Origin of the sequence: Haemophilus haemolyticus, from assembly GCF_003352385.1 — a bacterium.
Classification (GTDB): Bacteria; Pseudomonadota; Gammaproteobacteria; order Enterobacterales; family Pasteurellaceae; genus Haemophilus; species Haemophilus haemolyticus_I.
In genome coordinates this window covers 1,508,256-1,565,926 of record NZ_CP031243.1, presented here as the reverse complement: position 1 = coordinate 1,565,926, position 57,671 = coordinate 1,508,256, and the positions used below count along the sequence as shown (strand labels likewise).

General features: G+C 39.5%; 42 protein-coding genes, 1 tRNA gene, 3 rRNA genes, 1 pseudogene and 1 riboswitch (2 of these 48 cut by a window edge). Of the genes and pseudogenes, 29 read left to right on the top strand and 18 right to left on the bottom strand.

The features are described from left to right. Window positions 1–414: the 3' portion of a DNA ligase gene (locus tag DV428_RS07550; RefSeq protein WP_114909594.1), read on the top strand. It extends 363 nt beyond the left edge of the window; only the last 414 of its 777 coding nucleotides appear in the window; its start codon lies off the left edge, out of view; its stop codon occupies window positions 412–414. A gap of 58 nt (window positions 415–472) precedes the next feature. Here the strand turns inward: DV428_RS07550 and DV428_RS07545 are convergent, their stop codons facing one another. From DV428_RS07545 to uvrD, 5 genes are all read right to left on the bottom strand, one after another. Beyond that, window positions 473–1,456, bottom strand: a complete 984-nt coding sequence (locus DV428_RS07545) for a peptide ABC transporter ATP-binding protein (protein WP_114909270.1) — start codon at window positions 1,454–1,456, stop codon at window positions 473–475. A 2-nt stretch (window positions 1,457–1,458) separates the two neighbouring features. Then, window positions 1,459–2,451 (bottom strand): dipeptide ABC transporter ATP-binding protein, encoded by a 993-nt coding sequence (gene dppD / locus DV428_RS07540; RefSeq protein WP_114909269.1) that lies wholly within the window; start codon window positions 2,449–2,451, stop codon window positions 1,459–1,461. Window positions 2,452–2,460: 9 nt separating this feature from the next. Then, a complete protein-coding gene (locus tag DV428_RS07535; protein ID WP_114909268.1) occupies window positions 2,461–3,348 on the bottom strand; it encodes an ABC transporter permease subunit in 888 nt (295 codons plus the stop codon). Between the two features lie 14 nt (window positions 3,349–3,362). Next, window positions 3,363–4,364, bottom strand: a complete 1,002-nt coding sequence (locus DV428_RS07530; protein WP_162790801.1) for an ABC transporter permease subunit — start codon at window positions 4,362–4,364, stop codon at window positions 3,363–3,365. An 89-nt stretch (window positions 4,365–4,453) separates the two neighbouring features. Continuing rightward, window positions 4,454–6,634 (bottom strand): DNA helicase II, encoded by a 2,181-nt coding sequence (gene uvrD / locus DV428_RS07525; protein WP_162790800.1) that lies wholly within the window; start codon window positions 6,632–6,634, stop codon window positions 4,454–4,456. Between the two features lie 120 nt (window positions 6,635–6,754). After that, window positions 6,755–6,844: riboswitch (TPP riboswitch) on the top strand. A 48-nt stretch (window positions 6,845–6,892) separates the two neighbouring features. On the opposite strand from uvrD, the gene DV428_RS07520 reads away from it, so the two are divergent. The 5 genes from DV428_RS07520 to DV428_RS07500 all read left to right on the top strand — a co-directional run bounded on the left by DV428_RS07520 (window position 6,893) and on the right by DV428_RS07500 (window position 12,223). Further along, window positions 6,893–7,954, top strand: coding sequence for an ABC transporter substrate-binding protein (locus DV428_RS07520; RefSeq protein ID WP_114909265.1), 1,062 nt, complete (start codon window positions 6,893–6,895; stop codon window positions 7,952–7,954). A gap of 122 nt (window positions 7,955–8,076) precedes the next feature. Continuing rightward, window positions 8,077–9,957, top strand: a complete 1,881-nt coding sequence (gene htpG / locus DV428_RS07515; protein ID WP_162790799.1) for a molecular chaperone HtpG — start codon at window positions 8,077–8,079, stop codon at window positions 9,955–9,957. Between the two features lie 78 nt (window positions 9,958–10,035). After that, entirely contained in the window at window positions 10,036–10,380 is a 345-nt protein-coding gene (locus tag DV428_RS07510; protein WP_053465482.1) for an ArsC family reductase, read from the top strand. 27 nt (window positions 10,381–10,407) lie between these two features. Beyond that, entirely contained in the window at window positions 10,408–11,541 is a 1,134-nt protein-coding gene (gene dapE, locus DV428_RS07505) for a succinyl-diaminopimelate desuccinylase (RefSeq protein ID WP_114909263.1), read from the top strand. Window position 11,542: 1 nt separating this feature from the next. Continuing rightward, window positions 11,543–12,223, top strand: a complete 681-nt coding sequence (locus DV428_RS07500; RefSeq protein ID WP_053465484.1) for a M15 family metallopeptidase — start codon at window positions 11,543–11,545, stop codon at window positions 12,221–12,223. Window positions 12,224–12,257: 34 nt separating this feature from the next. On the opposite strand, the gene fbpC is transcribed toward DV428_RS07500, so the two are convergent. The 4 genes and pseudogenes from fbpC to DV428_RS07480 all read right to left on the bottom strand — a co-directional run bounded on the left by fbpC (window position 12,258) and on the right by DV428_RS07480 (window position 17,693). After that, window positions 12,258–13,328 carry a Fe(3+) ABC transporter ATP-binding protein FbpC gene (gene fbpC / locus DV428_RS07495; RefSeq protein WP_053465485.1) on the bottom strand — a complete coding sequence of 357 codons (1,071 nt, stop codon included), beginning with the start codon at window positions 13,326–13,328 and terminating at the stop codon, window positions 12,258–12,260. Continuing rightward, window positions 13,315–14,836: pseudogene (locus DV428_RS07490) on the bottom strand (ABC transporter permease). Before DV428_RS07490 ends, fbpC begins: the two are co-directional and overlap by 14 nt. A 146-nt stretch (window positions 14,837–14,982) precedes the next feature. Beyond that, window positions 14,983–15,981, bottom strand: coding sequence for an iron ABC transporter substrate-binding protein (locus DV428_RS07485; RefSeq protein ID WP_114909262.1), 999 nt, complete (start codon window positions 15,979–15,981; stop codon window positions 14,983–14,985). A gap of 167 nt (window positions 15,982–16,148) precedes the next feature. Beyond that, window positions 16,149–17,693, bottom strand: a complete 1,545-nt coding sequence (locus tag DV428_RS07480; protein WP_114909261.1) for a class I SAM-dependent methyltransferase — start codon at window positions 17,691–17,693, stop codon at window positions 16,149–16,151. Between the two features lie 134 nt (window positions 17,694–17,827). Between DV428_RS07480 and DV428_RS07475 the strand changes: the two genes are divergently transcribed. The 3 genes from DV428_RS07475 to DV428_RS07465 are packed head-to-tail and all read left to right on the top strand — an operon-like array spanning window position 17,828 to window position 20,180. Continuing rightward, complete coding sequence (locus tag DV428_RS07475; protein ID WP_114909260.1) at window positions 17,828–18,910, top strand: PhoH family protein; 1,083 nt, start codon at window positions 17,828–17,830, stop codon at window positions 18,908–18,910. A 1-nt stretch (window position 18,911) separates the two neighbouring features. Beyond that, window positions 18,912–19,376 carry an rRNA maturation RNase YbeY gene (gene ybeY / locus DV428_RS07470; RefSeq protein ID WP_114909259.1) on the top strand — a complete coding sequence of 155 codons (465 nt, stop codon included), beginning with the start codon at window positions 18,912–18,914 and terminating at the stop codon, window positions 19,374–19,376. 18 nt (window positions 19,377–19,394) lie between these two features. Beyond that, the gene (locus DV428_RS07465; protein ID WP_162790816.1) at window positions 19,395–20,180 is read left to right on the top strand and encodes a Cof-type HAD-IIB family hydrolase; all 786 of its coding nucleotides are present in this window, start codon (window positions 19,395–19,397) and stop codon (window positions 20,178–20,180) included. Between the two features lie 37 nt (window positions 20,181–20,217). On the opposite strand, the gene DV428_RS07460 is transcribed toward DV428_RS07465, so the two are convergent. Both DV428_RS07460 and gap read right to left on the bottom strand, forming a co-directional pair. Beyond that, window positions 20,218–22,026 carry an AMP-dependent synthetase/ligase gene (locus tag DV428_RS07460; RefSeq protein ID WP_162790798.1) on the bottom strand — a complete coding sequence of 603 codons (1,809 nt, stop codon included), beginning with the start codon at window positions 22,024–22,026 and terminating at the stop codon, window positions 20,218–20,220. 193 nt (window positions 22,027–22,219) lie between these two features. Then, window positions 22,220–23,239 carry a type I glyceraldehyde-3-phosphate dehydrogenase gene (gene gap, locus DV428_RS07455; RefSeq protein ID WP_005646416.1) on the bottom strand — a complete coding sequence of 340 codons (1,020 nt, stop codon included), beginning with the start codon at window positions 23,237–23,239 and terminating at the stop codon, window positions 22,220–22,222. A gap of 250 nt (window positions 23,240–23,489) precedes the next feature. On the opposite strand from gap, the gene gmk reads away from it, so the two are divergent. The 13 genes from gmk (at window position 23,490) to DV428_RS07390 (ending at window position 37,970) form a co-directional block, all read left to right on the top strand. Next, complete coding sequence (gmk, locus tag DV428_RS07450; protein ID WP_114909256.1) at window positions 23,490–24,116, top strand: guanylate kinase; 627 nt, start codon at window positions 23,490–23,492, stop codon at window positions 24,114–24,116. A gap of 62 nt (window positions 24,117–24,178) precedes the next feature. Beyond that, window positions 24,179–24,445: a DNA-directed RNA polymerase subunit omega gene (gene rpoZ / locus DV428_RS07445; RefSeq protein WP_114909255.1), complete on the top strand. Its 267-nt coding sequence runs from the start codon at window positions 24,179–24,181 to the stop codon at window positions 24,443–24,445. A 72-nt stretch (window positions 24,446–24,517) separates the two neighbouring features. Further along, window positions 24,518–26,632, top strand: a complete 2,115-nt coding sequence (spoT, locus tag DV428_RS07440) for a bifunctional GTP diphosphokinase/guanosine-3',5'-bis pyrophosphate 3'-pyrophosphohydrolase (RefSeq protein ID WP_114909254.1) — start codon at window positions 24,518–24,520, stop codon at window positions 26,630–26,632. Further along, on the top strand, window positions 26,629–28,710 hold the full coding sequence (gene recG / locus DV428_RS07435) for an ATP-dependent DNA helicase RecG (RefSeq protein WP_114909253.1): 2,082 nt from the start codon (window positions 26,629–26,631) through the stop codon (window positions 28,708–28,710). The genes spoT and recG overlap by 4 nt, the downstream gene beginning before the upstream one ends. A gap of 29 nt (window positions 28,711–28,739) precedes the next feature. Continuing rightward, complete coding sequence (gene murI / locus DV428_RS07430; RefSeq protein ID WP_114909252.1) at window positions 28,740–29,549, top strand: glutamate racemase; 810 nt, start codon at window positions 28,740–28,742, stop codon at window positions 29,547–29,549. A 334-nt stretch (window positions 29,550–29,883) separates the two neighbouring features. Continuing rightward, a 16S ribosomal RNA gene (locus DV428_RS07425) occupies window positions 29,884–31,423 on the top strand. Between the two features lie 117 nt (window positions 31,424–31,540). Continuing rightward, window positions 31,541–31,616, top strand: a tRNA-Glu gene (locus tag DV428_RS07420). Between the two features lie 268 nt (window positions 31,617–31,884). Beyond that, window positions 31,885–34,894 (top strand): 23S ribosomal RNA (locus DV428_RS07415). Between the two features lie 118 nt (window positions 34,895–35,012). After that, window positions 35,013–35,128: ribosomal RNA gene (gene rrf / locus DV428_RS07410) — 5S ribosomal RNA — on the top strand. The 16S, 23S and 5S rRNA genes sit together here with 1 tRNA gene alongside, the layout of an rRNA operon. Window positions 35,129–35,299: 171 nt before the next feature. Continuing rightward, window positions 35,300–36,229, top strand: coding sequence for a LysR family transcriptional regulator (locus DV428_RS07405; RefSeq protein WP_114909251.1), 930 nt, complete (start codon window positions 35,300–35,302; stop codon window positions 36,227–36,229). Between the two features lie 9 nt (window positions 36,230–36,238). Further along, on the top strand, window positions 36,239–36,973 hold the full coding sequence (azlC, locus tag DV428_RS07400) for an azaleucine resistance protein AzlC (RefSeq protein ID WP_114909250.1): 735 nt from the start codon (window positions 36,239–36,241) through the stop codon (window positions 36,971–36,973). After that, the gene (locus DV428_RS07395; protein ID WP_114909249.1) at window positions 36,970–37,299 is read left to right on the top strand and encodes a branched-chain amino acid transporter permease; all 330 of its coding nucleotides are present in this window, start codon (window positions 36,970–36,972) and stop codon (window positions 37,297–37,299) included. The genes azlC and DV428_RS07395 overlap by 4 nt, the downstream gene beginning before the upstream one ends. Before the next feature lie 437 nt (window positions 37,300–37,736). Next, complete coding sequence (locus tag DV428_RS07390) at window positions 37,737–37,970, top strand: YgjV family protein (protein WP_005628380.1); 234 nt, start codon at window positions 37,737–37,739, stop codon at window positions 37,968–37,970. Window positions 37,971–38,056: 86 nt separating this feature from the next. Here the strand turns inward: DV428_RS07390 and prfC are convergent, their stop codons facing one another. After that, the gene (gene prfC / locus DV428_RS07385; RefSeq protein ID WP_114909248.1) at window positions 38,057–39,640 is read right to left on the bottom strand and encodes a peptide chain release factor 3; all 1,584 of its coding nucleotides are present in this window, start codon (window positions 39,638–39,640) and stop codon (window positions 38,057–38,059) included. A gap of 178 nt (window positions 39,641–39,818) precedes the next feature. On the opposite strand from prfC, the gene DV428_RS07380 reads away from it, so the two are divergent. Continuing rightward, window positions 39,819–40,607 (top strand): enoyl-ACP reductase FabI, encoded by a 789-nt coding sequence (locus DV428_RS07380; RefSeq protein ID WP_114909247.1) that lies wholly within the window; start codon window positions 39,819–39,821, stop codon window positions 40,605–40,607. 65 nt (window positions 40,608–40,672) lie between these two features. Further along, a complete protein-coding gene (gene rnb, locus DV428_RS07375) occupies window positions 40,673–42,652 on the top strand; it encodes an exoribonuclease II (RefSeq protein WP_114909246.1) in 1,980 nt (659 codons plus the stop codon). A 252-nt stretch (window positions 42,653–42,904) separates the two neighbouring features. Here rnb and gyrA read toward each other — a convergent pair whose 3' ends face one another. The 4 genes from gyrA to DV428_RS07355 all read right to left on the bottom strand — a co-directional run bounded on the left by gyrA (window position 42,905) and on the right by DV428_RS07355 (window position 50,487). Further along, window positions 42,905–45,547 (bottom strand): DNA topoisomerase (ATP-hydrolyzing) subunit A, encoded by a 2,643-nt coding sequence (gyrA, locus tag DV428_RS07370; protein ID WP_114909245.1) that lies wholly within the window; start codon window positions 45,545–45,547, stop codon window positions 42,905–42,907. Between the two features lie 568 nt (window positions 45,548–46,115). Beyond that, complete coding sequence (ycaO, locus tag DV428_RS07365) at window positions 46,116–47,879, bottom strand: 30S ribosomal protein S12 methylthiotransferase accessory factor YcaO (protein WP_114909244.1); 1,764 nt, start codon at window positions 47,877–47,879, stop codon at window positions 46,116–46,118. A gap of 118 nt (window positions 47,880–47,997) precedes the next feature. Then, a complete protein-coding gene (locus tag DV428_RS07360; RefSeq protein ID WP_114909243.1) occupies window positions 47,998–49,986 on the bottom strand; it encodes a TonB-dependent receptor plug domain-containing protein in 1,989 nt (662 codons plus the stop codon). 24 nt (window positions 49,987–50,010) lie between these two features. Continuing rightward, entirely contained in the window at window positions 50,011–50,487 is a 477-nt protein-coding gene (locus DV428_RS07355) for a hypothetical protein (protein ID WP_005637007.1), read from the bottom strand. 154 nt (window positions 50,488–50,641) lie between these two features. On the opposite strand from DV428_RS07355, the gene DV428_RS07350 reads away from it, so the two are divergent. The 5 genes from DV428_RS07350 to gloB are packed head-to-tail and all read left to right on the top strand — an operon-like array spanning window position 50,642 to window position 54,982. Further along, window positions 50,642–51,634 (top strand): iron ABC transporter substrate-binding protein, encoded by a 993-nt coding sequence (locus DV428_RS07350; RefSeq protein ID WP_053465375.1) that lies wholly within the window; start codon window positions 50,642–50,644, stop codon window positions 51,632–51,634. Then, window positions 51,634–52,647 carry a FecCD family ABC transporter permease gene (locus tag DV428_RS07345; RefSeq protein WP_420920775.1) on the top strand — a complete coding sequence of 338 codons (1,014 nt, stop codon included), beginning with the start codon at window positions 51,634–51,636 and terminating at the stop codon, window positions 52,645–52,647. Before DV428_RS07350 ends, DV428_RS07345 begins: the two co-directional genes overlap by 1 nt. Beyond that, window positions 52,647–53,411, top strand: coding sequence for an ABC transporter ATP-binding protein (locus tag DV428_RS07340; protein WP_114909242.1), 765 nt, complete (start codon window positions 52,647–52,649; stop codon window positions 53,409–53,411). The genes DV428_RS07345 and DV428_RS07340 overlap by 1 nt, the downstream gene beginning before the upstream one ends. Continuing rightward, window positions 53,408–54,214: a class I SAM-dependent methyltransferase gene (locus tag DV428_RS07335; RefSeq protein ID WP_114909241.1), complete on the top strand. Its 807-nt coding sequence runs from the start codon at window positions 53,408–53,410 to the stop codon at window positions 54,212–54,214. The genes DV428_RS07340 and DV428_RS07335 overlap by 4 nt, the downstream gene beginning before the upstream one ends. 51 nt (window positions 54,215–54,265) lie before the next feature. Continuing rightward, window positions 54,266–54,982 carry a hydroxyacylglutathione hydrolase gene (gloB, locus tag DV428_RS07330; RefSeq protein ID WP_114909240.1) on the top strand — a complete coding sequence of 239 codons (717 nt, stop codon included), beginning with the start codon at window positions 54,266–54,268 and terminating at the stop codon, window positions 54,980–54,982. 50 nt (window positions 54,983–55,032) lie between these two features. Here gloB and tehB read toward each other — a convergent pair whose 3' ends face one another. Together tehB and metG are read right to left on the bottom strand one after the other, a co-directional pair. Beyond that, on the bottom strand, window positions 55,033–55,893 hold the full coding sequence (gene tehB / locus DV428_RS07325; protein ID WP_114909239.1) for an SAM-dependent methyltransferase TehB: 861 nt from the start codon (window positions 55,891–55,893) through the stop codon (window positions 55,033–55,035). Between the two features lie 110 nt (window positions 55,894–56,003). Next, window positions 56,004–57,671, bottom strand: the 3' portion of a protein-coding gene (metG, locus tag DV428_RS07320) for a methionine--tRNA ligase (protein ID WP_114909238.1). The gene runs 381 nt beyond the window's last position; 1,668 of the gene's 2,049 nt are visible here — the last part of the coding sequence; the start codon falls outside the window, past its right edge; its stop codon occupies window positions 56,004–56,006.

Below are 57,671 nucleotides of genomic sequence, written 5' to 3'. Positions count from 1 at the left end.
GAGCGTTTAGCTAAATTGAAAGCATATTTAGTCGAACATCCCACAACTTATATTGAAATTATTGAGCAAATTCCTGTTAAAGATAAAACCCATTTATATCAATTTCTTGCACAAGTCGAAAATTTGCAAGGCGAGGGCGTTGTTGTACGCAACCCCAATGTACCTTATGAACGTAAGCGAAGCTCACAAATTTTAAAATTAAAAACAGCACGAGATGAAGAATGTACAGTCATTGCACACCATAAAGGCAAAGGACAATTTGAAAATGTGATGGGTGCTTTAACTTGTAAAAATCATCGGGGAGAATTTAAAATCGGTTCTGGCTTTAATTTAAACGAACGAGAAAATCCCCCTCCGATAGGATCTGTAATTACTTATAAATATCGAGGTCTCACGAGTCGTGGAAAACCTTGATTTGCAACCTATTGGCGAGAGAAAAAATAAGCCTATTTATCAGTCTGACAAAATGAATTTAATCAATATGGAAACAAGCGATTAATTTGCCATCAGTATGTTGCGCTAAGTGCGGTTGATTTTCACGACATTTTTCTGTCGCTTTCCAACAACGAGGATTAAATGCACAGCCTTTTGGCGGATTAATCGGACTTGGTAATTCGCCCGTCAGCTTTATACGTTCACGACGCAAGTTTGGCGACAAACGTGGCGTCGCTGAAAGTAACGCTTTGGTATAAGGATGTTGAGGATTAGAGAAGATTTGTTCTCTTGTTCCTTTTTCGACACAACGACCTAAATACATTACCATCACTTCATCGGCGATATGTTCTACCACAGAAAGATCGTGTGAAATGAACACGTAAGACAAGCCTAATTCATCTTGTAAATCCATCATTAAATTCAGTACTTGCGCACGCACGGAAACATCTAATGCAGAAACAGGTTCATCGGCAACAACGACATCGGGATCTAACATTAAGCCACGAGCAATGGCGATACGCTGGCGTTGTCCGCCTGAGAACATGTGAGGATAACGATCATAAAATTCAGCACGCAATCCGACTTTTTCCATCATTGATAAAACTTTTTCTCGCCGTTCTTTGGCGGAAAGTTTTGTGTTGATAATTAATGGTTCTTCCAAAATTGAACCAATTTTTTTGCGTGGATTTAATGACGCATAAGGATTTTGGAAAACTATTTGAATTTTTTTACGACGTAGTGCTTTTGTTTCAGAATCATTTTCTAAAAAATTATGCCCTTTGTAATACAATTCGCCTTCGCTGGGTTCTTCAATCATTGTCAATAAACGACCTAGCGTTGATTTTCCACAACCAGATTCCCCCACGACAGCTAAAGTTTTACCCCGTTCAAGCTGAAAAGAGACACCATCTAACGCTTTTACTTGCTGTGTTTTTGCAAACAAGCCTTTTTTTACAGGGTAATATTTTTTCAAGCCAATGGCATTTAATAATGGCGCATTTTCTTTTATTTCATTCGTCATTATTAAGCTCCTTGATATTCAACGGGATTGCCTTGCTCGTTCAGCGGAGTATGGCATTTTACTTTACGCGAACCGATCTGATGCAATTGAGGTTCGACTTGGCGGCAGTATTCAGTGGCATAAGGGCAGCGCGGATTTAATAAACAGCCTGTTGGGCGATCGTATTTTCCAGGTACTACACCTTGTAATGATTCCAAGCGAGATTTTCCTTCTGCAAATTCAGGCAATGAACGTAACAAGGCTTGCGTGTAAGGATGTTTTGGCTCGCGGAAAATATCTTTTGCGGTGCCTTCTTCAATGATTTGCCCAGCATACATCACGATAATTCGATCTGCTGCTTCTGCCACAAGTGCTAGATCGTGAGTAATCAAAATTAGGGACATACATTCTTTCTTTTGTAATTCAAGTAAGAGTTCCATAATTTGTGCTTGAATAGTCACGTCCAATGCCGTGGTTGGCTCGTCAGCAATCAATAATTTAGGTCTGCAGGCAATTGCCATCGCAATCATCACACGTTGGCTCATACCGCCAGAAAGCTGATGGGGATAAACATTCATTCGAGATTCAGGATCTGGAATACCGACCAATCTTAAAAGCTCTAAAGTGCGGTCTTTTCTCGCCTTTTTTGTACCGCCTTCATGAGTTTTTAATGCCTCCATAATTTGGAAGCCTATAGTATAAGCTGGATTCAAGCTTGTCATCGGATCTTGGAAAATCATTGCTACATCAGCACCAATAAGCTGGCGTTTGGCTTTGCTCTCTAAAGTGAGTAAATCAGTGTTTTCAAATTGCAAGGATTCTGCCGATACACGTCCGGGATGATCAATTAGTCCCATAATTGCGAGAGAACTCACCGATTTTCCTGACCCCGATTCTCCCACGATGCCAAGCACTTCACCTTGTGCGACTTGATAGCTGATGCGATCCACTGCTTTAAATGGCGTATTTTTATCGCCAAAGTGAACAGAAAGTTCTTTTACGTCTAATAATGTCATTCTGTTTTCCTATTGTTTGAGTTTTGGATCAAGTGCATCACGCAAGCCATCACCCATTAAGTTAAAGGCGAGCACTAAAGATAAAATAACTAAGCCAGGAATTGTAACCAACCAGTTTGCTGCTTGCATAAAACCACGAGCTTCAGAAAGCATTGTGCCAAGTTCAGGTGTTGGTGGTTTTGCACCAATCCCTAAGAAACCAAGTGTCGCAAGCTCTAAAATAGCATTGGATATTCCCATTGTCATTTGCACAATCAAGGGGGCTAAACAGTTTGGTAAAATCACAATAAACATGAGGCGAAGAACACCAGCGCCAGCGACTTTAGACGAGGTGACATAATCACGATTTTTTTCATTCATCACCGCTGCTCGAGTTAAACGCACATAGCTAGGAATCGATACAACGGCGATAGCTAAAGTGGCGTTGGCGAGTGATGGCTCTAAAATAGAGACGACCACAATCGTCAAAAGTAAGTTTGGAATCGCGAGCATAATATCAATTAGGCGAATAATAATTGTATCTAGCACGCCGCCATAATAACCAGAAATCAAGCCAAGACTGGTACCAAAGGCGCAAGATAGTAATACAATGACAAATCCCGCAAAAACGGAAATTCGCGTTCCGTAAATGATGCGAGAAAGGATATCTCGCCCAATATCATCTGTGCCGAGTAAATAGGCTGGATTACCGCCATCATACCAAGCAGGGGGAAGTAAAAGTGCGGTACGATTTTGCTCTGTTGGATCAAAAGGTGCAATATAAGGCGCGAGAATGCTAATTAAGGCAACAATCAAAATAAAAATTAGACCAATTAGCGCGCCACGATTTTGTTTGAAGTAAAACCAAAATTCTTGTAAAGGTGTTTTTGGCGCGAAAGTTAAAGGCGTGTCAGACATAATTTCTCCCACAATTAATGACGGATACGCGGATTGACCACGCCGTAAAGTAAATCGACGGTTAAATTTACCACAATAATAATGGTTGCAATAATCAGTACAGAACCTTGCAACACTGGATAATCACGGGCTTGAATAGCATCAATAATCCATTTCCCAATTCCCGGCCATGAAAAAATGGTTTCTGTGAGAACTGCACCAGAAAGTAATTGACCTACAATTAATCCCACCACAGTGACAACAGGAATTAACGCATTACGCAATGCGTGAACAATAACAATTCGAGTATAGCTTAAACCTTTTGCTTTTGCCGTGCGGATATAATCTTCGCCTAATACTTCCAACATCGCAGAGCGTGTCATACGCGTAATAATGGCAAGAGGAACAGTACCTAATACGATGGCAGGAAGAATTAAAGATTTCACTGCATTTTCAAAAGCACCAGAAACACCAGAAAGCCAGCTATCAATAAGCATAAATCCTGTTGGCGTATCGATCCAAAATTCATTATCTAAACGCCCGCCTTGTGGTAAACCGAGTTGTGGCGAAACATATAAAATTAAAATTAAACCCCACCAGAAAATTGGCATAGAATAACCTGTGAGCGATGCAGCTGTAACGGTGTGAGAAATCCAACTATCTTTTTTTACTGCAGCAATTGTGCCTAAAATAACGCCGCCTAATAATGACCAAAATAACGCAAAAAATGCCAATTCAGCGGTGGCAGGAAAAAGCGTAAAAAATTCAGTAAGGACAGGTTGTTGAGTGCGGAATGATGCACCGAAATCCCCTTGAATTACATTGCCAATATAGTGGAAATATTGCTGATAAAGAGGTAAATCTAAACCCAATTGGTGCATCATTTGTTGATGTACTTCTGGCGTTAAGCCGCGTTCCCCCATCATAATTTCCACAGGATCACCAGGAATAAAATGCACAAGGGCAAAGGTAATAAAAGTAATGGCAATAAAAGTAGGGATCACCATTAAGATTCGTTTGAATACAAATTTAAACATTCCATCACTCATAGATAATAAAAGTGCGGTAAAAATTTACCACACTTTTCAAAGAAATTAATCGGTAAAAAATATAATGCTCTTGGATTCTACCGCACTTTTTCCAATTTTGCCAAATGCGCAATCAACCATTTAATGCCTTGTGCTTGGAACGCTATTTGTAACCGCGTGTTATTTTCAGATCCTTCCACATTAATCACAGTGCCAAAACCAAATTTTTCGTGTTTAACTTTTTGCCCCATTTTCCATTCATTTTCATTTGTACCGACAGGAGATACTGAACCAACTTTTGCTAGGTTCATCGCACGCGTGACAGTTCCTCGTAAACGAATTTCTTGGATACATTCTTGCGGTAATTCTGCAATAAAACGTGATGGCAAATGGCGTTCTTCTTTGGCATATAACCGACGGCTTTCCGCATAAGAGATGGTCAGTTTTTTCTTCGCGCGAGTAATACCCACATAAGCTAAACGACGTTCTTCTTCTAAACGCCCAGGTTCTTCAAAAGAACGGAAACTTGGGAATAAACCTTCTTCTACGCCCACCATAAACACACGAGGAAATTCTAAGCCTTTCGCAGAGTGCAATGTCATCATTTCTACACAGGATTGATGAGGCGAGGCTTGTTCTTCGCCAGCTTCTAAGGAAGCGTGAGTTAAAAAGGCAGTGAGTTCGGTCATTTCTTCCGCATCATCAGGTTTAATAAATTCACGGGTTGCGGTAACTAATTCTTCCAAGTTTTCAATACGAACTTCGCCTTTTTCGCCTTTTTCTTGTTGATACATATCATATAAACCTGAATGTTTAATCACAAAATCAGTTTGTGCGAAAAGCGGCATTTCTGCAGTATCAAGTTGTAGTGAATTAATTAATTCCTGGAAACGCAATAATGCTGTTGAGGCTCGCCCAGCCAACATATTTTCTTGTGTTGCGACTTGTACTGCTTGCCATAAGGTAATTTGGCGTTCCCGTGTTAAGTTACGCAATATATCTAAAGTGCGGTCGCCAATGCCACGGGTTGGCGTATTAATGACACGTTCAAAAGCCGCATCATCTTGACGATTATTAATTAAACGAAGATAGGCTAACGCATCTTTAATTTCTTGGCGTTCAAAGAAGCGCATACCGCCATAAATACGATATGGAATTTGACAACGAATTAAGGCTTCTTCAATAACCCGTGATTGACTATTATTGCGATAAAGCACGGCGCAATCATCAAGTTTTCCGCCATTTTCTACCCAATCCTGAATTTGTGAGGCAACAAATTTAGCTTCGTCTAATTCATTAAAAGCGGCATAGATACCCACAGGCTCACCTTTTTCTCCCTCTGTCCATAAATTTTTACCAAGACGATCACTATTATTGGCAATCAATTCATTTGCACTGTTTAGAATATTGGCGGTAGAACGATAATTTTGTTCAAGACGAATTGTTTCGGCTTTAAAATCTTTCAAGAATTTTTGAATATTTTCGATTTGTGCGCCACGCCAACCGTATATAGATTGATCATCATCGCCCACAATCATGACTTTGCCTGTTTTTCCAGCAAGAATTTTGATCCATTTATATTGAATTTTATTGGTGTCTTGAAATTCATCCACCAAAATATGCTGAAAACGTTGTTGATAACGTTGCAAAATTAATGGTTTTTTCTCAAATAATTCATAGGCTCGAATTAATAATTCAGCAAAATCAACCAATCCTGCGCGATCGCAAGTGTCTTGATAGATCTGATAAATTTTAATCCATTCACGTTCTTGGCGATCATTAAAATCTTCAATGTCGTTTGGTCGCAATCCTTCATCTTTTTTGTTATTGATGTACCAACAAGCCTGTTTAGGCGGAAAAGCTTTTTCATCAAAATTATGTAATTTTAATAACCGTTTAATTAAACGCAGTTGATCTTCTGAATCCAAAATTTGGAAATCTTGTGGTAATCCTACATCTAAATGATGGGCTCGCAATAAACGATGGGCAATGCTGTGGAAGGTGCCAATCCACATACCAAATAATTGATGTTGTGCGTGTTTGGCAAGGGTAGCTTGAATACGATGACGCATTTCTGCTGCTGCTTTATTGGTAAACGTCACAGCCATAATGCTGCCCTCAGAAATATTTTCTACCGCAATTAACCAAGCGATACGGTGCGTCAATACACGGGTTTTGCCAGAGCCTGCACCCGCTAGCACTAAGTGATTACCAAGAGGAGCAGCTACGGCTTCGCGTTGTTTATCGTTAAGTCCGTCAAGTAATTCAGAAATATCCATGATGAAATTTTTATCTGTTCAAATTTACAGGAATTATAAGTCTAATTTTTTTATATCACAATCAAGAAAATCATAAACTTATCCGACTTTACAAAAATAGTATTACAACTTATATTGATTCGCGGTTAGTCGGGGTGCGAGCATCGCTGAGAAAATACCCGTGAACCTGAAACAGTTAGCACTGGCGTAGGAAACTAATCTCTCCTCCTTAAAGGGCTGACTTACTTTTTTCTGTATTTATATAAGTAAGGATGCATCATGACACTCTCTTTTTCTTTAAAAAATTCTTTTAAATTGACCGCACTTTCTAGCATGCTTGGTTGCAGCTTATTAGGATTAAGTTTATCAACTCCTGCTCAAGCAGAAGGCAAATTAGTGCTTTATTGCAGCGTCCAAAACACGACTTGTGAAAAAGTCGCTCACGCTTTTAGCAAAAAATATAATGTGGACACTCAGTTTGTGCGTAATAGCACAGGGACTGTATTAGGCAAAATCAAAGCCGAAAAAGAAAATCCCCAAGCAGATGTGTGGTATGGTGGTACATTGGAACCGCACTTTCAAGCTCGAGATGCTGGTTTGTTAGAAACTTATCGTTCGCCTCTGCAAAAAGAAATTATGCCTCAATTCAAAAAGCTCACGGAACAACGTGGCGATACCACGTCGATTATTTATCTTATGGAGCTTGGCATTGGGATGAATGAAAAACTGCTAGCTGAAAAAAATATCGCGAAACCTCAATGTTATGCTGATTTATTAAAACCAGAATTTAAAGGGTTAATTCAATATCCAGATCCTCGAGTATCGGGCACTGGCTACACTATTCTTACAACTTTAATTGAAATTATGGGCGAAGATAAAGCCTTTGCTTATTTGAAAGAACTTGACAAAAACATTGCTCAATACACGAAAACTGGATTAGCAACGGCTAATATTTCTACGGGCGCAGCCGCTGTTGATATTGGTTTTATGCATACTTATGTGCGTGAAAAGGATAAAGGCGCACCGGTTATTGGTGCTTTACCTTGCGAAGGCACAGGCTATACGTTAGGGGCAGTCAGTATCATTAAAAATGGACGCAATTTAGATAATGCTAAACGCTTTGTCGATTTTGTTCTTTCTGCTGAAGCCCAAGAAATTCCTTGGCGTGATGCGGATTCTTACCAACTGCCAACAAATATTCATGCTAAAGCGCATCCACATCTTTCAGATCCTGCGAAACTTAAATTGATTGATATTGATTTCATCAAATTTGGTTCAGATCAAGAGGCGAAACGATTAATAGAACGCTGGGTTGAAAATGTGAAGGAAAGAAAAGAGTAATTGATGTTAGCCCAAGAAAAAGTGCGGTGAAAATTCACCGTATTTTTCTTTCCCCCTTGAAATCTTTCTTTTTATTCTTATATCTGTGACGTTCAATTTTTATCTTTATGAAGGAAAAAATTATGTCACAAAATCAAGAAACTCGTGGCTTTCAATCTGAAGTCAAACAACTACTCCAATTAATGATTCATTCTTTGTATTCCAACAAAGAGATTTTTTTACGTGAATTAATTTCTAATGCCTCTGATGCGGCAGATAAATTACGCTTTAAAGCACTTTCCAACCCTGCTTTATATGAAGGCGATGGCGACTTGCGTGTGCGCGTGAGCTTTGATACGGATAAAGGCACTATCACAATTAGCGATAACGGCATTGGTATGACTCGTGAGCAAGTAATTGATCATTTGGGGACGATTGCAAAATCAGGAACAAAAGAATTTTTAACCGCACTTGGTCAAGATCAAGCAAAAAATAGCCAGCTTATTGGGCAGTTTGGTGTGGGTTTTTATTCAGCTTTCATTGTGGCAGATAAAGTGACTGTAAAAACTAGAGCGGCTGGCGAAGAGGCGGATAAAGCCGTACTTTGGGAATCTGCTGGCGAAGGCGAATATTCTGTGGCGGATATTGAGAAAAAATCCCGTGGCACAGATGTGATTTTGCACTTACGTGAAGATGAAAAAGAATTTTTAAACGAATGGCGTTTGCGTGAAATTATCGGTAAATATTCTGACCATATTGGCTTGCCGGTAGAAATGCTAACGAAAGAATATGATGATGAAGGCAAAGAGTGCGGTGAAAAATGGGAGAAAATTAATAAATCCGATGCACTTTGGACGCGTTCTAAAAATGATGTTTCCGATGAGGAATACAAAGAGTTTTATAAACACTTAAGCCATGATTTTGCTGATCCTGTGACTTGGGCGCATAACAAAGTTGAAGGAAATCAAGCATATACTAGTTTGCTTTATGTGCCAGCTAAAGCACCTTGGGATTTATTTAATCGCGAACATAAACACGGCTTAAAACTTTATGTTCAACGCGTATTTATTATGGATGATGCTGAGCAATTTATGCCGAATTATCTCCGTTTTATGCGTGGTTTAATCGATAGTAATGACTTGCCATTAAATGTATCTCGTGAAATTCTACAAGATAACAAAATTACGGCTGCATTACGCAAAGCATTAACTAAGCGTTCATTACAAATGCTAGAAAAATTAGCAAAAGATGATGCAGAAAAATATCTTCAATTTTGGAAAGAGTTTGGTTTAGTCTTAAAAGAAGGCCCTGCAGAAGATTTTGCTAACAAAGAAACTGTCGCGAAGTTATTGCGTTTTGCTTCGACACATAATGATAGCAGTGAGCAAACTGTCTCTTTAGAAGATTACATCTCGCGTATGAAAGAGGGGCAAAAAGCTATCTATTACATTACAGCGGACAGCTATGTTGCAGCGAAAAATAGCCCGCACTTGGAATTATTCAATAAAAAAGGCATTGAGGTTTTATTGCTTTCCGATCGCATTGATGAATGGATGTTAAGCTATTTAACTGAATTCGACGGTAAACCGTTACAAAGTATCACGAAAGTCGATTTGGATTTAGGCGATTTAGCAGATAAAGAATCTGAAATGCAAAAACAACAAGATGAAGCCTTTGGTAGTTTTATTGAGCGTGTGAAAAACTTGCTTGGCGAACGGGTGAAAACGGTGCGTTTAACTCATAATTTAACGGATACACCAGCGGTGGTTTCTACAGATAATGATCAAATGACGACCCAAATGGCGAAATTGTTTGCAGCCGCAGGGCAACCTGTTCCAGAAGTAAAATACACCTTTGAACTGAATCCAGAACACCATTTAGTGAAAAAAGTGGCTGATATTGCAGATGAAACTGAATTTGCTGATTGGGTAGAATTGTTGCTCGAACAAGCTATGTTGGCAGAGCGCGGATCTTTGGAAAATCCAGCTGTGTTTATTAAACGTATCAATAAGTTGTTAGGTTAATTCATTTGAGATGAAGTAGTATAAGGGTTAAAATCCTCAGTCTAATTAGATTGAGGATTTTTCTTTTTTAGGTGAAATATGATTACAGTTTATGGCATTAAAAATTGCGACACAGTGAAGAAAGCATTGAAATGGCTTGCGGATCACAATATTGAACACAAACTTCACGACTACCGTGTTGATGGTTTGGATTTGAATTTTTTAACTCAGGCAGAAGCTCAATTTGGCTGGGATGTGTTGGTAAATAAACGCAGTACAACTTGGCGTAATTTGGATGAACAAGTTAAAAATTCCCTTGATAAAACGACCGCACTTTCCGTGTTGGCAGAGAATCCAACCTTGATTAAACGCCCCATTATTTTACAAGATGGAAAGGCATTAATTGGTTTTAATGAAAAGGAATATCAGGCTACATTTGCTTAAAGTGCGGTTATTTTCTTAGGAGTTTTTATGAAAGAAAAAGTGGTTTTGTTAGCGAAAGATTTAATTCGTCGCCCGTCTATTAGCCCAAATGACGAGGGCTGTCAGCAAATTATTGCCGAACGTTTAGAAAAATTAGGTTTTCAAATTGAATGGATGCCTTTTAATGATACGCTGAATTTGTGGGCAAAACACGGAACGGGTGAGCCAGTTATTGCTTTTGCAGGTCATACGGATGTTGTGCCTACTGGTGATGAAAATCAATGGTCGTATTCGCCGTTTTCTGCTGAGATTATTGATGGCATGCTTTATGGTCGTGGTGCAGCGGATATGAAAGGCTCCCTTGCAGCAATGATTGTGGCAGCAGAAGAATATGTAAAAGCAAATCCTAATCATAAAGGCACCATTGCATTATTGATTACCTCTGATGAAGAGGCCGCCGCAAAAGATGGTACTGTACGCGTGGTTGAGACTTTAACGGCTCGTGGTGAAAAAATTACTTATTGTATGGTTGGAGAGCCATCGAGTGCTAAAAACTTAGGCGATGTTGTCAAAAATGGTCGCCGCGGCTCAATTACAGGAAATCTTTATATTCAGGGGATTCAAGGGCACGTGGCATATCCTTATTTAGCTGAAAATCCAATCCATAAAGCAGCGCTATTTTTGCAAGAATTAACGACTTACCAATGGGATGAAGGTAATGAGTTTTTCCCTCCAACAAGCCTACAAATTGCTAATATTCATGCGGGCACAGGAAGTAATAATGTGATTCCAGGCGAGTTATATATTCAGTTCAATTTGCGTTATTGCACAGAAGTCACGGATGAAATCATCAAGCAAAAAGTGGCTGAAATGCTAGAAAAACATAATTTGAAATATCGTATTGAATGGAATTTATCAGGTAAACCGTTTTTAACAAAACCGGGTAAATTATTAGATTCGATAACCTCCGCTATTGAGGAAATCACAGGCATAACGCCAAAGGCCGAAACAGGTGGTGGTACGTCAGACGGTCGTTTTATTGCATTGATGGGCGCTGAAGTAGTGGAATTTGGTCCACTTAATGCAACAATTCATAAAGTCAATGAATGTGTCAGTGTAGAAGATCTTGGCAAGTGCGGTGAAATTTATCACAAAATGTTAGTGAATTTATTGGATAGCTAAAATGAAATTAACGCCAGAAATGCTTACAGGAAAGTCTCGTGAGCATTTAGTCAATTTACCCGCAATTCATTCCTCAAATCATTTTTTGCAAACGCAAGCTGTGCAAGCATTTCAAGGGTTGCAACAAAGTGCGACAAAAAATGGCTTTAATTTACAGCCTGCGAGCAGTTTTCGTGATTTTGAACGCCAACAGCTTATTTGGAACAGCAAATTTAAGGGCGAGAGAAAAGTACACGATGACGCAGGAAAGGCATTAGATTTAAGCCAATTAGATGACTGGCAAAAATGTCAGGCGATTTTACGTTGGTCTGCATTACCAGCAGCTAGCCGTCATCATTGGGGAACGGAAGTGGATATTTTCGATCCTGATCTTTTGCCACAAGGGCAATCTTTACAACTGGAGCCTTGGGAATATGAAAAAGGCGGCTACTTTTTTGAATTGAGTGAATTTCTTACGGAAAATTTACCGCACTTTGATTTTGCTTTGCCTTTTATAAATATGCAGTCTAATAAGAAAGTGGGGCGGGAGCCTTGGCATATCAGTTATTTGCCGTTAGCTGAATTGGCAAGCCAGCAATTTTCTCCAGAGATTTTGCAACAGGCGTGGAAAGGGGAAAATATTTTAGGTGTAGACTGTTTAATATCAAATATTGAACGAATTTTTTCTGAATATATTGTTTAAAAATAAGCCTTATTGTGAAGATAAGGCTTTATTTTTAGGCATAAAAAAGCCCTTTTCTATGTAAATAAACAGGCAAATTATCGCCAATAGATAAATCGGGAGAAATAACGTTCTCAATCCATATTGCGTAGCCATTAATTTCAATTTGAACAGCGGTAATTTTTCCTTTAAATTCAATTTGTTTCACTTGCCCTTTGAAAAGTGCGGTTGGATTTTCTGATGTTTTAAACAGGCTAAATTGTTCTGGACGAAGCAAAATCTTACCTTGTTTCGGTGAGATTGATTTGTTTTTTACAGGAATATTACCTAATTGGCATTGGGCGATATTTTCATCAATTAGATTTGCCGATAGTACGATGTTGTCACCAATAAAACTTGCGGTTTCTAGATGATTTGGCGACCAATAAAGTGTACGAGGCGTGTCGATTTGTAAAATTTTGCCTTGTTGAATGATCGCAATCTTATCTGCATAACGTAGTGCTTCATCACGATCATGGGTGACGAAAATCGCTGATGCACCACTTTGACGCAGTGCTTTTAGCATATCATGACGAATTTGCTGGCGTAGATGTTCATCTAAGGCACTAAAAGGTTCATCTAATAAAATTAGTTCTGGATTCGGTGCTAGTGCTCGCGCAAGAGCTACTCGTTGTTGTTGTCCGCCCGAAAGTTGGTGTGGAAAACGTTCTGCCAGTTCACTAATTCCAGTGAGTTGCATTACCTGCTCAATCCGCATTTTCTCTTCATCCGTTTTCCCTTTTCCATTCCCTAATCCATAAGCAATGTTGCGATAGACATTTAAGTGAGGGAACAGAACGCCTTCTTGTACCACATAACCTAGATGGCGCTGTTGCGTTGGCACATTAGAATTCTCGCCAAAAATTAACCGCTCTTTGAGCCAAATTTCGCCAGTATTGGGTTGTTCAAATCCTGCGATCGCTCGCAATAATGTTGTTTTTCCACAACCAGAAGCACCAAGCAAAAAGAGGATTTCACCTCGTTGCAAGGTAAAGGAAATATCGTGAAGAACTTGTTGTTCATTAAAAAATTTATTGAGATTTTTAACAGTTAATAACGGATTATTTATCATTTTATTTAAATGCATATTTTTTCAATAAAAACACAGGAATCCCTGAAAAGAGAACGAGCATGAGTGCATAAGGCGTTGCTGCAGCGTATTGCGCATCACTGGTATATTCCCAAACGGCAATCGAAAGGGTTTTGATGTCGTTTGGCGTGAGCAAAAGTGTTGCAGTAAGCTCTTTCATTAAATTCAAAAATACTAGAGAGAATGCCGCCGCAATGCCTGGTAGCATTGCGGGTAATGTTAAAGTCCGGAAAATATAGAATGGGCCTTCGTCCTAGGCTTTGTCCGACTTTCTCAATATTATCAGAAAGTTGCTCAAGTGAGGCTCTAAGTGTAGTTTGTGCCATTGGTAAATAGAGCATAAAGTAAGCTACGATAATAACTAAAAAGGTTTGATATAAGCTGTTAGCATAGTTGATCGTAAAGTAGATCAGCGATAATGCGATAACTAAGCCGGGTACGGCGTGTAATAGATAAGGTAATCGATCAATCCAAATGGTTAATTTGCTACGATAGCGTACAGCTGCCCAAACCAATGGTAAAGCACAAACTACGGTAAGCAGTGCGCCTAAGCCTGAAATGATAAATGAATTGCTGAATGCCGATAAAAATTCTGAAAAATTCCCCGCACTTTCGAGTGAAGTTCCCACTATAAGCCAGTAAATTAACATAATCACAGGCACGCCAATGCTTAAGATGAATATGCTAGAGAAAAACCCGAAGGTTAAACATTGTTTGCCAAAAGAAAGTGTTTTTACTGGATAAGGACGAGTGACACCTTTGCCACTGTTGTAAAGTGTTTGTTTACCACGGAAGAATGTTTCTCCCAGCACAATAAGGCTACAAATTGCCATTAATACAGCGGAAAGTAGTGCTGCGGTACTGTTATTAAAAGACATTTCATATTCTTGGAAAATCGCAGTGGTGAATGTTTGGTAATTTAAAATTGAAACTGCACCGAAATCCACGAGCATATGTAATGCTATTAGCAATAAACTACTACCGATTGCTGGTTTTAATTGCGGGAAAATAGCGTGCCAAAAGGTGTAAGTTTGGCTTTTTCCTAATGAAAGGCTTACTTCTTCAAGAGAGCGATCTAGTCGTTTAAGTGTGGCTGAAATAGGCAAGTAAGCGAGTGGAAAAGAGCTTAATGTCATGATGCCAATCGTTCCCCAAAAACCTTCTACTCGAAAGGTTAGACTGATCCAAGTAAAACAGCTCACAAAGGCCGGAATACAAAGCGGCAAACTCATCGCGACTTCAAAAAATGACTTGCCGAAAAAACGATAGCGTTCAAGCCAAAAAGCACAAAGACTACCGAGCGAAATAGAACCAACAGTTACACAGAGCATTAAGACCATTGTATTAGTCAGTAACTCCAGCATTCTAGGACGAAAAAGAAGATCAACGCTTCGAGTTAGCCCAACTTCCTCTGCACGTAAAATCACATACAGAAATGGCAAGAGTAACGGAAGTCCAATCAAGATGATAAGCAAAGTGAGCCAGAATGGCGGAGTGCGAGGCAAAGTTAAATCCTTTATTTTAGTCTAGGGTAATGAGTTACCCTAGACTAGCATAGATTTCCCCTTATTTGGGAAAAGTTGAAAGTTTCCTAATTAAAAGGGAATGCTCATACTTAATCGTGGGTATATTTACCCACGATGTTAAGAGACTATTTCAACCCAGCTTCTTCAATCAATTTAGTTGCGTGTTCTTTATCTTTTGCTGTTGTTGCTGATACCACTGGGGCTTCCAGTTTAGCGTAAGGTTCAAGATTAAATGGTGAAACTACATCTGTACGTAACGGGTATTCTGCACGTACTGCAACTAAAGCCTCTTGACCTTTTTTGCTAGCTAAGAAGTCCACAAATTTCTTCGCCTCTTCTTGATTTTTAGACGCTTTCAACACTGCAGCACCAGAGTAGCTAACTAATGCGCCTGGATCTTGGTGACCAATGAAGTAAAGACGGCTTTTTAAGTTTTCCACGCCTTTTTCTTTAGCTAAGTTGTACCAATAATAGTTATTGATTAAAGCCACAGGCACTTCGCCATTTTCAACAGCTTGCAATGCAACACTGTTCTTCGCGTAAAGTTTACCATTTTCTTTTAAGCCTTTTAACCAATTAAGCGCAACTTTCTCGCCTTTTAGTTTAACAATGGCTACAACTTGTTCTAAGAATGCACCAGAGGTTGGTACATAACCGATTTTATCTTTCCATTTTGGTGTCGCGTAATCAAGCACTGATTTTTCCATATCTTTTTCAGATAATTTAGTGTGATCATAAACTACAACACGAGAACGACCACTTAATGCGATCCAATCTTTTTTAGGCGCCACTGGTACACCTTGGTGAGAGGTTTGTTTGATTGTATTGGCTGAAAGTGGTTCTAATAAACCCGCTTCAGAAAGTGCGGCAAATGGAGATGTTTGTTCTGAATAGAATACATCGGCTGGACTTTTATCGCCTTCTTCTTTAAGTTGACCAGCTAACTGTTCGCTTTTAGCACTATTTAAAGTGACTTTGATGCCGGTTTCTTGCGTAAATGCATCAGCTACGGCTTTTGCAGCTTCTTTATGTTGGCCGTTGTAAACGGTAATATCGGCAAAGCTACTTGCTGAGAATGTAAGCGCGGCAGCGAGTGTCGCAATTTTGAAAGATTTGAATGTCATTGAAAACTCCTTGTTTTATGAGAATGAATGTTTTTAATTAAGCCTGAATGACCCTTATTTTATTTCCAAATCCATTCAAATGCAAATAATTCTCAATTTTTATTTATGGCAAAACAAAAGGAGAGCGGTTAGCTCTCCTTCAATAGATTGATTGCTTTGAATTTTTCTTATAGCGTAGCAGGTTGAATATAACCTAAGTTAGCTAAAGTTTCACAAAGAGAATTACACAATCCTGAACAATCATATTCTTCATCAATAAGTTTATTATTGTTCATATCTCTGTATTCATTCTGAATTAAATATTCCTTGAGTGAAGCGTTAAGTGCTTTTTGGGTTGTTGGTTTTTCCATTTGGGACATTATATGAAGATGAAGTTTATTCAAATCTTCAATACTTCCATTATACATATTGCCCGCACCAATATATTCATTTGCCCCCTCTAACAAAGCCTGTATATATTGAGTAAACCGTTTTGGTATATAAGTTTTGTTATCTTCAAATGCATATATTTGATATGGTGTGCGGAAAACATTGATATAGCCTAGAACTATAGATAGTAATACAGAAGAGTAAATTTCATTTTTAGTGATATTTTTAAACTCTTTATTATTCGATACATAATCAGTTAATGATTTAATAGTAAAACTACCTACTTGATAAATAAAGTGTTCAAGTAATCTTATAATGTCTTGATTATTGAATATATTGCTCAGATTATTTTCTTTACTTTGATTAATAAAGGTTAATTTATCTAATAAACTTATATTTATATTCTCAGTACGGTTAATTTTATCTTGTAAATGAGCATGGCATAGTAAACTTCTTCTAAATGCTACATCGTAAAGATAATCGAGGCATTGCTCACGGGCGACATAATCTGTCTCGGATAATTGATTGATCATGTCACGTAAATGTTGTGGCATCCAAGAAATATATGAAAGTTGGAAACTTGTATCACCAATATAAGCTAATTGATGTTGATTGACGCTATCCACAAATTGATTTAAATAGAGAGGGTCATTGTGATATTCAAGATATTCATGTGCAATATAATGGTCATCTTGATTTTGAATAGTATCAAAATTTGAAATTCTAAATTTATTTCGTTCTTTTTCTGATTCAATAGATTTAATTGCATCGGAGAATAACTGAACAACGGCTTTACCACGACGAGTTTGCTCAGAAAGCGGTAAATTTTGTGTGTATTTATTAGCATAGAGCATAATATCTCGTGCAACTTCTCGGTTTTTCCAACCCGGATAGGTATTGTAAGAAATATAAGCAATACCGTTTGGCGTTAAATTTTCTCGGCAAACTTCAAGAATTTTATCTTTAACATTATTTGGTACCCAAGAATAAATACCATGTACAATAATGTAGTCAAACAGGCCAAATTCAGGCGTAATATCGAGAATATTTTTTGCTTCTAAACGAACATTTGTTAATCCCATTGATTTAATAATTTCATTGCCTTGGGTAATTTGGATTGCTGATAAATCAATACCTACAAATTTTGTATCTGGATAATAAACCGCTTGAGAAATTAAGTTTCCGCCAAAAGAAGAACCTAATTCTAATACTTTAGCACCTTTGAGTGCTGGAGGAGTTAATCCCCATAATGTTGCATTTCCTTCCAAAAGCGCAATGCTCGTATAAGAAAAGGGTTTTGAGTAGTATCTAAGTTCGTCGTAAGGGTTATTTTGCTCGGTCATAATATATCCAGTTTATCACATAATTAAAGTCGCATATTATAGAGGGAATAGGGATAAAAACAAAGCGATGATTATTTCCCATGAACTGGTAATTACGCTAGAATAACAGCAATTTTCACCAGCTTAGTATCCTCATGCTTTCATTTACTCTCGAACCTCAAGATAACGCACGTTTGCAATCTTTATGCGGTGCATTTGATGAGCATCTAAAACTTATCGAAAAAGAATTTAATCTTGTCATTGCTCGTCATAATTTCACTTTCAATATTGATACTACGGAAGAGGATCCAAAACCTCATCATGCAAAATTGATAAAAAGTGCGGTGAAATTAATCCAAGATTTATATGTTGAAACTGCGCCCGTAAAAGGTAAAGTGAAAGAGTTAGATTTGGAAGATGTGCATATGGCTTTGCAAGAAAGCCGTATGCTATCTCAAGTTGAACCGAATCGTGCTGAAAATAATGTTTTCAGTACAACGATTAAAACTAAACGAGGTGTGATTAAACCTCGCGGTGAAAATCAAGTTCAATATTTGCATAATATTTTAACTCACGATATTAGTTTTGGTATTGGCCCAGCAGGAACGGGGAAAACATTCTTAGCCGTTGCTGCAGCTGTTGAAGCCTTAGAGCGTCAAGAAATTCGTCGCGTTTTACTTACTCGTCCTGCGGTGGAAGCAGGAGAAAAGCTAGGTTTTTTACCTGGGGATTTAGGTCAGAAAATTGAACCTTATTTACGTCCGCTTTATGATGCGTTGTTTGAAATGCTAGGTTTTGAGCGTGTGCAAAAATTAATGGAACGTAATGTTATTGAAATTGCTCCTTTGGCTTATATGCGTGGGCGTACACTCAATGATAGCTTTATTATTTTAGATGAAAGCCAAAATACGACAGTTGAGCAAATGAAAATGTTTTTAACCCGTATTGGTTTTAATTCTAAAGCCGTGATTACGGGCGATATTACGCAAATTGATTTACCTCGTAGCACAAAATCTGGTTTACGCCATGCGATTGAAGTGTTGGAAAAAGTACCAGAACTAAGTTTTAACTATTTTGATAGCAAAGATATTGTGCGTCATCCAGTGGTGGCTAAAGTCGTGCAAGCATACGAAGAATGGGAAGTGCAAGATGAAATTCGTCGAAAAGAATTAGCGGAACTTCGTAAAGTCGAACGTGAAAAAGAGCGGTCAGAAATTGAAAAGAATTTAGGAGAGTGAAATGGGAAGTATATTCGTTGATCTGCAAATTGCCACAGAAAATATAGAGGGGCTACCAACAGAAGAGCAAATTGTGCAGTGGGCAACAGCTGCTGTTCAACCGGAAGGGGATGAAGTTGAAATGACGGTTCGTATTGTGGATGAAGCCGAAAGCCATGAATTAAATTTAACTTATCGTGGTAAGGATCGCTCGACTAACGTGCTTTCATTTCCATTTGAATGTCCCGATGAGGTGGCGTTGCCATTGTTAGGGGATCTCGTTATTTGTCGTCAAGTCGTGGAGAGAGAAGCCGCAGAACAAGAGAAACCATTAATGGCACATTGGGCGCATATGGTCGTGCATGGTAGCTTACATTTACTTGGTTATGATCATATTGAAGATGATGAAGCTGAAGAAATGGAAAGTTTAGAAACCCAAATTATGCAAGGATTGGGCTTTGATGATCCTTATCTAGCAGAGAAATAATCTTTATTCGGAGTAATGATGTATAAAGCGGTATTTAGTGATTTTGATGGCACCTTATTAACTTCTCAACATACTATTTCCCCTCGAACTGTTGCGGCAATTAAGCGTTTAACGGCGAATGGCATTCCTTTTGTGCCAATTTCGGCGCGTTCTCCTTTGGGTATTTTGCCTTATTGGAAACAGCTTGAAACGAATAATGTGCTTGTTGCATTTAGTGGCGCGCTTATTTTGAATCAACATCTTGAACTAATTTATAGCGTACAAATTGATCCAAAGGATATTTTAGACATTAATACCGTTTTGGCGGATCACCCTTTGCTTGGTGTGAATTATTATACAAATAATGTCTGCCATGCTCGCGATGTAGAAAATAAATGGGTGATTTATGAACGCAGTGTCACCAAAATTGAAATTCACCCTTTTGATGAAGTAGCGGCTCGTTCGCCACATAAAATTCAAATTATTGGGGAAGCACAAGAAATCATTGAGATTGAAATTATTTTAAAGGAAAAATTTCCACATCTGAGTATTTGTCGTTCCCATGCTAACTTTTTAGAGGTGATGCACAAGAGTGCAACCAAAGGAAGTGCGGTGCGTTTTTTGGAAGATTATTTTGGCGTAAAAACCGATGAAGTGATTGCGTTTGGTGATAACTTTAATGATCTGGATATGCTAGAACATGCGGGACTTGGGGTGGCAATGGGAAATGCACCTGATGAAATTAAACAAGCTGCAAATGTAGTTACCACGACCAATAATGAAGATGGGTTAGCATTAATTTTGGAAGAAAAATTTCCTGAATAATCGGCAAGAAAAAGGCTCTCAAACGAGAGCCTTTTAGTTATGAACTTTTTGATTCTTTTGAATTATACATTTCTTCAATTTGCTTACGATAACGTTCTAAAATCACTTTTCTACGTAATTTTAATGTTGGTGTAATTTCACCCAATTTAATGCTAAATGCTTGAGAAAGTAACGTGAATTTTTTTACTTGCTCGAAATGAGCCAATTCTTTTTGCAGCGCATTAATACGCTGCTCAAACATTTTCAGAATGTCAGAATTTTTTAGTAATTCTAAACGGTCATGATATTTAATATTGAGCTGTTTAGCGTACTCTTCCAAACTATCAAAGCAAGGCACAATAAGCGCGGATACATATTTTTTCGCATCGGCGATGATTGCAATTTGTTCGATAAATTTATCTTTACCGATTTTGCTTTCGATATATTGTGGTGCAATATATTTGCCGTTTGAGGTTTTCATTAATTCTTTAATACGATCGGTAATAAATAAATTGCCTTGTTCGTCAAATTCTCCCGCATCGCCAGTTTTTAGGAAACCATCTTCTGTGAAGGCTTTAGCTGTTTCTTCTGGCTTCTTGTAATAGCCTTTCATCACCATTCCGCCACGCACGAGGATTTCATTATTTTCCCCAATTTTAACTTCCGCTTTTGGCATGAGTGTGCCGATTGAATTTGGGTTAAATTGGAAATCATGCCAGCAAGAAACGGTTGCAGTTGTTTCTGTCATGCCATAGCCTAATTTGATATTGATGCCAATAGCATGGAAAAATAGCCCAATAGCCGGTTCTAATTTAGCTCCTCCGCAAGGCATCATTTTTATACGCCCACCCAATAATTGGCGAAGTTTTGAGAGCACTAATTTATCCGCTAAAGCAAATTGTTTCTTCAATAAGAATGGAATAGCTTTGTTATTCGCACGTAAATCAAAATGTTTTTGTCCCACGGAAATTGCCCAATGAAACATAATTTGGCGAAGTTTTGGTGCTTTTTGAACTTTATCCAAGACGGCGGCATAAATTTTTTCGTAAAAACGTGGCACGGCACACATTAAGGTTGGGCAAATTTCCGTTAAAGCTGACCGCACTTGATTGGTATCTTCTAAATAGCAAAGTATTGCACCTCTATGAAGAATATAAGACGCCCAAGCTCGTTCAAAAATATGAGAGAACGGTAAGAAAGAAAGTGAAACGTCCCGATCTGTCACATTAAGTGAAAGATCATGTGTTTCTAACTGGTGAGCGAGATTAGCGTAATCTAACATGACACCCTTAGGTTCTCCCGTTGTGCCAGAGGTATAAATAATCGTAAATAAATCCGATAATTGTTTTTGGTTTAATCGTTGGGTTAGTTTATCTTGTTGTGCGTTTGAGCCTGTTTCAATAAAACTTTCCCAAGTGCAAGAAAGAGGATCTTGTTGTAATTGAATTGTAGATTTCATTGCCACGATTTTTTGTAATTGTGGACAATGATGAGCGATTTCGAATGCTTGATCGTATTGCTCTTGATCGCCGACGAATAGAATTTTTACATCGGCGTGATTTAGGATAAATTCTGCTTGCTGGGCTGTATTGGTTGCGTAAATAGGTACTGTGATTGCTCGAATTTGTAAGGTCGCAATGTCAGCGATTGTCCAACGTTCCATATTATGGGCAAAAATGGCGATTTTATCTTGAACACCAATATTGTGAGCAAGTAATGCTCGAGAAAGTTGATTGAGTTGATCTTGAAAATTTTTCCAAGAGATGTCTCGCCACAAGCCGTGTTCTTTATAGCGAAGTGCGGTCATATTTGCACGAGTTTTGGCTTGTTGTTGAATACGATGAACAAAATGGAGATCGAGATTCATATTAACCCTATTTTTTGAATTCATTGAGCGAACAGTTGTGCGCTAATATAATCTTAAATAGGAATAAAAGCTAGAAGAATATTGATCATTTTAAATTATTTTTAGTGATCCATTGTTCATTTTTAGATCGTAAACTAAATTTTAGGTAATAAAAAACCGCTCCGAAGAGCGGTTAATTTTTTCAAAGTTTTAATTAGCCTTTGTAGTTGTAGATATGAGCTACTAAGTCTAATACTTTGTTTGAGTAACCAGTTTCGTTATCGTACCAAGATACTAATTTAACGAAAGAATCAGTTAATGCGATACCAGCATCTGCATCAAATACAGAAGTTAAAGCACAACCGTTGAAGTCAGTAGAAACAACAGCATCTTCAGTGTAACCTAATACACCTTTTAATTCGCCATTGAAAGTTTTACCTTCAGCTGCATCTTTGATTGCTTGTTTGATTGCATCGTAAGAAGCTGGTTTTTCAAGGTTAACAGTTAAGTCAACAACAGATACGTTTGGAGTTGGAACACGGAAAGCCATACCAGTTAATTTACCGTTTAATGCAGGTAATACTTTACCTACTGCTTTCGCTGCACCTGTTGAAGATGGAATGATGTTTTGTGATGCACCGCGGCCGCCGCGCCAGTCTTTAGCTGATGGACCATCCACAGTTTTTTGAGTTGCAGTCGTTGCGTGAACAGTGGTCATTAAACCATCTTTGATACCGAAAGTTTCATGAACAACACGTGCTAAAGGAGCTAAACAGTTTGTTGTACAAGATGCGTTAGAAACGATATCTTGACCTGCGTATGCGTTGAAGTTTACACCACGAACGAACATAGGGGTTGCATCTTTAGATGGGCCAGTTAATACAACTTTTTTTGCGCCTGCAGTGATGTGTTTACGAGCAGTTTCATCAGTTAAGAATAAACCCGTCGCTTCAACAGCGATATCAACACCGATTGCACCCCAGTTTAAGTTTGCTGGATCACGTTCTGCAGTTACACGGATAGTTTTACCATTAACCACTAAGTTACCATCTTTCACTTCAACAGTGCCGTCGAAACGACCGTGAGTTGAATCATATTTCAACATATAAGCCATGTATTCAACGTCGATTAAGTCGTTAATACCTACAACTTCGATGTCATCACGGTGTTGTGCTGCACGGAATACGATACGGCCGATACGACCAAAACCATTGATACCAATTTTAATTGCCATAAGATTTTCACCTTTTATTTAAGTTAAACAAATCTGTTTGCTTTGAGTAATACTGCTCACTCAGTAAGACAGCGCACAGAGTATAGCACGAGCATTTTTATAAAACTATAAACCCTACTACTTTTTTGTGATCTATATCAAATCATCATAAGAATCAAAAAGTACCGTAAAAAATCACCGCTCTTTTGATGATTTTTTATAGAGAAATCTGCATAATAGACTGAAATTGTTAGAGAAGGTTAAATGTTCTATGTCTCAAGGTAATCTTTATATTTTATCTGCACCAAGTGGTGCAGGAAAATCTTCATTAATTTCAGCGTTATTGGCATCAGGTAGTTCAACTCAAAAAATGGTGTCTGTGTCACATACGACCCGTGCCCCACGCCCGGGGGAAGTTGAAGGCGTACACTATTATTTTGTATCAAAAGAAGAGTTTGAATCACTCATTGAGCAAGATTTATTTCTAGAATATGCCAAAGTTTTTGGTGGAAATTATTATGGAACCTCTTTACCTGCGATTGAAGAAAATTTAGCAAAAGGCATTGATGTATTTTTAGATATTGATTGGCAGGGTGCTCAACAAATCCGTAAAAAAGTGCCTTCGGTAAAAAGTATTTTTATTTTACCGCCTTCATTGCCTGAACTAGAGCGTCGTTTAATTGGTCGTGGGCAAGATAGTGAAGAGGTTATCGCTGAACGAATGTCAAAAGCGATAAGTGAAATTTCGCATTATGACGAATATGATTATGTCATTGTGAATGATGATTTTGAGAAAGCATTAAAAGATTTGCAAAGTATTTTGCAATCGGAACGCTTAACTAAAGATTATCAACAAAAACAAAATGCAATGTTAATTCAACAGCTACTAGCAAAATAGGGCGAAATTGAGTATTATAACGCCCTTTCAATAGAGTAATTTTTGACAAATCGGAGTAAATTATGGCTCGTGTTACTGTGCAAGATGCAGTAGAAAAAATTGGTAACCGTTTTGATTTAATTTTAACGGCTGCGCGTCGTGCAAGACAATTACAACTTAATCAAAGTGCGCCGTTAGTGCCAGAAGATAATGACAAACCAACAGTAATCGCATTGCGTGAAATCGAAAAAGGTTTGATTAATCAAGATATTATGGATGCACAAGAATTCCAAGAAATAGCTAAAGTGCAAGAAACGGAAGAAGCAGCTGTTGCATTAATTACAGAATAATCTTTTAAAAGTGCGGTAAAAAATCACGATATTTTAACCGCACTTTCTCTTTCAACGATAAGTAGGTCTCCTTTGGAACTGTTTGCGGATTTAGATCGAATTATTCAAGGGTATTTGCCCGCAGATAAAATTGAACTCATCAAGCGTGCGTTTGTGATTGCAAGAGATGCGCACGAAGGACAATTTCGCTCCAGTGGCGAACCTTACATTACCCATCCTGTGGCGGTAGCTTCCATTATTGCTCAACTCCACTTAGATCACGAAGCGGTAATGGCTGCGCTTTTGCACGATGTTATTGAAGATACACCTTATACGGAAGAACAACTGAAAGAAGAGTTCGGTGCCAGTGTAGCTGAAATTGTGGACGGTGTATCAAAACTCGATAAGTTGAAATTTCGTACTCGCCAAGAAGCACAAGTCGAGAATTTTCGCAAAATGATTTTGGCGATGACGCGTGATATTCGCGTTGTGTTAATCAAGCTTGCTGACCGCACGCATAATATGCGCACGCTTGGTTCGTTACGACCAGATAAACGCCGTCGTATTGCGAAAGAAACCCTTGAAATCTATTGTCCGCTTGCTCATCGTTTAGGTATTGAGCATATCAAAAATGAATTAGAAGACTTATCTTTTCAAGCAATGCATCCACACCGTTATGAGGTGTTAAAAAAACTCATTGATGTGGCGCGGAGTAATCGACAAGATTTAATCGAACGAATTTCACAAGAGATTAAAGTGCGGTTAGAAAATACGGGGATTTTTGCCCGTGTCTGGGGACGTGAAAAGCACCTTTACAAAATCTATCAAAAAATGCGCATAAAGGATCAAGAATTTCATTCTATTATGGATATTTATGCGTTCCGTGTGATTGTAAAAAATGTTGATGATTGTTATCGCGTTTTGGGGCAAATGCATAATCTTTATAAGCCACGCCCTGGCAGAGTAAAGGATTATATCGCCGTACCTAAAGCAAATGGCTATCAATCTTTGCAAACTTCAATGATTGGGCCGAAAGGAGTTCCCGTAGAAGTTCATATCCATACAGAGGATATGGAACAAGTCGCCGAAATGGGCATTACTGCGCATTGGGTTTATAAAGAAAATGGTAAAAACGACAGTACAACCGCACAAATTCGCGCACAACGCTGGCTGCAAAGTTTGGTCGAAATTCAACAAAGTGTAGGTAATTCTTTTGAGTTTATTGAGAATGTAAAATCAGAGTTTTTTCCGAAAGAAATTTATGTTTTTACCCCAAAAGGTCGAATTATTGAATTGCCAATGGGCGCAACGGCAGTAGATTTCGCTTATGCTGTGCATTCAGATGTGGGGAATACTTGTGTTGGCGTAACCGTTGAGCATAAACCTTATCCGCTTTCACAAGCCCTTGAATCTGGTCAAACGGTCAATATCATCACCGATCCAAATGCCCATCCTGAAGCTGCATGGTTAAATTTTGTCGTAACGGCTCGTGCGAAAACAAGGATTCGCCATTATCTCAAACAGCGTTGTGAAGAGGATGCGGTGAAATTAGGTGAAGTTGAGCTTAATGCAGCATTACAGCCTCATAATTTAGGTGATTTTTCTATTCAACAAATTAGAACTGTATTAGATGCTTTAGCGCTTTCTTCTTTAGATGAATTATTACGAGAAATTGGTTTAGGCAATCAGTCTGCCTCCATCATTGCACATCAATTTGTGGGCGTGCCGTTAGAATCTGCTAATACTAAGAATCTCGAATTTGAATCAAAAATACTCACTATTGCACCAATGCAAGTGGGTAAAACACAATTTGCTCAATGTTGCCATCCAATCCCAGGAGATCCTATTGTGGGATGTCGTACCGAAGAAAACACCGTTGTGGTGCATCATCAACATTGTGCAAGTTTGAAGAATGCTTGTCGCCAATCGTTGGCTAAATGGGATAATGTTCAAAGTGCGGTGAATTTTGAGGCTGAATTACAAATAGAAATATTGAATGAGCAGAATGCCTTGCTTAGTTTAATGACCGCAATTTCTGCGAGCGAAAGCAGTCTCCAAAATATTTGGACGGAAGAATTAGAGAACAATTTATTGCTTGTGATTTTGCAGGTTTGTGTAAAAGATATCAAACACCTAGCCAATATCGTTCATCGCATTAAAGGCATCACTGGCGTCGTTAATGTCAAACGCAATATTAATGAGCTATGAGCCTTGAACTTCTTGATGCCGTACCTTTGACCAGCCTCTCTGGTGTGGGTGCGGCCATTTCTAATAAACTGGCTAAAATCGGCATTCATAACCTGCAAGATTTACTCTTTCATTTACCTATTCGCTATGAAGATCGTACTCGAATTACGCCAATCGCTAATCTTCGCCCCGAACAATATTTTACTATTGAAGGAATTGTACAAACCAGTGAAGTCACTTTTGGCCGTCGCCCGATTTTATCGGTTAGTTTGTCAGACGGCACATCGAAAATTATGTTGCGTTTTTTCAATTTTAATGCGGGAATGCGTAATAGTTTTCAATCAGGTGTGCGAGTAAAGGCCTTTGGAGAGGTAAAACGTGGGCGTCACATGCCAGAAATTCATCATCCGGAATATCAAATTGTGCGAGATAATGCGCCCATCGTATTGGAAGAAACCCTAACGCCGATTTATTCTACGACGGAAGGGCTAAAACAAAATTCATTACGAAAATTAACGGATCAGGCTTTGGCATTGCTCGACAAAGTTCAGATTGCAGAAATTTTGCCTAATGAATTTAATCCACATCAATATAGCTTAAAAGAGGCATTGCGATTATTGCATCGTCCGCCGCCAGATATTTCATTAGAAATGTTAGAGCAAGGTAAGCATCCTGCGCAACAACGATTAATTTTTGAAGAATTATTGGCGCATAATCTTGCACTGCAAAAAGTGCGGTTAGGAACGCAGCAATTTTCTGCCTTACCGCTACATTATCAAACAGATTTGAAACAGCGATTTTTAGCCACCTTGCCATTTCAACCAACTAATGCGCAAAAGCGAGTAGTGTCAGATATTGAACAAGATCTTATCAAGGATTATCCGATGATGCGCTTAGTGCAAGGGGATGTTGGTTCGGGAAAAACATTGGTTGCCGCATTGGCTGCTTTAACGGCAATTGATAATGGCAAACAAGTCGCCTTAATGGCGCCAACAGAAATACTAGCAGAACAGCATGCGAATAATTTTCGACGGTGGTTTGAGCCTTTCGGTATTGAAGTTGGTTGGTTAGCCGGTAAAGTAAAAGGAAAATCAAGACAAGCAGAGCTTGAAAAAATCAAAACTGGTGCCGTGCAAATGGTGGTGGGGACGCATGCTTTATTTCAAGAAGAAGTTGAGTTTTCCGATTTAGCATTGGTGATTATTGATGAACAACACCGTTTTGGGGTGCATCAACGATTAATGTTGCGTGAGAAAGGAGAAAAAGCAGGATTTTATCCTCATCAGTTAATTATGACGGCAACGCCGATTCCAAGAACGTTGGCAATGACCGTCTATGCAGATTTGGATACATCAATTATTGATGAATTGCCTCCAGGTCGTACGCCGATAACAACCGTAGTGGTTTCTGAAGAACGTCGCGCTGAAATTGTGATGCGTGTAAAAAACGCTTGTGTTAATGAAAAACGCCAAGCCTATTGGGTGTGTACGTTAATTGATGAATCAGAGGTTTTAGAAGCTCAAGCTGCTGAAGCGATTTGGGAAGATTTAACGAAAGCATTACCTATGTTAAATATTGGGTTAGTGCACGGGCGGATGAAACCACAAGAAAAACAAGATGTCATGATGTGTTTTAAAAATGCAGAATTGGATTTATTGGTGGCAACGACAGTGATCGAAGTAGGTGTTGATGTTCCGAATGCTAGCTTGATGATTATCGAAAATGCAGAGCGTTTAGGTTTATCGCAACTTCATCAGTTACGAGGGCGTGTCGGTCGAGGCAGCACGGCTTCTTTTTGTGTACTAATGTATAAACCTCCGCTCGGTAAAGTTTCGCAAAAACGTTTGCAAGTGCTACGAGATAGCCAAGATGGGTTTGTTATTTCGGAAAAAGACTTAGAAATTCGTGGACCAGGTGAAGTGCTTGGAACAAAACAAACGGGCATCGCTGAATTGCGAGTAGCAAATTTAATGCGAGATAGAAAAATGATACCAACGGTGCAATTTTATGCGAAATCACTTATCCAAAAATACCCAGATTTAGCAGAAAGTCTGATTCGTCGTTGGTTAAATAATAAAGAGATTTACTCGAACGCTTAAAAGTGCGGTCAATTTTCAAAGAGTTTTAAATGGATAAAAAAGAAAAACGCCCAACTGTACTTTTTTTTGACTCTGGAGTGGGTGGATTTAGCGTATATCGCGAAGCCAAAAAATTATTACCAAATTGGCATTATCTCTATTGTTTTGATAATGCGGGATTCCCTTATTCAGAACGCAAAGAAGAAAGTATTATTCAGCGCACTTTAGCGGTTTGCCAACTGATTAATCAACGTTATCCATTAGATGCAATCGTGATAGCTTGCAATACAGCGAGTACAGTTGTGCTTCCGCCTTTGCGAGCTGCTTTTGATATTCCTATCGTTGGGACTGTACCAGCTATTAAACCTGCATCAGAAATGACAAAGACAAAACATATTGGTTTATTAGCTACAAAGGGTACAGTAAAGCGTCATTATGTCGATGAGTTGATTGATAAATTTGCGCAGGATTGTATTGTTGAGAGACTGGGAACGACAAAATTAGTCGAAATTGCGGAGCAAAAAATTCGTGGTCATTCCGTTGATCTAATTGGTTTAAAAGATGAGTTATCTCCATGGGCAGACATGGCAGATTTGGATACATTAGTTTTAGGTTGTACTCACTTTCCACTCATCAAAGATGAAATTCAGTTATGCTTGCCACAAATTAAATATTTTATGGATCCTGGCGCGGCGATTGCTAAGCGGATAAAATATTTGCTCGATGGTAAAAGTATACGTGCTCAAGGTGAAAAACATAATCAAATGTTTTGCACCGAATATTTTCCTGAAGAATCTCAATTTAAAAAAGCTTTACACCTATGGGGATTTGAATCTTTAGATGTAATAAAAATAGACTAAAATTGATGTTAAACAGACCTTTTTGTATTAACTTTATTCAAAAGATCATTTTTTTAAATATTTTTACAAAAAATACTTGCAAGGGATTTGAAAATCCCTATAATGCACCGCACACAACGACGCACTGTTGTGAAGTATTTAAGTTTGCACGTGCGTCGTTGTTTTTTGCTCTTTAACAATATATCAGACAATCTGTGTGGGCACTTGTTGATTGACTTGTTTTAAAAATATTTTTTAATTTTGAAGTCTTAATAGGTGCTTAACTGAAAATTCATAATTACTTTTTAAGTAGTGTTTTATTTATAGCTAAGCAGTTTATTGAGCGATTGAACTTGAATTGAAGAGTTTGATCATGGCTCAGATTGAACGCTGGCGGCAGGCTTAACACATGCAAGTCGAACGGTAGCAGGAGAAAGCTTGCTTTCTTGCTGACGAGTGGCGGACGGGTGAGTAATGCTTGGGAATCTGGCTTATGGAGGGGGATAACTACGGGAAACTGTAGCTAATACCGCGTAGTGTCGAGAGACGAAAGTGCGGGACCGCAAGGCCGCATGCCATGAGATGAGCCCAAGTGGGATTAGGTAGTTGGTGGGGTAAAGGCCTACCAAGCCTGCGATCTCTAGCTGGTCTGAGAGGATGGCCAGCCACACTGGAACTGAGACACGGTCCAGACTCCTACGGGAGGCAGCAGTGGGGAATATTGCGCAATGGGGGGAACCCTGACGCAGCCATGCCGCGTGAATGAAGAAGGCCTTCGGGTTGTAAAGTTCTTTCGGTATTGAGGAAGGGATGTGTGCTAATAGTACATGTCATTGACGTTAAATACAGAAGAAGCACCGGCTAACTCCGTGCCAGCAGCCGCGGTAATACGGAGGGTGCGAGCGTTAATCGGAATAACTGGGCGTAAAGGGCACGCAGGCGGTTATTTAAGTGAGGTGTGAAAGCCCCGGGCTTAACCTGGGAATAGCATTTCAGACTGGGTAACTAGAGTACTTTAGGGAGGGGTAGAATTCCACGTGTAGCGGTGAAATGCGTAGAGATGTGGAGGAATACCGAAGGCGAAGGCAGCCCCTTGGGAATGTACTGACGCTCATGTGCGAAAGCGTGGGGAGCAAACAGGATTAGATACCCTGGTAGTCCACGCTGTAAACGCTGTCGATTTGGGGATTGGGCTTAAAGCTTGGTGCCCGTAGCTAACGTGATAAATCGACCGCCTGGGGAGTACGGCCGCAAGGTTAAAACTCAAATGAATTGACGGGGGCCCGCACAAGCGGTGGAGCATGTGGTTTAATTCGATGCAACGCGAAGAACCTTACCTACTCTTGACATCCATGGAATCTTGTAGAGATATGAGAGTGCCTTCGGGAACCATGAGACAGGTGCTGCATGGCTGTCGTCAGCTCGTGTTGTGAAATGTTGGGTTAAGTCCCGCAACGAGCGCAACCCTTATCCTTTGTTGCCAGCGATACGGTCGGGAACTCAAAGGAGACTGCCGGTGATAAACCGGAGGAAGGTGGGGATGACGTCAAGTCATCATGGCCCTTACGAGTAGGGCTACACACGTGCTACAATGGCGTATACAGAGGGTGGCGAAGCTGCGAGGTGGAGCGAATCTCAGAAAGTACGTCTAAGTCCGGATTGGAGTCTGCAACTCGACTCCATGAAGTCGGAATCGCTAGTAATCGCGAATCAGAATGTCGCGGTGAATACGTTCCCGGGCCTTGTACACACCGCCCGTCACACCATGGGAGTGGGTTGTACCAGAAGTAGATAGCTTAACCTTTTGGAGGGCGTTTACCACGGTATGATTCATGACTGGGGTGAAGTCGTAACAAGGTAACCGTAGGGGAACCTGCGGTTGGATCACCTCCTTACCCAAGACGAGAGACAGCGAGTGCTCACACAGATTGGCTGATAGTTGTAGACAAGATTTGAAACGAAGCGAAAGCAACGTTGAAAGATAAGAATAAGATAGAGTATCTTTAATTGATGTCCCCATCGTCTAGAGGCCTAGGACATCGCCCTTTCACGGCGGTAACCGGGGTTCGAATCCCCGTGGGGACGCCAATTAAAGATAACTTTGTTAGATTATCTTACTGTTCTTTAAAAAATTGGAAACAAGCTGAAAACAAGAGATTTTCGAGAGAAAGTCTGAGTAGGCAAGGCAGGAAAGTGAAAGAGGGAACTGAGAAGGAAACTCTGAAAGCAAACCTGTTTTGCATAAAATCTTGATTGAACAAAAGCAATCAAGTGTTTAGTTGAATGAACATACGCATCAAATTGACCGTACTTTGAAGTGAAAACGTAAAGTGATTGAAAACATTTGAGGTTGTATAGTTAAGTGACTAAGCGTACAAGGTGGATGCCTTGGCAATCAGAGGCGAAGAAGGACGTGCTAATCTGCGAAAAGCTTGGATGAGTCGATAAGAGGCGTTTAATCCAAGATATCCGAATGGGGAAACCCAGTAGATGAAGAATCTACTATCAACAAGTGAATACATAGTTTGTTGAGGCAAACCGGGAGAACTGAAACATCTAAGTACCCCGAGGAAAAGAAATCAACCGAGATTTCGTTAGTAGCGGCGAGCGAACGCGAAGGAGCCTGTTAGTGATAATGACAGAGACAGAGGAACAAGCTGGGAAGCTTAGCGACACAGGGTGATAGCCCCGTACTCGAAGTCCAGGTCATGGTACTAAGCTAACGATAAGTAGGGCGGGACACGTGATATCCTGTTTGAAGATGGGGGGACCATCCTCCAAGGCTAAATACTCCTGATTGACCGATAGTGAACCAGTACTGTGAAGGAAAGGCGAAAAGAACCCCGGTGAGGGGAGTGAAATAGAACCTGAAACCTTGTACGTACAAGCAGTGGGAGCCTGAAAGGGTGACTGCGTACCTTTTGTATAATGGGTCAGCGACTTATATTTTGTAGCGAGGTTAACCGAATAGGGGAGCCGAAGGGAAACCGAGTCTTAACTGGGCGAATAGTTGCAAGGTATAGACCCGAAACCCGGTGATCTAGCCATGGGCAGGTTGAAGGTTGGGTAACACTAACTGGAGGACCGAACCGACTAATGTTGAAAAATTAGCGGATGACTTGTGGCTGGGGGTGAAAGGCCAATCAAACCGGGAGATAGCTGGTTCTCCCCGAAATCTATTTAGGTAGAGCCTTGAGCGGACACCTTTGGGGGTAGAGCACTGTTTCGGCTAGGGGTCCATCCCGGATTACCAACCCGATGCAAACTACGAATACCAAAGAGTGATACTCAGGAGACACACGGCGGGTGCTAACGTCCGTCGTGGAGAGGGAAACAACCCAGACCGCCAGCTAAGGTCCCCAAGTCTATATTAAGTGGGAAACGAAGTGGGAAGGCTTAGACAGCTAGGATGTTGGCTTAGAAGCAGCCATCATTTAAAGAAAGCGTAATAGCTCACTAGTCGAGTCGGCCTGCGCGGAAGATGTAACGGGGCTGAAATATAGCACCGAAGCTGCGGCATCAGGCGTATCACTAATACGCCTTACGATTAACAACATGGAATGACGCGAAGCGACATGAAATGTTGTTCAAGCAACCCGAACGTTGAGTCGGGCATCTTTGAGTGAGGATTATTAGTGATACGTCTGTTGGGTAGGGGAGCGTTCTGTAAGCGGATGAAGGTTAATCGAGAGGTTAGCTGGACGTATCAGAAGTGCGAATGCTGACATAAGTAACGATAAAACGGGTGAAAAACCCGTTCGCCGGAAGACCAAGGGTTCCTGTCCAACGTTAATCGGGGCAGGGTGAGTCGGCCCCTAAGGCGAGGCTGAAAAGCGTAGTCGATGGGAAACAGGTTAATATTCCTGTACTTGGTAAAGCTGCGATGTGGGGACGGAGTAGGTTAGGTTATCGCACTGTTGGATATGTGCGTTTAAGTTGGTAGGTGGGAAGTTTAGGCAAATCCGGACTTCCTTAACACTGAGAGATGATGACGAGGCTCTAAGGAGCTGAAGTAACTGATACCACACTTCCAGGAAAAGCCACTAAGCGACAGGCTTTACTAAACCGTACTGAAAACCGACACAGGTGGTCAGGTAGAGAATACTCAGGCGCTTGAGAGAACTCGGGTGAAGGAACTAGGCAAAATAGCACCGTAACTTCGGGAGAAGGTGCGCCGGCGTAGATTGTAAGGGCTAGCCCCTGAAGGTTGAACCGGTCGAAGATACCAGCTGGCTGCAACTGTTTATTAAAAACACAGCACTCTGCAAACACGAAAGTGGACGTATAGGGTGTGATGCCTGCCCGGTGCTGGAAGGTTAATTGATGGTGTAATCGAAAGAGAAGCTCCTGATCGAAGCCCCAGTAAACGGCGGCCGTAACTATAACGGTCCTAAGGTAGCGAAATTCCTTGTCGGGTAAGTTCCGACCTGCACGAATGGCATAATGATGGCCAGGCTGTCTCCACCCGAGACTCAGTGAAATTGAAATCGCCGTGAAGATGCGGTGTACCCGCGGCTAGACGGAAAGACCCCGTGAACCTTTACTATAGCTTGACACTGAACATTGAATTTTGATGTGTAGGATAGGTGGGAGACTATGAAGATGATACGCCAGTATTGTTGGAGTCGTCCTTGAAATACCACCCTTTAACGTTTGATGTTCTAACGAAGATTACGAAACGTGGTCTCGGACAGTGTCTGGTGGGTAGTTTGACTGGGGCGGTCTCCTCCCAAAGCGTAACGGAGGAGCACGAAGGTTTGCTAATCACGGTCGGACATCGTGAGGTTAGTGCAATGGTATAAGCAAGCTTAACTGCGAGACAGACAAGTCGAGCAGGTACGAAAGTAGGTCATAGTGATCCGGTGGTTCTGAATGGAAGGGCCATCGCTCAACGGATAAAAGGTACTCCGGGGATAACAGGCTGATACCGCCCAAGAGTTCATATCGACGGCGGTGTTTGGCACCTCGATGTCGGCTCATCACATCCTGGGGCTGAAGTAGGTCCCAAGGGTATGGCTGTTCGCCATTTAAAGTGGTACGCGAGCTGGGTTTAGAACGTCGTGAGACAGTTCGGTCCCTATCTGCCGTGGGCGTTGGAGAATTGGTTGGGGCTGCTCCTAGTACGAGAGGACCGGAGTGGACGCACCACTGGTGTTCCGGTTGTGTCGCCAGACGCATTGCCGGGTAGCTAAGTGCGGAAGAGATAAGTGCTGAAAGCATCTAAGCACGAAACTTGCCAAGAGATGAGTTCTCCCACACATCAAGTGTGTAAGGGTTGTTTAAGACTAAGACGTAGATAGGCAGGGTGTGTAAGTGATGTGAGTCATTGAGCTAACCTGTACTAATTGCCCGAGAGGCTTAACTATACAACGCTCAAGTGTTTTTGGAAAACAGAGTAAAAGGAAAAGAAATTAACTAAACGTTCAGCTTGTGGCCAATGAAGAACATAGATAGAATTTGAAATAAACGTTATCAAAGAATTATCCTGGCGGCGATAGTGCGGTGGAACCACCTGACACCATACCGAACTCAGAAGTGAAACGCTGTAATGCCGATGGTAGTGTGGGGCATCCCCATGTGAGAGTAGGGCACCGCCAGGTTACCAAATTTAAATATAATAAAAAATAGCCCCAAGCTAAAGAGCATGGGGTTATTTTTTATCTTTAGAATGTTAACCAAAAACTATTATCTATAGAATATTAATTCGAATATTTCGTATTTTAAGGTATTATATCTATCATCTAATTTTCTATTTTGTATGAATATTTTTAATGAAACCAACTTTTCTAGAATTTAGACATCTTAAAACTTTACTTGCTTTAAAAGAGACGGGTAGCGTTTCTTTGGCAGCAAAACGAGTATATCTAACCCAATCAGCCCTTTCTCACCAAATTAAATTAATAGAAGAACAGTTCGGTTTACCTTTGTTTGAGCGTAAAAGTAATCCACTTCGTTTTACTTCGGCAGGAGAGCGTTTAATTCGTCTTGCTAATGAGGTAATGCCAAAAGTTGTTGATGCTGAACGTGATCTTGCACGGGTTAAACATGGTGATGCGGGTCAGCTGAGAATAGCTGTGGAATGTCATACTTGTTTTGATTGGTTAATGCCTGCTATGGATGAATTTCGTCGGCATTGGGGGCTAGTTGAGTTGGATATTGTATCTGGTTTTCATACGGATCCGGTTGGTTTATTGATTTCTCACCGAGCCGATTGGGCGATAGTATCAGAAGTAGAGCATAATGATGATGTCATTTTTAAACCGCTCTTTTCTTATGAGATGGTTGGGATTTGCTCAAAAGATCACCCTTTAGCAGAAAAAGACATTTGGGATGCGGAAGATTTTGCAGATGAAACCTGGGTTACTTATCCAGTTCCTGATGATATGTTAGATCTATTGCGTAAAGTACTTAAACCAAAAGGCATTAATCCTACTCGCCGCACAACTGAATTGACTATTGCTATGATTCAATTAGTGGCGAGTCGTCGTGGCATTGCGACTATCCCTTATTGGGCTGCGTTGCCTTATTTGGAAAAGGGTTATGTCGTGGCAAGAAAAGTCACAAAAGAAGGTTTATATAGCAATCTATATGCGGCTATTCGCAAAGAAGATGAATCCCTTTCTTATTTAGAAGATTTTTATCAAACCGTAAAAGCTCAAAGTTTTTCAACTTTACCTGGGCTATCTGTTTTAGATTTATAGAAGTAATAAATGAATTTTTCTCAACAAAATCAGCAGCCTCACCCAATTAGTGCGGCGGCTAAAGCTGCTTTTCCTTATAGTGCGCCAATGATTGCAGGATTTCTATTTCTTGGTGTGGCATACGGTATTTATATGAAGGCGCTAGGTTTCGAATTTTTATATCCTACTTTGATGGCTTTACTTATTTATGCCGGTTCTGTTGAGTTCATTGCTGCTGGAGCACTTATTGCACCTTTTTCTCCCATCAGTGTGTTATTAATTACCTTAATGATCAGTACTCGTCAGATTTTCTATGGCATATCAATGTTAGAAAAATATGGCGTACACATTGGTCATAAACGTTGGTATTTAATTACCACCCTTGTAGATGAATCTTTTTCCTTAAATTATATGGCAAAAATCCCACCGCACTTAGATAAAGGCTGGTATATGTTTTTTGTGAGCTTATATTTGCATATTTATTGGGTAGTTGGCGCAGCAATGGGTAACTTATTTGGCTCTGTTTTACCTTTTGATTTAAAAGGTGTGGAATTCTCTATGACCGCTCTTTTCTTAGTCATTTTTGCAGAAAATTGGATAAAGGAAAAATCCCATGAAAGCTCTCTCTTAGGTTTAGGGATTACATTAGCTTTTTTACTGATTGTAGGCAAAGAATATTTCTTAATTCCCACATTAATTGGTATCTGGTTAATTCTAACTATGCGTGGACCTAAATTAGACACAAAATTGGAGTCGCTAAAATGACACTTACAGAACAGATTATGACGATTGGAATTTGTGTGCTTACTGTACAATTTACGCGCTTATTGCCATTTTTTGTCTTTCCAGCTAATCGTCCGATTCCACAATATATTCGCTATCTTGGGAAAGTTTTACCTCCAGCTATGTTTGGTATGCTTGTAGTTTATTGCTATAAGAATGTTGATGTTTTAAGTGGTTATCATGGTATCCCTGATTTTCTTGCAGGCATAGTGGTGCTAGGATTGCATTTTTGGAAGAAAAATATGTTTCTATCTATTGCTGTTGGTACGCTTTTCTATATGGTTTTAGTACAACTCGTCTTTATTTAGAATAAAATCATAACTTTCATTTCTCTAGAATCCTCTTGAATCTGAAGTTACTTCATAGTTTATAATCAATCCCATTTCTAGAATAATAGAAATTGGAATTCTAGTTATTATAAAAGATAGAACCTCATTTATTAAATTTCTTTATTGTTCATAGCATTACAATCAGGATTCTTAAAAGAATTTAGCCGGTGACAAAGTGCGAGGTGAGCGAGATAATGTTATCTAATTCCCCCAAATTGGATAAGCTTCCCAATATTTTAGATGTGCGCACTCGTCCCGGCTTTTTATGCGCTAGTGATGATAAAAATACTTTTATTCTTTGTAAGATAAAATAATTTTCTCTTGCAATCGGTTGCTTTTTTTTCTGATCTTTTCCTTGTTTTAAAAATCTTTTATCATGGCGCCCGTTTTTATTTTTAATCGAAGAGAACAGAATTATGGAATTGAATTTAGTTGAATTATTGGGTTATATCGCAACCTTTTTTGTTGCAGTATCGTTTTTGTTTAAATCTATCGTACATTTACGCATAGTGAACAGCATTGGTGCAATTTTATTTGTGATCTATAGCGTAATTATCGCTGCTTATCCAGTTGCACTATTAAATGCATTTTTAGCCGTTGTGAATGTTTATCAACTTTGGCGATTAAGACAAGAAAAAGTCTCTAAATAAAAGAAAAGCGTTGAATTAAATTTCAACGCTTTTTTTCTGGAAAAGTGCGATGAGATTTCACCGCACTTTGTCGTTTTAATATCGTTTTAATGTTCACGAGTTTTGTAAAAAACGACATCAGGATAACGTTCTTGAGCTAAATTCAGATTTACCATTGTTGGCGCAATATAGGTTAAGTTATCTCCACCATCTAAAGCTAAATTTTGCTCATTTTTGCGCTTAAATTCTTCGAATTTTTTAGCATCGGCACATTCCACCCAGCGTGCAGTTGCAACGTTCACATTTTCATAAATCGCTTCTACGTTATATTCAGTTTTTAGACGAGAAACCACCACATCAAACTGCAAGATACCCACCGCACCTACAATTAAATCGTTGTTCATTAATGGGCGGAATACCTGAACAGCACCTTCTTCTGAAAGTTGTACTAAACCTTTAAGTAATTGTTTTTGTTTGAGTGGATCTCTCAAGCGAATACGGCGGAATAGCTCAGGCGCAAAGTTTGGAATACCGGTAAATTTCAAGGTCTCACCTTGAGTGAAGGTATCTCCAATTTGGATCGTGCCGTGATTATGTAAACCAATAATATCACCTGCGTAAGCTTCTTCGGTGTGAGCACGGTCGCCAGCCATAAAGGTGAGTGCATCAGAAATTACCACATCTTTACCAATTCGAACATGTTTTAATTTCATGCCTTTTTCATATTTGCCCGAAACCACACGCATAAAGGCAACACGGTCGCGGTGTTTTGGATCCATATTAGCCTGAATTTTAAATACAAAACCAGAAAATTTTTCTTCCGCACTTTCGACCGTTCTTGTATCAGCTTGACGAGATTGTGGTTTTGGCGCCCATTCGGTTAAACCATCAAGGAAATGATCCACTCCAAAGTTGCCTAATGCCGTCCCGAAAAATACTGGGGTAAGCTCGCCCTTAATAAAGGCATCGTGCTCAAATTCATTACTTGCGCCTTGCACTAATTCCAATTCATCGCGAAGTTGTTGTGCTAAATCATCGCCAACAGCGGCATCTAATTCAGGGCTATTTAAACCTTTCACAATGCGAACTTCTTGAATGGTTGAGCCTTGACCGGATTGATAAAGATAGGTTTCATCTTTAGCAATATGATAAACGCCTTTAAATAATTTTCCGCAACCAATCGGCCATGTAATTGGCGCACAACGAATTTTCAGAATATTTTCAACTTCATCTAACAATTCCATCGGATCGCGAATATCGCGGTCGAGTTTGTTCATGAAGGTGATGATTGGCGTATCACGTAAGCGAGTTACTTCCATTAGTTTAATTGTACGTTCCTCAACCCCTTTTGCTGAGTCGATAACCATTAAACAGCTATCCACAGCAGTTAAAGTGCGGTAAGTATCTTCAGAGAAATCTTCGTGCCCCGGCGTATCAAGTAAGTTCACCAAGCAATCGTTATAAGGAAATTGCATTACGGAAGTGGTAATCGAAATCCCACGTTGTTTTTCCATTTCCATCCAGTCGGATTTGGCATGCGCAGTTGAGCCTTTGCCTTTTACAGAACCTGCTGTTTGAATCGCATTTCCGTATAAAAGTACTTTTTCGGTGATGGTTGTTTTACCTGCATCGGGGTGGGAAATAATCGCAAAAGTGCGACGTTTATTAACTTCTTCTAATGGATAACTCATTGTTTCTTCTTCATTCAATTAAAAATGTGGGCTATTTTCGCTGATTTTAGGTTTTTGCTCAAACGAATTTGTAAATAAAGTGCGGTTGGTTTTCTTAGAAATATTGGTCTGCTTTGTACAAAGACAAATTTTCGCTTATACTATGCAAGTTTTTTACGCTAACAACATAGGAAAAATTATGGGTTTCTTAACAGGTAAACGCATTTTAGTAACCGGTCTTGCAAGCAATCGTTCTATCGCTTACGGGATCGCAAAAGCAATGAAAGAACAAGGTGCAGAACTTGCTTTCACTTATTTAAACGATAAATTACAACCGCGCGTAGAAGAATTTGCCAAAGAATTTGGTTCTGATATCGTGCTTCCTTTAGATGTTGCAACTGATGAAAGCATCCAAAATTGCTTCGCAGAATTAAGTAAGCGTTGGGATAAATTTGATGGTTTTGTTCACGCAATCGCATTTGCACCGGGCGATCAATTAGATGGTGATTATGTAAACGCAGCAACTCGTGAAGGTTACCGTATTGCTCACGATATTAGCGCATACAGCTTTGTTGCAATGGCACAAGCTGCACGTCCTTATTTAAATCCAAATGCTTCATTATTAACGTTGTCTTACTTAGGTGCAGAACGCGCAATTCCTAACTACAACGTCATGTGTTTAGCGAAAGCGTCTCTTGAAGCGGCAACGCGCGTGATGGCTGCTGATTTAGGTAAAGAAGGTATTCGTGTGAATGCAATCTCTGCTGGTCCAATCCGCACTCTAGCGGCATCAGGCATTAAAAACTTCAAGAAAATGCTTTCTACCTTTGAGAAAACCGCTGCATTACGCCGCACTGTCACTATCGAAGATGTAGGTAACTCAGCAGCATTTTTATGCTCTGATTTAGCATCGGGTATTACCGGTGAAGTCGTTCACGTAGATGCAGGTTTCAGCATCACCGCAATGGGCGAATTAGGTGAAGAATAATTTTTCTTACATTCTTTTTTAGGCAGGCTTTTCAGTCTGCCTTTTCTCTTTTTTAAAATATAACTATGTTTCAAGATAATCCTTTACTCGCACAGCTTAAACAACAAATCCACGACAGCAAAGAGCATGTAGAAGGCGTGGTAAAAAGCACAGATAAAGCCTATGGTTTTTTAGAGTGCGATAAGAAAACCTATTTCATTGCGCCGCCTTCAATGAAAAAAGTGATGCACGGTGACAAAATCAAAGCCACTATTGAAAAGCAAGGTGATAAAGAACAAGCCGAGCCGGAATCCTTAATTGAGCCAATGTTGACACGTTTCATTGCAAAAGTGCGGTTCAATAAAGACAAGAAATTACAAGTTTTGGCGGATTATCCAAGTATCAACCAACCGATTGGCGCACAACAAGCTAAATCTGTAAAAGAAGAATTACAAGAAGGCGATTGGGTGGTTGCTAATTTAAAAACTCACCCATTACGTGATGATCGCTTTTTCTATGCTACTATTAATCAGTTTATTTGCCGAGCTGACGATGAATTTGCCCCTTGGTGGGTAACATTGGCACGTCATGAGCAATCTCGTTATCCTGTGCAAGGCGCTGAAACTTATGAAATGTTAGATCAGCAAACCCGTGAAGATCTGACCGCACTTCATTTTGTGACCATCGACTCAGAAAGCACAATGGATATGGACGATGCCTTATATATCGAGCCAATCGAACAAAATGCGGTACAAACAGGTTGGAAATTAATTGTCGCGATTGCGGATCCAACCGCTTATATCGCGTTAGATTCTCAAATTGAAAAAGATGCGAAACAGCGTTGTTTCACTAATTATTTGCCAGGCTTTAACATTCCTATGCTGCCACGCAAATTATCTGATGAATTATGTTCGTTAATCGCAAATGAAACGCGTCCAGCCCTTGTTTGTTATATCGAAACGGATCTTGAGGGCAATATCACAGCCAAACCGCATTTTGTTTCTGCTTATGTTCAATCTAAAGCCAAATTGGCTTATAACAAAGTGTCGGATTATTTAGAACAAACCGACAACGCGTGGCAGCCAGAAACGCCAGAAATTGCACAACAAATTGATTGGCTACATCAATTTACTAGAGCACGCATTCAATGGCGTAAGACTCATTCTTTGTTATTTAAAGAAAAACCGGATTATTCTTTTGTGCTCGCTGAAAACGGTAAAGTGGCAGAAATCAAAGCGGAATATCGTCGTATAGCCAATCAAATTGTCGAAGAATCGATGATTATTGCTAACATTTGTGCCGCACAATTCTTAGCAGAGCAAGCACAAACAGGTATTTTCAATACCCATAGCGGTTTTGATAAAAAATTCTTAGAGAATGCGCATAATTTCTTAATGGCAAATTTAGCCAATGAACAAAATCAAGCTGAACTTGCTGAGCGTTATTCGGTAGAAAATTTGGCAACATTAAACGGTTATTGCCAAATGCGCCATGATATTGAGCCGATTGAAGGCGACTATTTAGAATTCCGTTTACGTCGTTATTTAACTTTCGCCGAATTTAAATCAGAATTAGCACCGCACTTTGGTCTTGGTTTAGAAGGGTATGCGACATGGACATCACCAATTCGTAAATATTCTGATATGGTGAACCATCGTTTAATTAAAGCCGTATTGACACAACAAGCTTGTAATAAGCCACAAGATGAAGTGCTAGCCCGTTTACAAGAGGCTCGTCGCCAAAATCGCTTAGTTGAACGTGATATTGCGGATTGGTTATATTGCCGTTATCTTGCTGATAAAGTTGCATCAAATGCTGAATTTGAGGCGGAAGTGCAAGATGTGATGCGTGGTGGATTACGTGTGCAATTATTAGAAAATGGTGCCTCAATGTTTATACCTGCTTCAACTTTACATAACAATAAAGATGAAATGCAGGTAAATTCTGATGAGATTGCCCTTTATATTAAAGGTGAGCGTATTTACAAAATAGGTGATATTGTGAAAGTGAAACTTATGGAAGTGAAAGAGGTAACTCGCAGTATTGTCGGCGAAATTGTTCAATAAAATTGTTCTTCTTTAAACCGATTTTCAGTGATTGAAAATCGTTTTTTTCTTATAGCCAGATGAAAGTCTGGCTATAAAACCATACGCTATGCGTATGGAGCCAAATAGCTTAAGCGATGAACAGAAAAAATCCACGCTATAAAAACGTGGAGATAATAGAAGTGCATGCAACGCTAGAGCATATCCATATGCTCTTAAAGATTTTACATAAAAACCGCACGTTTTACGTGCGGATTGTTATTTTATAATAGGTTATTCTTCAGAACTGCTTTCTTCCAAAGAATCCTCTTCATCTGCATCACAAACACGTTCTAAACTTACTACGTGTTCATCATCTGCAGTACGAATTAAACGAACACCTTGCGTGTTGCGACCTACGATGCTCACTTCGCTTACGCGTGTGCGAACAAGGGTTCCTGCATCAGTGATCAACATAATTTGGTCTGTTTCTTCTACTTGAGTTGCGGCAACGACTTTACCATTGCGTTCACTCACTTTAATTGAAATTACACCTTTTGTATTACGTGATTTAGTTGGGTATTCACTTAATTGTGTGCGTTTTCCGTAGCCGTTTTGCGTTGCGGTTAAAATAGCACCTTCACCTTTTGGCACAACAAGAGAAACCACTTTATCGATATTTAAGTCTAATGATGCTTCAGTGTTGTCATCAGAAATATCTTCAATTTCTACCGCACTTTCATCGTCAGAAATATCGTTTGTTAGAGCAAGTTTGATACCGCGAACGCCTGTTGCTAAACGCCCCATTGCACGAACAGCATTTTCTGCAAAACGTACCACGCGACCTTGTGACGAGAACAACATAATTTCGTTACTACCATCAGTAATATCCACGCCGATTAATTCGTCTTCGTCACGTAAATTTAATGCAATGATACCGTTTGAACGTGGGCGGCTAAATTCGGTTAAGGCGATTTTCTTCACAATACCGCCAGCCGTTGCCATGACCACGAATTTATCTTCTTCGTAAGCAGAAACTGGCAAGATTGCAGTAATACGTTCGTTTTTTTGTAACGGAAGAATATTCACAATTGGACGACCGCGTGCGCCACGGCTTGCTTGCGGAAGTTGATATACTTTCAACCAATATAAACGACCACGGCTAGAGAAGCATAGGATCGTGTCGTGAGTGTTTGCCACCAGTAATTTTTCGATAAAATCTTCTTCTTTCATCTTCGTTGCTGATTTGCCTTTACCGCCACGACGTTGAGCTTCATAGTCGGTCAGTGGTTGGTATTTCACATAACCTTCGTGAGAAAGCGTCACCACCACGTCTTCTTGTGCGATTAAATCTTCTAAATCAATATCGCCAGAAGCTGCGGTAATTTCAGTTAAACGATCATCACCGAATTGTGCTTTCACTTCTTCTAATTCTTCACGAATCACTTCCATTAAGCGTTCTGCGCTACTTAAAATATGAAGAAGATCCGCAATTTTAACTAATAATTCCTCATATTCTTTTACAACTTCTTCAAAGGCAATGCCTGTTAAACGGTGTAAACGAAGTTCTAGAATTGCGTTTACTTGCGCTGGCGATAAGTAATATTGTTCGCCTTGAATACCAAGATTTTCTTCTAACTCATCAGGACGAGCGGAAACATCAAGAAGATTAATAATATCGCTATGTAATGTCCAAGAACGTGAGCTAATTGCTGTTGCGGCCTCTTCACGGTTTTTAGAGTTGCGAATGATCGCAATCATTTCATCGATATTAGAACGAGCAACCGCTAAACCTTCCAAAATGTGCGTACGTTCACGCGCTTTGCGAAGCTCAAAGATAGAACGACGTGTAACGACTTCACGGCGGTGTAACACAAAGGCTTCAATGATTTCTTTAAGATTAAATAAACGTGGCTGACCATGATCCAATGCCACCATATTGATGCCAAAGGTCACTTGCATTTGAGTAAGTGAGTAAAGATGGTTTAATACCACTTCCCCTACTGCATCACGTTTAATATCAATTTCAATACGAATCCCTTCTTTGTTTGAAAGGTCAGTAATATTGCTGATGCCTTCGATTTTTTTCTCGCGAATTAATTCGGCGATTTTCTCGACTAATTTTGCTTTATTTACTTGGTATGGCAATTCAGACACGATAATTTGCTCGCGTCCTTTTTCGTTGGTTTCTACCGTTGCACGAGCACGAACATACACTTTACCACGACCAGTACGATAGGCCTCTTCAATCCCTTTACGACCATTAATTAATGCAGCCGTTGGGAAGTCTGGTCCCGGAATATGTTGCATTAATTCATCAATGGTAATTTCATTGTTGTCGATATAAGCCAAACAACCATTTAATACTTCATTTAAGTTGTGTGGAGGAATGTTAGTTGCCATCCCCACCGCAATACCAGAAGAACCATTTGCTAAAAGTGCTGGAATACGAGTAGGCAATACATCAGGAATCATTAATTCGCCATCATAGTTTGGCGAGAAATTGACGGTTTCTTTATCCAAATCCGTGAGCAATGCTTGCGTAATTTTTTGCATACGCACTTCGGTATAACGCATTGCAGCTGGCGCATCACCATCAATTGAACCGAAGTTACCTTGCCCATCAACCAACATATAGCGAAGTGAGAATGGTTGTGCCATACGAACGATTGTATCGTACACGGCTGAGTCACCATGCGGGTGATATTTACCGATTACATCACCCACAACACGCGCTGATTTTACATATTTTTTATTGGCGGTATTGCCTTCGCGATCCATTGAGAACAACACGCGGCGGTGAACAGGTTTTAGACCATCTCGAACGTCAGGTAATGCACGCCCAACGATAACCGACATCGCGTAGTCAAGGTAGGAAGATTTGAGTTCTTCTTCAATATTGACAGGGGTGATAGATGATTGGATTGAATCCGTCATTGGTATTCCTTTTTTGATCAAAAATTGTGGCGGATTATAGCATAAAGGTATGTTTTTTACATTAGGATTTCGCCTAATGGCGACTTACTTTCTTTTGCTTGTACAAAAGAAAGTAAGCAAAGAAAAGTACCCCCAGTTAAATCGCTGATCTTTGCTTTGTTTCAATTTTCTTTACGGCAATTTTCTAAACTCGCAACTACGTTGCTCAAACAGACGAAAATTGCCTAAAAATTGAAAGTCGCAAAGGCGATTTATATGGGCCCCGAGTTTATCGGAGGAGCATTTAAAAAGTGCGGTTGGTTTTAGGTCGGTTTTTATAGGTCGTTTTATTTGTTGGTAGAATTAAATGGGTTCCCTTCTTTTCCGCCTTTGTTTCATAGAATTTGTAGGAAATTTTCGTCTGTTTGAGCCGTTTGCGGCGAGTTCAGAAAATTTCCGTTAAGCAAATTGTATGAAACAAAGGAAATAAGGAAAAGCAGGGGCGCTTTTCTTTTGCCTACTTTTCTTTGGCGAAGCAAAGAAAAGTAGGTCGTACTTTCAAGAATTGAAAGTACGAAATAAGCCTCATTTATTTTTGATGTGCTCGCTTTGCTTTCTGCAACTTCCCATAAGCCCCCAGCAACACCTGATGTTCCTTAAAGTTTTCCAAATTTTCATCACTTGCTGGAAGATTGTAGAACGGATTGCCACCTTCAGAGACAGCTGCCCAAGCTTGTTTAACCGCATCTTTACCATACATTTTCTCAAACACTGCACGATATTGCGCTGGTTCGCGATTTTGATCTAAATGTAATTCAATGATGGAAATTAATACGCGGTAATAATTCACACGTTCTGTGGTGAATACGGAACTGTTCATATTCAGCGTCCAGTTTGCCCAATCTAATGCCTGTTCTAATTCGCCTAATGCAAGGTGGAGCATTGATTTTAATTCACCCACGCGTAAGGTTGTCCAGCCGCTATTTTTAGGTGCAACGATACCGATAAATTCACGCACGCGAGTTGCATCGTCAATATCTTGTCCGTCTAATTCTTCTAATAACTCTTGATAGGTTTCTGCATCGTGATGCCAGTTTGGTAAATCGAGTAAAATTTCGCGCCAATCCATGCCCATATTGTTGTTGGCGTAAATTAAATCGTCTGCTGGATAAATATCAGACATGCCTGGCACAATAATGCGGCACGCATAGACATCCAAATGGTTGTAATCCATTATGTAAACTTCTTTTTCATCCGCACGGAAAATTGCCATTAAATTATTGTATTCTTCCTGCGTTGTACCACTGAAATCCCAATCAGCAAATTCATAATCAGGCGTTTCTTTGAATAAATCCCAAGAAATTAAACCGCTTGAGTCAATAAAGTGGGTTTCTAAATTAGCGTGTTCAGCCACATCATCGTTATTGAAAGATGGCGGAGAGAAAACATCCAAATCTTTCAAGCTACGACCTTGTAAAAGTTCAGTCACCGTACGTTCTAATGCTACTTGGAAATTTGGATGTGCACCGAAAGAGGCAAAGCACGTACCGTTATTTGGATTTAATAATACGACGCAAATAACAGGGTATTTTCCGCCAAGTGAAGCATCAAACGCATAAATAGGGAAACCTTCTTCCTCTAATTTTGCAATGGAAGCCTTAATAGATGGATAGCGATCCATCACCGATTTTGGAATTTCTGGCAGACTAATTGCTTCAGCGATAATTTTGTTTTTCACATAACGCTCAAAGACTTCTGACAAGCCTTGCACGCGTGCTTCAAATTTTGTATTGCCCGCAGACATCCCATTTGAGACATAAAGGTTGGCAATAATACTTTGTGGAATGTAAACGGTTTGTTCGTCCGATTGACGAATATAAGGCATAGCAACGATCCCACGATCATAATTGCCAGATTGTAAATCGACTAATAATTCAGGCGTAAGCTCGGCATTAGGATCAAAATAATCCAATAAATAATCATCTAAAATGCCATTAGGCAGTAAAGCATCATCTTCAATCGGGAACCATTTTTCATTGGGGTAATGTACAAAATCGCTGTTTGCAATCTTTTGCCCTAAATAGAAATCAGCAAAAAAATAGTTGGTGGAAAGACGTTCAAAATATTCGCCAAGAGCGGAGGCTAACGCCGCTTTTTTGCTAGCCCCTTTACCATTAGAAAAACACTGTGGGCAGTCTTTATCGCGAATATGCACAGACCACACATTTGGCACCGGATTCAACCAAGATGCTTCTTCAATATTAAAACCAAGTGCGGTCAATTTTTGCTGAAATTTTGCAATACTATCTTCCAATGCGGCATCTTTGCCAGGGATAAAAGTTTGTTCTGTCATTTTTGTTCCTAAATGAGAAAAAAGTGCGGTGAATAATAGGGGAGTTTTAATGGCTGGGCAAGATTTTTTCGGCAAAAATGAACCCCGAAAAATGTCGGGGTTTTCTACCGCACTTTTCTTAGAATTGATAGCGCATATTTGAGAAGAATAGACGACCTTCTTCTGGATAACCGGCTTGATAGTAGTAGTTTTTATCAAAGATATTTGACACACCCGCTTCTAAGCTAAGTTGTTTGGTGATGTTATAAATCACTTTAGCATTTGTGTTACCAAAACCTGAAAGTTTTACCGTTTTAGCATCATCTAAATAATAGCGACCGTGTTCCGCTTCTTGACTGATATAAAACGCAATACTTGGTACAATTCTCCAATCTACATAAGCAAAGAATTTGTGTTTTGGAACATCTGTGACGATAAGATGTTTCGTTTTATTTTTTGCTTGAGTGTAGGTGTAGTTTGCACCAAGAGTTAAATTATCAGTAGCAAAAATGGACGCGGCAAGTTCAGCACCTCTAAAGATTTCTTTACCAACATTTTGCTCTTGGCTGACGCTATGAGTAATTGCCACTGTATCAATCGCATCTTTCACTTCAGAATAGAATAATGCACCATCTAATCTTAACCAATCACCAAAAGTACGCATATAACTGGCTTCATAATGGTAAGCTGTTTCAGGGCTTAAGAATGGATTGGGTTCTGTTTTACCAAAACGACGAGAATAACGTTCTTTCATTGTGGCAAAGCGAGTTTTTTTCGCGAAGCTAAGTGAAAACTCGTCATTTTTATCAAAGTTATGTACGAGTTTAACTTGATAATTAAGTGCCTGTTTATTGCCAATATCAAAAGGACAAATTGCGTTATTTTTGCCTGTTTTCGTACATTTTTTTTCATACTGTTCTGCACGATTAGATTGGCGATAGTCGTAGCTTACGCCTGTGACCAATTTTGTTTGATCAGTAAAAGCATAAGCATTTTCTAAGCCAAAACTATAAGTGCGGTCTTTATCAACTTCAACCGGATCATTGTTGTTATGCGCACGGTGAACATCATATTTCACAATGGCAGAAAATTTTAAGCTATCTTTTGTCGTTAAATCACCGCCTAAGTCAAAACCCGCGCCATAGGAATAGTCTCGGTAAAAACTATTGAAAGCATATTTTTTAGTCTGTTTGGTGAATGTTTCATCATCAAAAGAGCGCAAATCATTTTTGAATGAATCGTAGAAGACTTTTGTATTCAAGTAGAGATTGTGTGCATCAAATTCAGTATGGGATAGGAAATACATACTATCTTTATCCCATATTGGCCAACGCCAGTATCTTCCAGAACCATCTTTACCTGAATAAAGCGGCGACTGCTTATTCCCTTTTTGCGTAGAAAGTACTAAGGCATATTCATCAGATTTGTTTGGGGTAAAGGCCATTTTTAGGCTTAGTTTTTTATCTCGTTGAATAGAGTTTTCAGCTCTGCCGCCGTCATCGCCTTTTGGATTGATTTGTTGATAATGACGAGAGAGTTGAGCGCCTTGTTTTTCGAGGAATGAGCCACTTAATTGTGCGTAGAACAATTCTTGTTTAGTGCCTAAGTTAAAATAAGTTTGGTTTGTTCCCGTATTGCCACTTTTACCATGGGAAAAGCCATAGCCAATAGTGCCTTCTAATTCTTTTGTTGGTTTTTGAGTGATGAGATTTACTGCACCGCCTAAGGTATTGGCGCCATATAATACGGAGCTTGCCCCTTTGGAAATATCAATGCGAGATAGGTCAAAAGTTGTAAAACGCCCCATATCCATACTGCCATCATAGGGTACATAAACAGGGATACCATCAATAAAGATTGGTACTCGTCGCGCATTAAAACCACGCACGAGTAAATTGTGTTCGTTACGCCCGCCACTACGTTCTAAAAAAACACCTGGAGTGGATTTTGCAACATCCGAAACACGAATTTGATTGTTTCTTTGTAAATCAGATTGCTCGATTCTGCTGGTACTTAGGTCGGTGCTGTTTTCACCAATTACTTCAATTTGACCAAGAGTGAAAACATTATCTGCATAGGCAGGTAAACACGCCAAACCAATGGCGGTGCAAAGTAAGGTTTTTTTCATATTAAGATCCTTCTTTGATTAGGGTTACAGTAACGTTGGATTGAACCGCACTTTCAACGCAATCGTAATTGCGGCAAAAATTTTTTCATCGTTGAGAGGAAAGTTTTCGCGTAAAGTGCGGTGGGAATCGGTAATGTTTATTTGAGCTTGTGATAATTCATTTAATAAAATCGGGAGAGAAAGATTAAGTTGCTCGGCGATTTGTTGAATAGAAAAATGCTCGAAAGTCATTATCAAGCGATCTAAATTGCAGTAAGAAGGCATACGATTATGAGTGATGAGATCGGCAAATTGAGTGTTGATTTTTACCCATTTCTTCTTGCGGCTATAAAAATGCAGTAACAAACCAAATACGGTAAATCCAGCAAAGAAAAGATGAATCTCTAGGGCTTGAGCAAAAGGAAAGCCTAACCACATTGAAATGCCACTTGCAACAACGAAAAGTAAACTTAAGGCTAGTCCCCACACTAAGAAAAATTTATAAATCACTTCAAATTTCATTGAATTATCCTTTATCTACGAAATAAATCTATATAATAAAATATATAACGTTAAATATTATAGAACTATTTTGCCTATTTTTGCTACGTTATATTTAAATAAATATAGCGATGTTGTAAAATTAGCCATTATTTCTCATTTTTAAGGAGCTAAAATGAAAAAAATGTTCACGATTTTCACCGCACTTTTTGCTTTGCAAGTGAGTGCTCAAGATTTAACTTACCAAGCAGGCAGCTTGCCTGAACCAGCCAAAATTGAAAAAGTATTAAGCGCGGGGAACCCGAGTGATGTGTTGTTACTTGCTGTTGCACCTGAAAAATTAGCAGGCTTTGCTGGCTTTAAAATGGAATCAAAAGCAGGTGCGTTGTTTGATGGTGAGATTAAAAAATTACCCACACTCGGTAAAATTGCGGGAAAAGGCAGCACGCTTTCTGCAGAAAAAATCGTTGCGTTAAAACCTGACTTGATTATTGATGTGGGGAATATTGCGCCGAATTATAAAGATCAAGCTGACCGCACTTTTGCTCAAACTCAAGTGCCTTATTTGTTGTTAGATGGCAGATTAAGTGAAACGCCTGCTTTGTTACGTAAATTAGGTAAGTTGCTTGGTAACGAAAAACAAGCTGAAGCACAAGCCAAATATGCGGAAGAAACCCTTAAACAAGCACTCTATTTTGCTAAACAACATCATAAAACTGCCTATTTAGCGCGTAATGCGGATGGTTTGCAAACCGGTCAAAAAGGTTCGATTCATACGGAAGCAATGGAATTGATTGGCTTGGAAAACGTCGCAGAGGGAGATCAAAAAGGCTTAACTCAAGTTTCAATGGAACAACTTTTATTGTGGAATCCTCAAATGATTTTCACCCAATATGATGAGTTTTATAAAGCGCTTGAAAACAATCCGCAATGGAAAGAATTAAGTGCGGTGAAAAATCAGCAAGTTTTCTTTGTGCCGCATACACCATTTGGTTGGATTGATTCACCACCAAGTTTAAACCGTTTATTAGGCGTGCGTTGGTTACAACATATGTTGAGTGGTAGGGCGAATGCTGACTTTGTGCCTGAAATTCAACGTTTTTATAAATTGTTCTATCACATTGACTTAAGCAATGAACAAGCACTTAAGTTGTTTCAAGTAAAATGATGAGCTCGACTTTTCTTTTACGTTCGCCTCGTTTGTTTTTTATCTTGTTAGTTGGATTGTTGTTTGGCAGTATTTTACTTGCTTTGAATGTGGGAAAATACCCGCTTTCCCCTAGCCAACTTTGGGAGACAATAAGCTGTTCGTTTAGCGGGCAATATGAAGGAAACACGGAACAAACAGTATTGTGGCAAATTCGTTTGCCACGTATTTTTGCCGCTTGTTTTGTCGGGGCTGCGCTTGCTTGTGCGGGCGCAACTTATCAAGGTATGTTTAAAAATCCGCTTGTTTCGCCAGATATTTTGGGTGTTTCAGCGGGCGCAGGTTTTGGGGCAAGTTTGGCAATTTTTTATAATTTGCCAATGATTTATATCCAACTCTTTGCTTTTAGCGGTGGTATTTTAGCTGTGTTATGTGTATCGCTCATTGCCTCGCGTAGTCGTACACAAGATCCTATTTTGGTGTTAGTACTTTCTGGGATTGCAATTGGTTCTTTACTTGGCGCAGGCATTTCTTTGTTAAAAATTCTTGCGGATCCTTTCACTCAATTACCTTCAATCACTTTTTGGCTACTTGGTAGCCTGACGGCTATTAATCAACAAGATTTAATTCAACTGATCCCGATGTTGTTGCTAGGGATTGTTCCCATTTTTTTATTGCGTTGGCGGTTAAATTTACTGTCTCTTGATGAAGATGACGCACAAACGCTAGGTGTACCAATTAAACGTACTCGCTGGATTTTAATTGTGTTCACCACACTTTGTACGGCAAGTGCGGTGGCAATGACAGGAATTATCGGCTGGGTTGGTTTGTTGGTACCGCACATCGCACGCTTGTTGGTGGGGGCAAATTTTATTCGTTTATTGCCGACATCCTTATTGCTTGGTGCGTCTTTTTTATTGCTTACTGATACGCTGGCTCGCACGATTGCGCCGATTGAACTGCCACTCGGTATTTTGACTTCTGCGTGTGGTGCACCATTTTTCCTTTATTTATTAGTGCGAGGGCAAAAATAATGTTACTCGAAACACAAAATCTTGCCATTGGCTATGAAGGAAAAACGCTTGTTCAACATATCCGATTTACCCTAGAGGAAAATCAAATTTGTTGTTTGCTTGGTGCAAATGGCGCAGGCAAAAGTACGTTTTTGAAAACCTTATTGGGATTACAGCCACCTATTGGTGGTGAGATTTTTTGGCAAGGAAAATCACTTTCTGATTATTCACCAACAGAATTGGCTCGACATATTGCTTATGTGCCACAGGCGCATTCCCATTTATTTCCTTTTTTAGTGCAGGATATGGTGATGATGGGAAGAAGTGCTTTTTTGAAGTGGTATCAAACCCCGAAAAAATCTGATTTAGATTTGGCATTAATGGCATTGCAAGAGTTAGAAATCGCTCATCTTGCACAGCGTTATTATCATCAATTAAGTGGCGGTGAAAAGCAGCTTGTGTTGATTGCCCGTGCGATTGCTCAACAAGCCAAACTTTTAATTATGGACGAACCGACTTCCAGCCTTGATTTTGGTAATCAAATTCGAGTGTTAGAAAAAATAAAACAACTGCAAAAGCAAAATATTGCGCTTATTATTAGCACGCATAATCCACAACAAGCGGCATTTTTAGGGGATAATATTGTTTTGCTTGATCAACAATTTGGCTTTCAACAAGGCAATAAAAAACATTTATTAACCTTAGAAAACTTGGCGAAAATCTACCGCACTTCGCCCGAACTTTTACATCAACATTTGAATAACCACATTGAAAAATCACTATGACTATTTACGACATCAATTTTGCTGAACTTTATCAACAACACTTAATCGCTTGTAATCATTACAACTTACCTCCGACAAAATGGGATAAAAAAGCTGTGAAAATGGCAGAGAATTTAGTCGGCAAACCTTCTGCATATAATCAGCAATTATTGCAAGCTATGAATGTGCAAGCCGATGAAACTGTGTTGGATATTGGCTGTGGCCCCGGTACCTTTGCTGTGCCACTTGCACAACAAGGCTCAACCGTATATGCCTTAGATTATAGCAATGGAATGTTAGATTGCTTGGCGCAGTTCAAACAGAAATTTGGTTTGCATAATTTGACGACATTTCATAAATCTTGGGCGGATAATTGGGATGATGTGCCACAAGCTGATGTGGTGTTGGCATCTCGTTCAACCTTGGTGGACGATTTGGACGATATGATTGAAAAACTCTGTGCCAAAGCGAAAAAACGTGTGTTTTTGACTTCTGTCACACAACGTCATTTTTTAGATGAGGGCGTATTTGAGGCGATTGGGCGTGAAGATATTGGTTTCCCGACTTATATTTATTTACTCAATCGGTTGTATCAAAAAGGCATTCAGGCAAATTTGAATTTTATTGAAACCGAATCGGGTTGTTTTCAAGGTGAAAGTTACGAGGATTTATTAGCCTCGGTGGAGTTTTCTTTAGGCGAGCTTTCCGAAAAAGAAAAACAAGGTTTAAAAGCCTTTTACGATCGTAAACAAACCAATAACGAACCCATTTCTCACGGACAGAAAAAATGGGCGTTGATTTGGTGGAATGTGGATCGCATCTAATGTTTTAAGCGGAATCAATTTATTTTTCTATCACTAATTAAAAGGACGATTATGTTATTTGCTTTGCCTGCGCTGAATGATAACTACATTTGGCTTTATCAACGAGAAAATCTGCCTCTTATTATTGTCGATTTGCCTGAAACGGACAATCTGTTTGCGTGGCTAGATAAGCAAAACGCAACGGTTGAAGCGGTGTTGCTTACTCACGAACACGACGATCATACACAAGGTGTGTCGGCATTTAAAAAACGTTATCCAACGGTGCCGATTTATGGGTCGCAAGAATGTGAGAAAAAAGGCGCAACTCAAATTGTGAACGAAGGGAAGATCCTTACCACACATTATCAAATTGATGTAATTCCGACTGGTGGACACACGAAACAGCACGTTAGTTTTTTAGTAGATAATCATTTATTTTGTGGTGATGCGTTATTTTCTGCCGGTTGCGGACGTGTTTTCACAGGTAATTATGCGCAGATGTTTGAAGGTTTGCAGCGTTTGAATAGATTGCCAGACGAGACGATTGTTTGTCCTGCTCACGAATACACCTTGGGAAATTTAGCATTTGCGGAAACGGTGCTGGTGGAGAAAAGTGCGGTAGAAAAAAGTGCGGTGGAAAAACAACGTATTTTTGTTGAAAAACAGCGGTCTGAAAATAAACCAAGTTTGCCGACAACATTAAAACTTGAGCGAGAAATTAATCCGTTTTTACAAGCAAAAACACTTGAAGAATTTACCGCACTTCGCAAAGCAAAAGATATGTTCTAAGTTATCTTTTTTATCAAAGGCAAAGTGCGGTGATTTTTTAAATTAGCGGGTTATTTCTTTCTCGCTAACATGGTGGCAAATTTCATTTTAATGCGATTGCCGTTTTCATCGGTTTTGTGTAATTCGCCCATATTTTCGTTATATTCTAAGAATTCCCAATCTTTGTAATATTCTTTTAATTCATTTTCAGCAAAGGTGAAAGAGAACGGAAGTGGGCAAGGCACATCATCAGTGGACATAGCGGCAACGATTAAGTTATATCCGCCAACATTGGTATGTTCTTGCATATTTTTGATGATTGACGGCACACGTTCACGATTTAAGAACATAAACACCACTGTTGAAACAATAAAATCGTAGTTTTCTTGAATGTTGGCAGAGTTAATATCGTAAAGTGCGGTAGAAATATTAAGGTTTTCTTTCTCTTTAGTTTCATTTAAAAAGGCAATGCTGTTTTCATTGTGATCCCAAGAGGTCACATCATAGCCTAATAAACTTAAATAAAGTGAATTACGCCCTTGTCCGCAACCTAAATCTAATACTTTACAAGGCGAGATGATTTTTGCTGCATCCACCACATCGCCGTGAGTGGCAGTCATATTGTATTTTTTACTGAAGTAATCTTCTTTTTTGCAATAGAAACCTAGGGTACATTCTAAATCATCTGAAAGTGCTTCAACACGATGCCATGCTTGAGGTTCAACAAAAGGAATGTCGCTTTCTGGGGTGAAAATATGCTCGGCAACAACATCGCCACTTTCGGTTAGCTCATAAAATTTGAGCTTACCTTTTAATACAGTTAATTTTCCCCAAGTGCCGACTTTTGTGTTGTGCTTTTCTTGGAACATTTGTGGTAATTTGTCTTTTGTCCACACTGGCATTTGTTTATAGCAAATTAATTCGTTTTTCATAATATTCTCCAAATAGATAAATAGTTGAGTGTTATAGTAGGTTATAAGCCACCTATTTTCAACAAGAAAATAAAAGGGCAACATAATGTTGCCCTAATTAATTGAATTGATTATTTTACTTGCATACCTGCGGTGACACCGCTATCGGCAGATAACAAGAATAAGTCACTTCCGCCTGTTCCTGCGGATAGAATCATTCCCTCAGATACACCAAATTTCATTTTACGTGGTGCAAGGTTTGCCACCATAATCACAAAACGACCTTCTAATTCTTCGGGCTTATTGTAAGCTGCTTTAATGCCAGAGAAAACTTGACGAGTATGATCGCCAAGATCTAATTCAAAACGTAAAAGTTTATTGGATTCTGGCACTGCTTCGCATTTCAACACTTTTGCTACACGCATATCAAGTTTAGCAAAATCATCAATGGTGATGGTTTCAGCAATAGGTTCAACGGCAGAAAGTGCGGTTGGTTTTGCTTCAGTTTTTTCTGCTGCCTTATTGGCTGCGGCAAATAAGGCTTTGGTTTCTTCCACAACAGCATCAATTTGTTTTTTCTCTAAACGAGAGAATAAGGCTTTGAACGATGCAAGGGTATGACCAAGCAATGGTTGATGAATATTATCCCAACGTAATTCAGCTTGTAAGAAAGCTTCTGCACGTTCTGCCAGTTTTGGAAGAACAGGTTTTAAGTAAGACATCAACACACGGAAAAGCTCAATTCCCATTGAACATACTGCTTGTAATTCTGCCTCTTTGCCTTCTTCTTTTGCAATCACCCAAGGGGCTTTTTCATCAATGTATTTATTGGCTTTATCTGTTAATGCCATAATTTCACGAATGGCTTTATTGTATTCACGGCTTTCGTAATAAGCGGCGATTTGTTCGGCTTGGGCGGTAAATTCTGCAAATAATGTTTCATCTTCCAGTTTATCCGCAAGTTTGCCTTCAAAGCGTTTCGCAATAAAGCCTGCATTGCGTGAAGCTAAATTCACTAATTTGTTTACAATATCCGTATTTACACGTTGTACGAAATCTTCAAGGTTAAAGTCTAAATCTTCAATGCGATCATTTAATTTTGCCGCATAGTAATAGCGCAAACATTCAGGATCGATATGATTCAAATAAGTGCTGGCTTGAATGAAAGTCCCGCGAGATTTTGACATCTTCGCCCCATCCACCGTGACGTAGCCGTGAGTGAACACATTAGTCGGTTTACGATAGCCGCTGCCTTCAAGCATTGCAGGCCAGAATAGACTGTGGAAATAAACGATGTCTTTACCGATGAAATGATAAAGTTCCGCATCACTGCCTTCAGCCCAAAATTCATTGAAATCAATGCCTTCACGATTGCATAGATTTTTGAATGAAGCCATATAGCCGATTGGTGCATCTAACCAAACATAGAAGAATTTATCTTTTGCGCCCGGAATTTCAAAACCGAAATAAGGCGCATCGCGTGAAATATCCCATTGTTGTAAACCACTCTCAAACCATTCTTGCATTTTGTTCGCAATTTCTGATTGAAGTGAGCCAGAACGAGTCCATTCTTTTAACATCCCTTCAAATGCAGGTAAGTCAAAGAAAAAGTGTTCAGATTCTTTTACCACAGGTGTTGCGCCAGAAACCGCTGAACGAGGATTAATTAAATCCATTGGGCTATAAGTAGAAGCACAAACTTCGCAGTTATCGCCATATTGATCTTCTGCTTTACATTTCGGGCAAGTGCCTTTCACAAAACGATCAGGCAAGAACATATTTTTTTCAGGGTCGAATAA

What these genes read in the sequence shown, in the direction of transcription:
- DV428_RS07545 (WP_114909270.1), bottom strand. Translation starts at nt 1,456, where the DNA reads ATGACGAATGAAATAAAAGAAAATGCGCCATTATTAAATGCCATTGGC.
- dppD (WP_114909269.1), bottom strand. Translation starts at nt 2,451, where the DNA reads ATGACATTATTAGACGTAAAAGAACTTTCTGTTCACTTTGGCGATAAA.
- DV428_RS07535 (WP_114909268.1), bottom strand. Translation starts at nt 3,348, where the DNA reads ATGTCTGACACGCCTTTAACTTTCGCGCCAAAAACACCTTTACAAGAA.
- DV428_RS07530 (WP_162790801.1), bottom strand. Translation starts at nt 4,364, where the DNA reads ATGTTTAAATTTGTATTCAAACGAATCTTAATGGTGATCCCTACTTTT.
- uvrD (WP_162790800.1), bottom strand. Translation starts at nt 6,634, where the DNA reads ATGGATATTTCTGAATTACTTGACGGACTTAACGATAAACAACGCGAA.
- DV428_RS07520 (WP_114909265.1), top strand. Translation starts at nt 6,893, where the DNA reads ATGACACTCTCTTTTTCTTTAAAAAATTCTTTTAAATTGACCGCACTT.
- htpG (WP_162790799.1), top strand. Translation starts at nt 8,077, where the DNA reads ATGTCACAAAATCAAGAAACTCGTGGCTTTCAATCTGAAGTCAAACAA.
- DV428_RS07510 (WP_053465482.1), top strand. Translation starts at nt 10,036, where the DNA reads ATGATTACAGTTTATGGCATTAAAAATTGCGACACAGTGAAGAAAGCA.
- dapE (WP_114909263.1), top strand. Translation starts at nt 10,408, where the DNA reads ATGAAAGAAAAAGTGGTTTTGTTAGCGAAAGATTTAATTCGTCGCCCG.
- DV428_RS07500 (WP_053465484.1), top strand. Translation starts at nt 11,543, where the DNA reads ATGAAATTAACGCCAGAAATGCTTACAGGAAAGTCTCGTGAGCATTTA.
- fbpC (WP_053465485.1), bottom strand. Translation starts at nt 13,328, where the DNA reads ATGCATTTAAATAAAATGATAAATAATCCGTTATTAACTGTTAAAAAT.
- DV428_RS07485 (WP_114909262.1), bottom strand. Translation starts at nt 15,981, where the DNA reads ATGACATTCAAATCTTTCAAAATTGCGACACTCGCTGCCGCGCTTACA.
- DV428_RS07480 (WP_114909261.1), bottom strand. Translation starts at nt 17,693, where the DNA reads ATGACCGAGCAAAATAACCCTTACGACGAACTTAGATACTACTCAAAA.
- DV428_RS07475 (WP_114909260.1), top strand. Translation starts at nt 17,828, where the DNA reads ATGCTTTCATTTACTCTCGAACCTCAAGATAACGCACGTTTGCAATCT.
- ybeY (WP_114909259.1), top strand. Translation starts at nt 18,912, where the DNA reads ATGGGAAGTATATTCGTTGATCTGCAAATTGCCACAGAAAATATAGAG.
- DV428_RS07465 (WP_162790816.1), top strand. Translation starts at nt 19,395, where the DNA reads ATGTATAAAGCGGTATTTAGTGATTTTGATGGCACCTTATTAACTTCT.
- DV428_RS07460 (WP_162790798.1), bottom strand. Translation starts at nt 22,026, where the DNA reads ATGAATCTCGATCTCCATTTTGTTCATCGTATTCAACAACAAGCCAAA.
- gap (WP_005646416.1), bottom strand. Translation starts at nt 23,239, where the DNA reads ATGGCAATTAAAATTGGTATCAATGGTTTTGGTCGTATCGGCCGTATC.
- gmk (WP_114909256.1), top strand. Translation starts at nt 23,490, where the DNA reads ATGTCTCAAGGTAATCTTTATATTTTATCTGCACCAAGTGGTGCAGGA.
- rpoZ (WP_114909255.1), top strand. Translation starts at nt 24,179, where the DNA reads ATGGCTCGTGTTACTGTGCAAGATGCAGTAGAAAAAATTGGTAACCGT.
- recG (WP_114909253.1), top strand. Translation starts at nt 26,629, where the DNA reads ATGAGCCTTGAACTTCTTGATGCCGTACCTTTGACCAGCCTCTCTGGT.
- murI (WP_114909252.1), top strand. Translation starts at nt 28,740, where the DNA reads ATGGATAAAAAAGAAAAACGCCCAACTGTACTTTTTTTTGACTCTGGA.
- DV428_RS07405 (WP_114909251.1), top strand. Translation starts at nt 35,300, where the DNA reads ATGAAACCAACTTTTCTAGAATTTAGACATCTTAAAACTTTACTTGCT.
- azlC (WP_114909250.1), top strand. Translation starts at nt 36,239, where the DNA reads ATGAATTTTTCTCAACAAAATCAGCAGCCTCACCCAATTAGTGCGGCG.
- DV428_RS07395 (WP_114909249.1), top strand. Translation starts at nt 36,970, where the DNA reads ATGACACTTACAGAACAGATTATGACGATTGGAATTTGTGTGCTTACT.
- DV428_RS07390 (WP_005628380.1), top strand. Translation starts at nt 37,737, where the DNA reads ATGGAATTGAATTTAGTTGAATTATTGGGTTATATCGCAACCTTTTTT.
- prfC (WP_114909248.1), bottom strand. Translation starts at nt 39,640, where the DNA reads ATGAGTTATCCATTAGAAGAAGTTAATAAACGTCGCACTTTTGCGATT.
- DV428_RS07380 (WP_114909247.1), top strand. Translation starts at nt 39,819, where the DNA reads ATGGGTTTCTTAACAGGTAAACGCATTTTAGTAACCGGTCTTGCAAGC.
- rnb (WP_114909246.1), top strand. Translation starts at nt 40,673, where the DNA reads ATGTTTCAAGATAATCCTTTACTCGCACAGCTTAAACAACAAATCCAC.
- gyrA (WP_114909245.1), bottom strand. Translation starts at nt 45,547, where the DNA reads ATGACGGATTCAATCCAATCATCTATCACCCCTGTCAATATTGAAGAA.
- ycaO (WP_114909244.1), bottom strand. Translation starts at nt 47,879, where the DNA reads ATGACAGAACAAACTTTTATCCCTGGCAAAGATGCCGCATTGGAAGAT.
- DV428_RS07360 (WP_114909243.1), bottom strand. Translation starts at nt 49,986, where the DNA reads ATGAAAAAAACCTTACTTTGCACCGCCATTGGTTTGGCGTGTTTACCT.
- DV428_RS07355 (WP_005637007.1), bottom strand. Translation starts at nt 50,487, where the DNA reads ATGAAATTTGAAGTGATTTATAAATTTTTCTTAGTGTGGGGACTAGCC.
- DV428_RS07350 (WP_053465375.1), top strand. Translation starts at nt 50,642, where the DNA reads ATGAAAAAAATGTTCACGATTTTCACCGCACTTTTTGCTTTGCAAGTG.
- DV428_RS07345 (WP_420920775.1), top strand. Translation starts at nt 51,634, where the DNA reads ATGAGCTCGACTTTTCTTTTACGTTCGCCTCGTTTGTTTTTTATCTTG.
- DV428_RS07340 (WP_114909242.1), top strand. Translation starts at nt 52,647, where the DNA reads ATGTTACTCGAAACACAAAATCTTGCCATTGGCTATGAAGGAAAAACG.
- DV428_RS07335 (WP_114909241.1), top strand. Translation starts at nt 53,408, where the DNA reads ATGACTATTTACGACATCAATTTTGCTGAACTTTATCAACAACACTTA.
- gloB (WP_114909240.1), top strand. Translation starts at nt 54,266, where the DNA reads ATGTTATTTGCTTTGCCTGCGCTGAATGATAACTACATTTGGCTTTAT.
- tehB (WP_114909239.1), bottom strand. Translation starts at nt 55,893, where the DNA reads ATGAAAAACGAATTAATTTGCTATAAACAAATGCCAGTGTGGACAAAA.